Here is a 40,818-nt window from a genome sequence, read left to right as displayed (position 1 = left end):
GACTGCACCAGGCCGGCGAAGCCGGTTACCGCTGAGGCGCGGAAACGGCTTGCTTCGGCGCGGACGCATGCGGTCGACCCGGGAAGAACGGCGCTGACAGTCGGCGCCGATTTCTCGATCCGGCACCGCCGTCCGGCGCTTGCGAAAGACAATCGATTTTGCTGCGAACAATACGACCATGAGGACAAAAATGCGCTTGATCATTCTCGGAACCGGAGGATGGGCAAATACCCATGCCATGAATTTCTCGGAAATCGCCGGGGTCAAAATCGTTGCTGCCGTCGATACGGACGAGGTCCGGCTGCGGGCCTTCGCACTCAGGCACAATATCCCGCTGACTTTCACGTCGCTCGACGACGCCCTTGCCTGGGGAGAGTTCGACGCCGTCACCAATGTGACGCCGGACCGCGCGCACTATTCGACGACGATGAAGATACTCGCCGCCGGCAAGCATGTGCTCTGCGAGAAGCCGCTGGCGGTCAACTACCGCGAGGCCAGGGAGATGGCCGATGCCGCTGCGGCATCCGGCAAGGTCACGATGGTAAACCTGACCTATCGGAACGTCGCGCCGCTGCAGGCCGCCCGGAAGATGGTGCTGGACGGGCGGCTCGGCGCGATCCGCCATTTCGAAGCGTCCTATCTCCAGAGCTGGCTGGTCTCGAAGGCCTGGGGCGACTGGACCAAGGAATCGCAATGGCTTTGGCGGCTGTCGACGAAGCACGGCTCCAACGGTGTGCTGGGCGACGTCGGTATCCACATTCTCGATTTCGCGGTTTTTGCCGCCGGAAGCGACGTCAAGGCGGCGGCATCGCATCTCAAAGTGTTCGACAAGAGCCCCGGGAACCGCATCGGCGAGTATGACCTCGACGCAAACGACAGTTTCCTGATGATGGCCGAACTCGAAAACGGCGCGGCCGGCGTCATCCATGCAACGCGCTGGGCGACCGGCCATCTGAACGAATTGCGTCTGCGTCTGCATGGAGACAAGGGCGCGCTCGAAGTGGTGCACACGCCCGAGGGCTCGACCCTCAGGACCTGCGAAGGCGCCGATGCCGACAAGGCGATCTGGCGCAAGGTCGAGGTCGAGCCGGTCATCACCAATTTCCAGCGATTTGCAGAGGCCGTGCAAAAGGGGCAGCCGGACGAGCCGGGTTTCGCCCACGCCGCCAAGCTGCAATTCGTCCTCGATCACGCCGTGAAGACGGCCGGCGCTTTGGCGGAACTTTAGGCGAAGGGCAGCGGCCGCATGATCTCTTCGGAGGCCGGCGGCGAAGCACGTGGCCTTCAGGCTCTCCGGTTCAGCTCGTCTTCGCTGATGCCGAAATGGTCGAGGATGATGCCGACGTTGCGGCGATGCGATTTGAAATAGACGTCGAAGAGATCGCCGACCAGCGGAACCGTCCCGCCGGCCGCATCGATGCCGAGATTGACGGCCATGCGTGCGAGCTTGTGGTTGGGAACGCCGAGGCGGCGCGCCTCATTGAGGATGTAAAGCCCGATGAGCGATGTGGCGACGTCGCCGACGCCGGGGAGGAGGCCGAGCACCGAATCCGCGCCGATCCTCACGCCGAGCACCGGCAGACGGACCGCGGTGTCCATCAGCCTGGCGATGCGCGCGGCGCGCTGGATCCTGTCACGCTCGATCGAGGTGAGACGTTTCGTGCTGGTCGATGTTGGCATCAGAGCGAAGGTGCGATGTTACGACAATGACTTTCCATTGCCGTGAAACGCGGCACGCTCGATAAGGTTCGTCCGCGGCGTCGATCCTCGAGGCCGCCGGGCGTCAGGCGGCTCGCTGCGATTGTGTCCCGCTGACCGGCGCATCGATCTGAAAGCGGCCGACCACGCCCTCCAGCGTCTGCGTCTGGCCGCCGAGCGCGCGGCAGGCCGAGACCGTTTCCACGGCCATGGCGGCGTTGCGCTGGGTGACCTCGTCGAGCGCGCTGACCGAGGCGTTGATTTCGCCGATCGCCGTTGCCTGCTCGGAGGAGACGGAAACGATGCGGGCGATCAGGCCGGAGACCTGCTCTACCTGGCCTTCGATTTCCAGAAGCGCCTTGCCGGTGCGGTTGACGAGCTCGACGCCGGTGGAGACCTGGGTCGAGGAAGTGGAGATCAGCGCCCTGATCTCCTTGGCTGCGTTGGCGGAGCGGAGGGCGAGTTCGCGCACTTCCTGCGCGACGACGGCAAAGCCCTTGCCGGCTTCGCCGGCGCGCGCGGCTTCGACGCCGGCGTTCAGCGCCAGAAGATTGGTCTGGAAGGCGATTTCGTCGATGACATTGACGATTTCGCCGATCTGGGCGGATGAGCCTTCGATCCTTTCCATGGCGGCGATCGCATCGCGGACGACGGCGGCGGAATGTTCGGCGCTGCTGCGGGTCTCGGCCATCAGCCCGGTTGCCCTGCCGGCATGATGGGAGGCATCCTTGGTCTTGGCGTTCATCTCCTTGAGCGCGGCGGTGGCCTCTTCGAGCATCGCGGCCTGCTGCTCCGTGCGCGAGGCGAGATTGTCGGCGGCATTGGTGATGCCAGTCGAGGAGCTGCCGACCTGCCGGGAGGTCTGGGCGATCTCGGCCATCGAAGCGGACAGCGCCTTCATGCTGTCGTTGAACTTCGCGCGCAAGGCCTCGTAGGTGGCGGCGAAGGGTGTCTGGATCCGGCAATCGAGATTGCCGTGCGACAGCTGGTCCAGGCCGTATGTCAGCTGGTCGATGACCGTCTCGCGTGTCTGCTCCTCGGCGGCTTTTTCGGCCATCTGGCTGCGTTCACGTTCGAATTCGGCGTCGCGAAGCGCCGTTTCGCGCTTCTGCGCATCCTGGCGCTCCAGCGCGTTGCGGCGGAAGACCGCTACCGCCTTGGACATGGCGCCGATCTCATCGGAACGGTTGGCATAGGGAACTTCGGTCGAAAAATCGCCCTCGGCAAGGTTGCCCATATAGGCCTTCATGCCGTCGAGCGGCACGATTGCCCGGCGGCGCAGGAGATAGAGCCCGACCAGCAGCAGGGCGAAGGAACCGAAGCCGGCCGCACCCGCATAGATCGTCCAGGTGACGATTTCCGACGCTGCGTTCTTTTCCTCGCCCTTCAGGAAGGCGTCGGAATTCGCAACGAGCTTCTCGACCGCATCCTGGTGCTTATGGAAGGCGATGCGCAGCTGCTCGATCGCGCCGTGCGCCTTGTCTTCATCCTTCGCATTGAGCGCCGGGATGATCTCGCGGTTCATCACGTCCCAGAACGTATCGCCCTTGGCCAGCACGTCGTTCTCAAGCTCGTCCTTCAAGGCCTGCGGCAGCCGGGTGGTTTTCCAATAGGCGCGGCGATCGTCGTAAGCGGCCTTCAGATTGGCGATCTTCGCCAGGTTGGTCTCGGTGAGTTCGGGAAACTTGCTCGCTTCGAAGGAGAGCATGTAGGATTCGACCACGAAAAGCGGCGGCGGCAGAATATCGGCGATGAGATCCTTGCCGTAGACGACCTGCTCGTAAACCGGACCGTTGACCTTCAGCCTTTCGAGCGCCGATTGCTGCAATCCGATCGAGATGAAAAGACCTGTTGAAACGGCGACACCGAAGGCCACCAGACTGCGCGCAATAGTAAATGCCAAGACTGTCTCCAAATAACTTTTGGCGTCTCTGCTTCGAGACGGCCTGATCTACGTACCGCATTATTTCGCAAGAAAACTGAGATATGGTTAATTCTTTGGAGGGTAGGAATTAGGCTTTCCTATTCAGGGAGCTCTGGCGCCCGTCCAAAATTGGGGTTATTCAAGAGTGCGGGACCCGTATAGGAGATCAGCATGGCCGAAGCTCGACTTTCCATACGAAGCGCAAAGGCGCGCGATCTTGCACGCCGGCTCGCACGGCGTGAAAATCGTTCGATTGCCGATATCGTCGAGCGGGCTCTCGAATCTTATGAAATACGTGAAGCTGGCCGAGAACCGGCGGCGTCCTTTTATGCTCGTCTTTCACAGCAAGGCGGGAGGGATATCGACCTGGAAGCCGCCATCAAGGAGGGCCGGCAGGGTCACAAAGGTATCGACCTTTGATTTTTTTGATAGCGACGTTGTTTCGAACATCGGTCCTTTGAGGAGGACGGCATCCTCTGACATCGACGCCCGCCCAACGGGACGGTTTTTGCAGCCGCATCCGATTGCCAGAACGTCAGGCCAGTCGCATCAGCACTTCGTTAAGATCGCTGATCTCTCGCAGCAGGGCGACCAATCTGTCCGTGTCGTCCTGGCTGAGGCGGCCCGTCTCGCCGCTGCTGTTCCAGAGATGCTGGAATTCCTGGCTCATCTGAAGGGCGCTGCCCATGATTTCGATGATCTCAGCGCGGTTTTCCCAGGTTGCGACGACAGCCGGTTCGTCCATCTCGGTCGATGTGTCGGATTCGCGTTCCAGCAAAAGCAATTCTGTTTCCTTTGGACGGTTCGGGTCGGATGGCGCGCGATTGGGTGTGGCCGTCCGCTGCAATTATTCGGAACGCGGTTTTGACAATAAACGATTTGAAATCAGACGATTGGCTAGCGGGTGTGGGGCGGACCCGTTAGCCAATCGGCAATTCCCTCTTGAGATGACTCAAACGAGAATCGCAAGATCTATAAAATGGGAAAATTTCCCATTTGTCAACGCGGTCGATCGCAGTTTCAGTGCGGGCCTGGAAAACCGTTCGGCGGCGGCCCCGGTGGGCCGTCCGAGCCGGGTGGCGGGCCTCGTCTGTCCGGACCCGGAAAATCTCCGCCCGGCCCGCCTCTGCCGAAAGGCGAGTGGTCGGGCCGCGGCCCATCCCAGGGGCCGCGCGGCGGGCGAGAACCGAATCCATCGGGACCACGTCCGGGAAAGCCGGTCATTCTGCTCGAATCCCGCACGCCGATATCGACGAAGCCATGACCGTCGGGCGACGACGGGGTCGGTCCCGAGCCGGCCGCGCCTCTGTCTGTCGGCCGGAAGGTCTCGACATTGATGATGCCACGTTTCAGGCCCGGCACGATGGGTTCGGCCTGTACGCGCGTGATGACCAAACGGTCGGCGACTGCCTTGAGGCGCACGAGTGTCTGTTTGCCGGCCAGATATCCATGCGTGCTTCCAAGCGAAAGGCCGCCGATCAGGGTGCGGGTGCCGCTTTTGAACGGGATGCCGCGGACATGGGCGCCATCGGAAACGGAGCGGGGCTCGATGCGCCGTGCGAGGATCGTGCCATCCGGTTTGCGGATCCCGAACACCGCGACCCGCTTGCCTTTCCGCAGGCCCTTGGTGGCGATGTCGGTCATGTCGATCTTCTGTCCCAGTATGACGAGGCCGCTCTTGTCCATCCGGTCGATGCGGCCCTGGACCTCGCTGACGATCGTGATGCGGGCAGCGCGTTTTCCCGTCAGCAGCACCCGGGCGACATGGCCGACCTTCATCGCGCTCGCGCGAACGCGCCGTCCGTCGATCTCGATCGGCGTCGCCGCGCTGAACGGGATGTGGATGTTGTTGACGATGATGCTGCCAAAGCCCTGGATGGTTCCAACGATGCCCGTTCCGCCAATCCCGTGATCTTCGGTTTCCCCGCCTCCGATGGAGAGGCCGGACCCGCCGATGCCGTGATCGCTGGTGCCGGTCGGCTGTGCGGCGGCAAGCTTCGGCCCGAGGACCTGAAGCGCGATGCCGCCCAGCAGAAACTGTCTTCTCGAGATCGCCGACGGGCTCATTCGCCGGTCTCCGTCCTGGACGCGGTTTCTGGCGCGGGGGCGGTTTCGCTTTCCTCGGTCATGACATAGAGCCCCGCGATCCAGCGGCTGCTGCCGCCGGCATCGTCCTTGATCGCCTGATGGGCGATCTTGTTGAGCTTCAGGAGCAGCGCCATGCTTTCCTGGCGGGCGAGCTCGTCGAGCCGGGCCGCAAGCGCTGCGGACATGCCGTCATAGTGAACCGCGCGCTCAAAATAGGGAGGCGGCTCGTTCATCAGGTTCATGACCGACGCCTGCACATGGTCGCGAAGGTTGCGGGTGAAATAATGCCGGCGGGCGTCGTCGCCGGCATTCGGAACGATCGACGAGAGGTCGAGCTTGACCCGGCCGTCCTCATCGAGAAGGACGATGCCCCGGTCCAGCCAGTCATCCAGGATGGAGCGCGGATGCACGTCCTTGGTGATGTCGGTCACCAGGCTCTCGAATGACGGGCCGCCGTCGCTGGAGGTCCGGGGCAGGGGGCTCGGCCTGTCCTCGGCATCGCAATAAAGGGGATCGGCAAGCCATCGGGCAAGGATGCGGCTCGTCTGCGAAACGCCGACGGTCAGGAACGATGGGTCGAGCGCCTGTCCGCGCAGCCGGTTGACGTCCTTGCGGTGGACGCCTGTCAGAAGCGAGATGCGGCTGTCCGTCTGCTGCTTGTTCGGCAGCGCGAATTCGTTCTCCGCGACTTCGATGTAGAGGCGGCGAAGAACGGCCGAAAAGGCGGTGAAGTTGAAGCCGGAGGCAAGAGCGAGCCTCACCAGCGGGCGCAGGACGCGCACCAGCATGGCCTGCAAGGTCTCTTCTGAGAAGGGTAGCTTTGCGCGCGGCTTCGACATCAAGAACACACTCGGTCTCTGAAAGACCATTGCCGGCAGACCTTCGGCAGTCGCCCTCAGTCTCCCTATGGCAAAGTCCAGACTGCCGCAACGGAGGGGCCGCATGCAAGGCCGGCCTATGCCACGCTTCCCGGCGGCGTGGCCGCGGACACGCCGCCATTGGGAAGATGTTTCGAGTGTTCTGTCAATGCGTTACCGGATGCGGCTCGGGTGAAAGCACCGCGCCGTGGCTCCAGTCGATCAGCCGGTCGATGCGCGCAATCTTGTGGAAAACCTCGAAGACGTCGAAGGCCGTGCCCTTCTCGATATGGGCTGCCAGCAGTTCGCAAAGCTCGAATATCTCCGGCGGCGTGCCCGTCATCTCGACGCCGTCATCGGTGAAGACGCCCGATCGCGGCCATGCCTGCGCCTGCTGCTCGTCGAGCTTGCAGCCGACGAAGGGGATCGTATCGATGATGCCGGAGGCAAGCGCAAAGGCGGCCTCGGCGACGATTTCGGAGCATGTCATATTGGGTTCTTTCGATAAGGCCGGTATTTGCAGCCGCTTGAATTCCCGCATCTTCAATCCGTCAGAGATAGTTGACCAGGCTGAGGCTCTGGAGTTTCGAGACGAGCGTGTAGGCGGTCTCCAGCTGTGTCTGCAGCTGGTTGACGAGCGTCGAGGCCTCGTAGGTATCGACGCCCTGGAGATCGACGAGCTTGCCCTGAAGCAGGCTCGACTGGGCGTCGAGCGCATCATTTGCCTTTTCGAGCCGTTCCTGCGACAGGCCGAGCTGACTTTGCTGCGTCACGATGCCTGAGGTCGCCTGCGCGGCATAAGCGATCGCCTTGGATGCGACGGTGCTCTGCGCGTCGGAGCTCAGATCCTGGCCGAAGAGGGCGGAGACGACGACGGAGGCAAGCGCCAGATAGCGCATGCCCTCGGAATTTGCGTTGGTCGACGAGGTGATGGTTTCCGATCCGCTGATCCGGCTCGTCATGTCGGTGCTGGAGGCGGTCGACCAGCCTGACGAAGTGTCCGTCCAGGCGCTTTCGGAGAACATCGGCTCGACCGTGTCGGTAATGAACGTGCCGATTTCCTCGCCCGTCAGTTCGTTGACGTCCTTGCCGAGACTGGTTGCGTAATCGCCGAGCGCCGTGACGATCGCATCCGAGGCCGCCGAGGATTGATCGCTCAGCGGTTGGTTGTCGAGGTTCGTTCCGCCGAACAGGAACTCGCCGTTGACGGAGGTGTTCGCCGTCGAGGTCAGCTGCGCGATCGTGGCGCTCGCCGATTGCAGCGCAACCGCGATGCTCGTCGTATCCTGGCTCGCCTGGAGTGCGGTCAGGTTCGAGACCAGGCTGTCGCCGGCATCCTTGAGGCTGGAAAGCGCGGTCTGCGATGCTTCCATGCGCAAGGCGACGACGGAATTGCTCGTCTTGAACGAGGCGGCCTGGTCGATGGCGCTGGTGAGATTGATCGACTTTGCGGCGCCCGCACCGAGCGACACGCCGATATCGGCATAGGTTCCGGTCGTCGCCTCCGTCGAGGCCTGCTGCAGCTTGGATTGGGACTGGCTGATGGTGAGCCTCAGAACGTTCTGCATCGCCGATGATGAAACGAATGATGCCTTCATGACTAACTCGCTATGTCGAGGAGCGACTGGAACATCTCGTCGATGACGTTCAGGATCTTTGTCGCTGCCTTGTAGGATTGTTCGATATCGAGGAGGAGCGTCAGCTCCTCGTCGAGGTTCACGCCCGTTTCGTTGGAATAGGCTTCGTCGGAGCGCGACAGGGCGGCGGCCGTGGTTTCGGAGGCCGATGTCGCGTCGCTGCGATATTGTTCGAGCCAGCCGATGGAGGCGCTGGCATAGTCCGTCAGGCTCTGCGTCGTCGAAAGGCCGGCGTCCGAAGAGAACGAGCGCTGTTCCGTCAATGCCGTATAGAGAGCGTCGAGATTGTCGGAGAAGCCGCTGTCGCCTGATGTATTGAGATTGGTGATGCCGCTGATCGTTCCGTCGCGCAGCTTCGTCGCATCGCCGCCCTCGCTCGTGACGACGGCTGGATTGACCGAAATAGTCGAGGCGATCCCGGTCGTATCGTTCGAGGACGACGGCGTTCCCCCGGTTGCGCCCGCGGCGGTGGTCCAGACGAAAAGCCCGGGTGCGCTGGTGGTGCCGTCGGTTTCCGAGAAGACCTGAACGAGAGCCTTGGCGACTTCGTCGAGCTGGGCCTGGAATGTCGGGGCGATTTCGTCGCGAAGCTGCAGCAGCGCCTGCAGGCTGCCGGAGGCGCTTGTCGTCGATCCTTCGCCGGCATCGAGCGCAACGCCGTCGATATAGATGGCATTGCCTTCCGTCCCTGCGACGTAGGTTGCCGTCGAAGCGAAGGTGACGGTGCGCGGTATGGTCTCGAACAGCACGGTGCCGTCGGAGGTGTAGAGCGCCATGTCGTTATTGTCGCGCACGACGGAGTTGACGCCGACGATCGACGAGATCTGCTTCAAAAGTTTCTCGCGCTCGTCGAGCGCCGAAGACGTATCCGTGCCGGTCGCCGTTGCCAGCTTGACCGCATTGTTGGCCGCCTCGAACTGCGACAGCAGCGTGTTCAGCGTCGAGACCTGCGTGGCGATCTCCGCGTCCGCCTCGGCCCGGATCGACTGGACGCCGTCGCTTGCCGTATTCAGCGAATTGGCAAGGTCCTGCGCGGCGGTGACGGCCGATTGCGCCGCGGTCGTGCTGCTCGGCGAGGTCGCGAATGTCTGCAGCGCCTCCTGGAATGCCGAGAGATAGGTGCTCGGCGAAGTCTCATAGTCATTGCCGCCCACCAGCGACTTCAGGCTTTCAAGCCCGGTCACCAGCGTCTGCTGGGCGCTGTCCTTGGCATTCGACTGCAGATACTGGGCCAGCAGCGCAGTTTCCTGCGCCCGGCTGATGCTGACGACCTGCGCGCCGGAAAGAGACGTCGTGATCGACGCCTCCCGCCTGACATAGTCGGAATTTCCGACATTGGCGATATTGGTCGAGACGACGCTGCTTTGCTGTCCGGTATTGTTGAAAATACTTTGGACGCTGTTCAAGGCGGAGGTGAGCGACATCCAGGCGCTCCCTCTATCGCTTCAGGTTGACGAGGACATCCATGATGTCGGAGCCGGTCTGAAACACTTTCGAATTGGCGGTGTAGCTGCGCTGCGCCTCGATCATCTCCGTCAGTTCGCCGGCGAGGTCGACATTCGAGCTTTCGAGCGCGCCGGACTGGATGGAGCCGAGGCCGTTCGTCTGCGGAAAGCCGGTGACCGTGACGCCTGACTGGCCGTTGGCGGTATAGACGTTGCCGCTGAGCAGCGTCAGATTGTCGGGGCTTGCGACGTTCGCGAGCGGGATCTGGTAGAGCGCCTTCGTCGTGCCGTTCGCATAGGAGACCGAGACCACCCCATCGGTATCGATCGACACCGAGCTCACCGAACTCGCGGCCTGACCGTCCGCCGAGCCGGTTGCCGAGAAGTCCGAGGCAAGCTGGGTGAAATCGGAATAATCCATGGTGATCGTCTTTGCCGTCACGGGATCGACGATGTCGGTATCGGTCGCGGAGGTCAGCTGGCCATTGGCGTCGAAGGAGAGCGTGGCGACGCTGACCGCGCTGGAGGAATAGGGGAAGGACGTCGTGCCGCCGGTCGCCGCATCGGCATTGCGGTAGACCGCGACTTCCCAGGTGCTGCCGGTGACCGCGCCGCTCGCATCCGTCGTCACGCCCGTCTTGGTGAAGTAATAATCGTACTGGACGGTGGCGCCGAGGCTGTCATAGGCGACCAGCGACATCTTCTGCGTATCGTCGGTGACAGCTGACGTATTGGCGCTCGGCAGCGTCGTCGTATCGGCGACGACGGTCGCTTCGGAGTTCAGGTTGCCGCTGAAATAGGCGCTGGTCGAAGCAATCGCGCTCAAACCCGACTGGGCGACATTGACCGGCACCAGCCCGTCGAAGCCGTTGACGACAACTGCCGGCACGCCGGAATCATAGGAATAGCCCATCAGCGTGTAACCGGCGCTGTTGACGAGATTGCCGTCGCTGTCGACCGAGAAGTCGCCGGCGCGGGTCAGCACCGGCGTGCCGTCGGCGCCTTCGACGATGAAGAAGCCGTCTCCCGAAATCGCGAGATCGTATTCGGAGGTCGTATAGGAAATGTCGCCCTGCTGGGAAATCGCCTGGCGCACCGATGTCTGAACGCCGCCGGAATTGTAGTTGCCGGAGGAAGAGGGCAGGACCAGCGACGAAAAGGACGTGGAAACGGCCTTGTAGCCTGTGGTATTCGCATTGGCGATGTTGTCGGAAACCGTGCTCAGCCGGTTTGCCTGTGCGCTCATGCCCGAGACGGCGGTTTTCATGCTTCCAAAAATGCTCATGGCTCGATCCTTCAAGGTTTGGGAACATGCCATGTGACGAGGGTTTCCAGGTCCCGGATCCGGGCGCACGACATCGCTGGCGCCGGGCAGGACCCACACCGGTCGATGATCTGATTGTCTGGACTGGCCCCGTGATGGCGATAGGCGCCGCGGCTCATCCGCGCGCTGGCATGGTGCGCCTGTCACGGCGCACCATTTCAAACATGTCACTGGCGAAGAAGCGGCCCGGCCGACGGCTCTGCCGGCACGACTGCCGGGCCGCTGTCGGAGCGTTGCATTACAGTCTCTCCAGTAACTGAAATGCGACGCCCCTTATCGTCTGTCAGCCCGTGGATCGGGCCGACAGTGAACCGGTGTTCGATGTATCGAGCAGGTCGAAAAGTTCGCTCGCCTGGCTCTCGGTGACGTCATCCGGCCTGCCCGCCATGAACTCCTCGAGCGAGACGAGCCCGTCTCCATTCGTATCGAGATCGGAGAGCAGCGACGCAGACTGATCGTCCTCGGCCGGCGGCGGGCCGTTGGGCCGTTCGGACGACTGAGCGGACATGGCCTCGGTCAGAGCGTCGACCGACAGCGAGCCTGCGCCTTCGGTGTCGAAGCTGTCGAACAGCGTGCCGGCCTGATCCTCGCTCACATCGGAGGGACGGCCCGCGACGAACTCGGCCTTGCTCACGAGCCCGTCGCCATCGGTATCGAGTTCGGAGAGCCGCGATGCAAGCTCGTCATCGCCTTCCCGCGGCGGCGGCCCGCCGGCCCGCTCCGATCGCTGCGCCGACATGGCCTCGGTCAGCGCATCGACCGACAGCGAGCCACTGCCTTCGGTGTCGAAGCTGTCGAACAGCGTGCCGGCCTGATTCTCGCTCACGTCGGAGGGTCTGGCGGCCACGAACTCGGCCTTGCTCACGTAACCGTCGCCATCGGTGTCCAATTCGGCAACGTCCATGCCTTCGCCGCCATCCTGCTCCCCGCTGGAGCCGGACTGACCGGCAAGACCGTTCATCGCCAGCGACATCAACTGGGACATGAGCTTCTCGGCGCTGTTGGTCGCGTCTTCGTCGAGCTGCTGGCTTGTGGTTGATTTTTTTGCCGAAACAGTATTACAGGATAGAATGTCCTGGGCTGTGGACGTCGAATTCTTGCTATAGGAATAGGAAGAAATTGATGTCGCGGCGGAAATGGTCGTCATAAGCGCTCCATCGCTAAGAGGGTGGGGATGCAACGCATTACAGAACTGATGAGTTCTCTAAATCGAAATTGCTAATGCCACAACCGAAGAAATCATCCCTCAGAAATAGCAGTCCGCTTTCCATGCTGGGTGGCATGCTCTTCGGAAACGCGGTCTAGATCGCCATGGATATTGTCGATGAGCCCGCAGACGAGCCGCGCAAGCGAGGCCGGCCGAAAGTCTCCAGCGACGAGGACAAGCGGACGCATATCGTCGAAATCGCCCGACGCGTTTTCGTAAAATACGGTTATGCCGGAAGCACGACCGCGGTCGTCGCCGGCGAGGCGGGTGTTTCCAAGCAGACGCTCTACAAGCTGTTCCAGAGCAAGGAAGAGCTGTTTGCCGCCGTGGTCGGCGCGCATCGGCGCCTGATGCTCGACCTGCCGAGGCCGGACGAAGATCTTTCGATCGCCGAAAGCCTCGAGCGCATCTTCATGATCGACATGGACGAGGCGATGGATGCGGATCGCGCCGGCTTCCTGCAGCTCGTCTTCCGCGAAGCCGCGCAGTTTCCCGAGCTCATCGATATTCTCCAGCGCGAAGGCATGCTTGCCAGCCGTCAGCACCTTGCCGACTGGCTGAGCGAACGCCGGGCGGAAGGCAGGCTGACCCTGGACGATCCGGCAAGCGGCGCCCGCATGCTGATGGATATGGTCTTCGGCGGCATGGGTCCGCCGGAAGGGCGCGCCCAGGCCTGGCCCGACCGGGCCGAATTGCTCGCCCATCTGCGCCGCTGCATCGCCATCTTCGCCGCGGGCGTCGGGGCTGCGTAGACCCGCGGAAAGCGATCCCTCGACTTTCGGCTTCCAATTCCATTCCGGATAAATTATAGAACTATATAGTTCTTTTAATTTGATTCGGCCATATGACCGTGGCCGCATATCGCCATGACCGGCGGCGACATCCCAGCAAAGATCGAAATTTTCACCGCGGCTGCCGGCAGGCTTTCGCGCGCGTTGTCGCGCGCAGAGCGATACCGGCACGAGTGCGATTGCGTAAAAACAAGAGGTTAGAGGGACAGGCCTTGGTTTCCACCTATGTAAGCTATCTCGCGGTCGCCAGGAATCTGAACGCCAGTCTCTCCAGCGTGGCGTCCCAGGCCACGGTTGCCCGCGACAGCGCCTACTACAGGGAAAACATCGACAAGGTCACGACGGTCGACGAATTCATGAGCGATTACAAGCTCTATTCCTACGCCATGAAGGCCTATGGCCTTGAAGACATGACCTATGCCAAGGCCTTCATGAAGAAGGTGCTGGAGAGCGATCTCAGCGATTCATCGAGCTTCGCCAACAGCCTGAGCGACAGCCGCTATGCCGAGTTCGCCGCCGCCTTCAAATTCGGCGGCGAGACGAAGACGGCGCAATCGGATGCGCAGCGCGACAGCCTGCTCGATGCCTATGAGGAATCCTTCGACACCGAGGCGGAGAACATCGAGGACGAGACGGAATATTTCGAAGAGAATATCTCGTCGGTCACCTCGGTCGACGAGCTGCTGTCGAGTTCGAGACTGAAGAATTATGTGCTTACCGCCTTCGGCCTCAGCACCGACTATACCTCGACCAGCTTCCTCAAGGACGTTCTGACGAGTGATCTCGACGATACCGACAGTTTCGTCAACCAGCTCGACGATGATGTCTATCTCAGCCTGGCAAAGGCCTTCAATTTCAACGAGGACGGCTCGGTCGACGGCGAGGTGATGTCGGAAGACCAGCTCTCGCTTGTGACGAGCGGCTATGCGGTGGCCGCGTCGACGATCGCCTCCACGGAAACCGGGGAGGCCTACGACACCTATTTCGCCGCACAAATCGGCAACATCACCTCGGTCGATCAGCTGATGAGCGACGACAAGCTCGTCTCCTACCTCAGGACTGCCTATGGTCTTTCCGACGACGATCCGGACAATTACATCTCCGCAGCGCTGAAAAATGCCGACGTCGCCGAAGCGATCGGCTTGTCCGAGCTGCACGAGGCTTTCAATTTCGATGAGGAGGGCGCGCTTGCCGATGGCGATACCGCCCAGACCTCGGAACAGACCGCCGCGACCACGGCGGCCTTCGACGAAAACTATCAGGCGCTGATCGCCAACACCGATACGGAGGACGCCGTCGACAACTATACGACGCGCATTGCCAGCGTCACCTCCATCGACGATTTCCTGGTATCGAACGCCGATGACGACGATGACGACAACGACGATCTGCCGGAACTGTGGGAGATGGCGCTGCGCGCCTATGGCCTCGATTCCACCGAGGTTTCGAAGAGCGAAGTCCGCAAGATCCTCGAAAGCGATCCCTCGGACGCCAAGAGCTACGTCAACAGCCTCGATGACGACAGGCTCGTCGCCTTTCGCAAGGCATTCAATTTCGACAGCGAGGGCGATGTGAGCGTTCCGCTGCAGGCCATGTCGGAATCCGTCGTCGACGACTATGCCGCCTACTACAAGCAAAACAAGATCCGCTATCTCGAAGGCGAGGAGCTGACCGAGGCGACCGATGCCGCCGACGAGGAAATCACCTATTTCCGCGATCAGATGGCGACGATCACATCGGCCAGCGAATTCCTGGCCGACGACCGGCTGGTCGCCTTCGCGCTCGAGGCCAAGGGGCTGGACCCTGAGGAGGTGACCTCGGACGAGCTGGAGAAGATGTTCGCCTCCGACCTCGACGACGAAGACAGCTACGTCAACAAGCTGGACGACAGTCGTTTCGCCGAACTCGTCGGCGCGTTCAATTTCGATCAGGACGGCAATATTTCGGCCGATCCGACCGGCACGGTGCAGCAGCGCGGCGATGTGCTGGAGACGGTCGACGCCTATGTGCGCCTGACGCTCGAAGACGATCAGGGCGACAGCAATACCGGCGTGCGCCTCGCGCTCTATTTCGAACGAAAGGCGCCGGAGATCTCTAGCGCCTACGACATTCTGGGCGACAGCGCGCTCTTCGAATTCTTCACCACGAGCTTCAATCTCTCCAGCTATGTCTCGAACATGGACGTCGACAAGCAGGCCGAGATGATCGAGAACTTCATCGACATCGAGGACCTGTCGGACCCCGATAAGGTGGACAACCTGATCAAGCGCTTCACCGCCATGTATGACATGGCGAACGGAACCGGCACCACGTCGACCGCACTTTCCATCCTGACCGGCTCGGCGTCGATCAGCGCCGATACGCTGCTTGCCGTGGCGCAGCTGAAAAGCGGGTGAGAATCCGGGCGGGTTCAATGACGGCATACCCCCTGCGGTAGGCCGGCTTGTATGAAGCTTGACGTCGTGCCATAGCGCGCCTCAACTCAACAAGAGGCGAATACACATGAGCATCGATGCGCGCAAAGCGCTGGCTGCCTTCTTTCTCCTGACTGCCGGCAATCTTGCGTCCGCATTCGCTTCGGATGCGGAATCGCGCGCCCTTTGGGCGGCATCTGCGATGGCCGAGGCCGATTATCATCGCAGCAATCCGTGCTCGAACTGGAAGGTCGATGAGCAGGCGGTGAAGAAGGTCATTGTGTGGAGCGGCCGAACGCTTGAAGAATTGCGGGCATCCCAAGACTACAGCGAGCAGCTTGGCGCCATAAAAGGACTTGTCCAGCAATACGGCCTGGAGATGGCCTGCGATGGTGGCGCAGCGAACTTCGATGTCTCGGAAAAGGATTATGGTGTTCTCCGCCACTCAGGCTGGTGAGGCGGCCGGGAATGACGAAAGCGCGATTTTGCAGCCACCTTCAACCCGTCCTCGAGGCAGAGTTGCGGGCCGGAAATAGCCATCCCTTCTCTCCTCCACACACCGCCGACTGGCCTAAAACCGGATCGGTCTTTTGCGCGCTTGCTGAAAAACTGCGGACGCGGAGCTATGAGGGTGTCCCGGAGCTCGAACATCAGATTTGCACCGATCCGCACTATGGCTGGCATGACGAGCTCTATTGCTCCGCTTGCGGCGACATGCTTGTTGCAGGCGAGACCCAATTGCCCAAAGGACGGTAAAAAACTGTTCAGCTGGGGCGACACTCAGTCCGTGGTCGATCCCGCAATGATCGTCAGCCGGCGCATCGACGGTATGAAGATGGCGAACAGGAAGATGCCCCACCATTCGGCGCCCGCGTCGAAATAATCCGAAACCTCCGGAAGGCGCGGGTTGGACCAGTCGATAATCTCGCTTTGCCGGCCCGGCGGCAGGATGAAATCCCTGATCTCCTCGAATACCGCCTGCACCTCGATCGGTCTGGCCGCGAGCGGGTAGGGCGGGTTGGAGAAAGCGTAGGCGAACTGGCCGCCGCTTCCGGCCCCCGGGCAAGAGCTGCTCCCCGACATGATCCTGATATCGTCGAGTGAGCTCAGCACCGGATTCTCCAACTCCGTGCCGGCGGCGGTCTTATAGCGCCCGAGCTTCAGCAAATGCCCACGGTCGAAGTCGTACCAGTCGCCGAAAAACGTCCTGTCGGAGATCGGCTTGCCTCCGAGCTGCCGAAGCCTGTCCGCATAGAACCTCTCGGCGTAACGCAAAGCCTGCGGAATGGCGGAAAGCATGCCCTCCCGATCGCCCGTCGCACTCTCGAAGATGGCGAAGTCGAGCACGCCCAACATCGTTTCGAAGCGTTCGAAGGCAGGCGGCAGCGTCTCGATCCGGTTCATGCCTCCGTTTTATGGCGCTGCTCCGATCGCCGCAATGGGCGCCGAGCTTGCGAGTTGATGTCAAGCCCCATGCGAGGGATGGAAATGTTCAAGGGCCGCGGGTCTTTTCAGACACGCGGCCCCGCAAGAGGTTTGGGCGGCCCTGCGGAACGCTCAGTCGTTCGCGGTCACCTTGACGCCGAGCACCGTGGGAATCGTGTTCGGCGCGCCCATGGCCGCTCCCACGATCATCGGGAAGGGCACCGGCTTTTCCGGCGCGGCGCTTATCGTCAGGCTCTTCGGGCCGTCGAGATAGGCGTTGACGGCGGCCGAGATCTGGTTCTGCAGTTCCGGCAGGTTGAGCTGGGCCAGCATGACAGGCACGAGGCCCTTTAGCGACTGTGCGAGCTCGTCGCCTGTCACGCCCTGCTGCGAACCGGCATAATCAAGCGCCTTCTTGGTGATGGAAGCGTCGTCGAAGCGCAGTTCGGCGCTGTTGAACGTCAGCTGCTGCATCATGCCCATCATGGCGAGGCCCATTGCCTGGTTTGCCTCTTCCTTGTTCGGGTTGGCTTCGGCCGTCTTCACCGCTTCCTGCAGCGTCTTGATGAAATCGAGCGTATAGCCGGAGATATCGACGGCGAGGTTCAGCCGGCCGACATTCTTGAAGTCGAAGGCGTATTCGTCGACCGCGATCTTGCCGCTCTCGGCCTCCCAGCTGCCCTTCATCGTCACGGCGCCGTCGAGCGTCGTCAGTCCCAGCTTCTCGATCGCGTCTTTCGAAGCGGGATCCTCGACCTGCGAGAGGTCGATCTTCAGACCGGTGACATTGGCGTCGTAGGTGAAGCCGTTATCCTCGCGCCCGAGATCGGATTCGGTGCTTTCGATCGAGAGGACGTCCTTGCCCTTGATGTTGACAGCGATAGGGCCGGTGCTGACGACCTCATAGAGCATCATGTCGTCGAGCGTCGCGCCGCCGGCATGGGCGGGGATGGTGAGACCCTGAATCAGGATGTCCTTCGCGGAAAAATGGCCTTCCTCCTGCTTCATGTCGACGTCGGGGAAGGCGACCGACTTGGCGTAGTAGCCGCCGCCGTCGGTCTCCTTCACGCCCTCGAAGGTGACATCGCCGATATCAAGCTTGTCGCCGGGCAGGCTCGCAAATCCAACCTTGACGCCCGATGCCTTGACGGTGTCGCCATCGACTTCAGCTTTCTCGAAGGTGATGACCGTGCCGCCGGCGCTGGTGGCTGCATTGAACTTCTTCATCATGTCCTCGCCGTCCAGGGCGAAGGCCGGGCCGGCAAGCGTCAGGAATGCAGCGCTTGCCGTCATCAGCTGGAGATTGCGTATATGTTTCATCGAAAGGTCCTTTTGGAGAAATGGATGTGAGAAGCAGCTCTCTTTGCCCTTGGTCGAAGAGGCTGCGAGACGGCACGAACAAGGGCCGTGTGCTGCGGCATCATCCTGTTGGCGTGATTGCGGGACGACGGATTGTGAGAGCTGAAAGCTCCGGCAGAAGAACTATCGTGCGGCCGCGGGGAGGGCGGCGTCTCATTCGTATATCTCCGCGAATCTTGCAACCTTTTGCATATAGATTTCCAATTCGGAATCAATCGCCCTGCCGTCGTTTGGATCGCGCCCGGCTGGGCGGCCCGCCCTTACCCAACGATCTGGTTTAGGCGAAGTTAACGATTCTTCGCCTTTCGATTGAGAATCGAAGCAGATGTGCGGGGATCCGGCCGGAAGAGCGGGACGTGTGATCGGCTCAATGACCACGAAACCGCCGCAGGCCGTGGCAATATTCTCCACCACGGGTGCGCCACAGGAGGAGCAGGGGAATTTATGCGTCTTTTCGGCTGTTTTACTTTTGTTTTCGCTTTGGCGGGCGCCTCGGCGCATGCTCAGCAGCTGACGGAGACCGTCGTCCTGTCCGTGTCTTCCTCCACCGTAAGATGGGCCGACGTCTATAAAACCACCGGCCGCGCCGACGATCCGTATCTTCACCTGCGCGTCCTTGAGAAGAAGAAAGGCACCGACCCCTGGGTCTTCAAGGAACTCGCCCATCATCTCGTCGTCACGCCGCAGGCTCTGGAGGCCAGCCGGATCAAACGGAAGGCGAAGACATACGCCTACAAGGATGTCGAGTTTCTCGGGACTTATCGCCGATGGCTGAATGATCCGGCGATACGCGCCGAAACGCCTGTTTGCGATAAGACGATCCTCAGTTGCCTGAAGAATGCCGGTTCCGACTGAGGGGGAGATGATAGCGTTCGTCCATGCTGCTGGGATATGAGGGTGTAGCCCTGAAAAGGTGTGAAGCGGAGAAGAATTCAACTATAAATTGCTTTTGTGGCATAAGATAGCTTATGGAACTTTCAAAACTCTAGAGAGACGCTGCAGCAAAATTCCTTAAACCGGAAACCGCTCAAGGAGAAAACTGCGCGGCAGTTCAACACGTTACTGCGTTCTTCTCAATCCGTCTTTGCGTCGACCCTCAAGCGGCGCGGACCCGATCACGGCCGCTGAGCTTGGCGGCATAGAGCGCCTGGTCGGCGCGTCGATAGAGTTCGGGCGCGCTGTCCGCCGTCAGGCAGGCGGCAACCCCGGCCGAGCAGGTGTAGGAAAAATCGGGCGATTCCGTCAGCGGGCGGGAAAACCGGATCATCATCAACATGCGTTCGATGATCTCGATGGCGTCCTCCACAGAGGTTCCAGGCATCGCCAGAACGAATTCTTCTCCTCCCACACGCCCGAAACAGTCGCTGCGCCGGACATGCTGATGGATTCGCTGCGCGAAGTCCCGCAGCACGAGATCGCCGGCATGGTGGCCGAGCCTATCGTTGATGTGCTTGAAATTGTCGATGTCGAATACAGCCAGGCATCCCGCGCCGCCGTCCTTGGCGGCGACGAGCATGTCCTCTATCCGCGCCATGACGAAGCGCCTGTTGGCAACCCCGGTCAGTTCATCGGTTTGAGAGGCCTTGATCGCCAGGTCCCGGTCCTGCCGGACGCTTCGCTCCTCGGCGCGCAGGCTGGTGATATCGCTCGCGACACACAGCATCCAGCCGTTCTTCTGGACGGCCTCGGTCATCCAGAGCCAGCGGCCGTTCACCAGGTCGGTTTCGAACGCCCGGTAGCCGATCTTGCCCCGGCGGGATTGGGTCGAGCGCAGCCACTCCTCGAAATTGCTCGCATGAATGACCGTCCCCCGTCCAAGCTCGAAATTCCGCCGCATCAGATCCGGCCAAAGCGGGCTCTCGTCAGGTTCGATGAAATAGGCCGAACGGAACGCCCTGTTGGCATATCGCAGCCGGTCATCGGCATCATAGACCGCCATGAGCGTCGAGGTGTTCGCAGAAAGCTGCAGAAGCTGTTCGACGATCTCATCCATATCGAACCCCGCCTGGTTGCCGATAGCATCATATCGCGCGGATTGCGGGAGGAAAGACCTTTCGGGCGAAAGCCGTGTTCCAGCAGGCTATATCCACTAGGTGACGCGCGCTCGGGACAGGCCCGCGAAACATCGGCAGGCGGCGGGAAAACGAGGACGCTGCCGTTCAGGCGTTCTTGACCGCTGCCGATCGGCTCATATCTGCCCCGGCATGGATCTGCCTCGTCGCCCGCACCGCTCGTTCTCCAGAAGGCTCGCCCGTCTCCGGACCACCATTCGCCGTATAGAGCATGGCCGGGACCGCTGGGCGCTGCGCTGGCAGGCGCTGCTGGCGTCGATCGACATCGGCATTCTGGTGTTCTTCATTCTCGGCCCCTATTTCAGGAGCGGCCCCTCCTATCTCGTCATCGATTATGCCATCGCAGCCTGGATCGGCTGCGAGCTGGCGGCGCGGGCGCTTGCCGCCGACCGCCCGGCCAGTTTCCTGCGGCGGCTGACGACCTGGGTGGATCTCGTCATTCTGGCAACGCTCCTGTTCCCGGACTTGCTGTTCAACTTCGCCTTCCTCCGCGCCATGCGGATCTGGGCGATCGGCAAGAGCCCCCTGCTGCGCGAAGGTCTGCGCCGCGCCGGCTGCATCCGGTATCAGGATGTCGTGCGCGCCTGCCTCAACTTCCTGGTCTTTCTCTTTCTGGTCACCGGTTTCGTCTACACGGGCTTCTTTTACGGCAGGCCGGGCGGAGAGGGTTTCGTCGATGCCCTCTATTTCACGGTGGCAACCATCACGACGACCGGGTTCGGAGACATCACCCTGCCGGGGACACTCGGAAAGCTGACCTCGGTGGTGACGATGATCGTCGGCATTTCGCTTTTCGTCCGTCTTGCGCAGGCGGTGGTGCGCCCGCACAAGGTCAACTTCCCCTGCCCCAGATGCGGGCTCCAGAGGCACGATGTAGACGCGGTGCATTGCAAGGCTTGCGGCGAACTGCTGAACATTCCTGACTTCGACGACTGACCAGTCTGTTGGCGTCCGGTGGCCGAGATCATGGGGATCATTCAGTCTTCGGAGGAATGCCGGTGCGTGTTGCTTCCAAATGAACTAAACTCATGCGATCGCTTTATCCAGCTGACATTCATCGGATCATCATCATGAATATCAAGCAGATGACCGAGATCGCCGAGCGGTGGCTGACGACATTCGTCCTGAACGAATGGACGTTCTATCAGCTCGCGATCATCGCGGCCGGCTATGGCTTTGCGTCCTTCCTTGCCTCACGCACCGAGCCTGCAATGGAAGCAAGAGCGCGCCTGATCAAGGGCAATCCAGACCTGCTTCGGGTCATCATTGCTCTTATGCGCCGGCTTATGTGGCTTTTCTTGGTGGCCTGGCTGTGGCTCGCCAACGTCGTGCTGAGCATGAGTGCCTGGCCCTCGCAGCGCTGGCTGGTCTCCACCGCTCTAACGCTGGCGGCCGCATGGTTCGTCATCTCCGTCCTGACCAAGATCATCCGCAATCCAACCCTGTCACGGGCCGTCGCGATCGGCAGCTGGAGCTACATTGCCCTTTATGCAGTCGGCCTCGACGGACCGGTTCTGTCTGCTCTCGACGGGCTTGCGATCAATCTGGGCGCGGTGCGATTCTCGCTTTTGCTTGTGCTCAAAGTCGTGGTGCTGGCGATAGCCTTGATCTGGATTGCCGTTCTCGTCGGAAATGTGCTTTCCAATTCGGTTCAGCGGTCGGCCGACTTGTCGCCTTCCATCAAGGTCCTGATCAGCAAATTCATCAAGATCAGCCTGATCATGATCGCGGGAGCCATCGCCTTGTCGGCGACTGGCGTCGACCTTACGGCGCTGACCGTTTTCTCAGGCGCGGTCGGCGTCGGAATAGGCTTCGGCCTTCAGAAAGTGGTATCGAACTTCATCTCGGGCATCATCATCCTGCTCGACAAGTCGATCAAGCCGGGCGACACGATCACGCTCGGCGACACCTTCGGATCGATCCGCGACCTGCGCTCGCGGTTCGTTTCCGTCATCACCCGCGACGGCAAGGAATACCTCATTCCGAATGAACACTTCATATCGCAGCAGGTGGTCAACTGGTCGTTCTCCAGTGATTTCGTCCGTATCGACGTTGACTTCGGGACCTCCTATGACAGCGATCCGCATCAGGTCGTCAAGATCGCCATAGCGACAGCATCGACCGTGGCCCGGGTCGAAAACCGGTACAACCCACCCGTCTGCTGGCTGACCGCTTTCGGCTCATCCTCGCTCGACTTTCGGCTTCGCTTCTGGATCTCGGATCCGGCGAACGGGCTGACCAATGTTCGCGGCCAGGTTCTGATGGCGCTGTGGGACGCCTTCAAGAAAGCCGGGATATCGATCCCGTTCCCACATCATGAAATCATCATGAAAAGCCCTGTCGAAATCAAACAACCGGACTGATCCGTTGCTCCAACACTTGCCGATGAGAATCGCATCTGGGAACTTGCCGATCTCCGCTTCGTTTGCAGCGGCGCCTTTGTATCGCCTGCCCGTCCGTGACATTTCAGCTTTGTTTTGTGGAACCCCATGACGACGCAACAGATATTCGCCTTCTCCGTCATCGCGGTCATGATGGCAGTGTTCATCTGGGACCGGTTTCGTTACGACATCGTTGCCTGCTGCGCCCTGGTCATCGCAGTGGCCATCGGCATCGTGCCGCCGGAAAAGGCGTTCTCGGGATTTGCCGACGATATCGTCATCATCGTCGGCAGCGCCCTGATCGTCAGCGCCGGCGTCGCGCGGTCCGGCATCGTCGATACGGCCATCAAGAAATTTTTCCCGAACCTCAACACGCTGCCCACGCAGCTGGCGCTTCTCCTGGTCGTGGTGGCCGTGCTTTCCGCCTTCATCAAGAATATCGGCGCGCTGGCAATCATGATGCCGGTCGCGTTCCAGTTTGCGAAAAAGTCCGGCGTATCGCCATCGAGATACTTGATGCCGATGGCGTTCGCCGCCTTGCTTGGCGGGCTGATGACCCAGATCGGGACTTCGCCGAACATTGTCGTATCGCGGCTGAGGGAGGAGTTGACCGGCGACTCCTTCACCATGTTCGACTTTACCCCCGTCGGCGCCCTCCTGACGGTGGTCGGTATCGCATTCCTTCTGTTCTTCCACTGGCTGGTGCCGAGCCGCACAAAGCAGAACAGCTCGATCGAAGACGCCATCGAAATCAAGAACTATGCGAGCGAAGTGACGATCCCGGAGGGGTCGATCCTGCGGGAGGAGCCGTTGAGCGCCTTGCTCAAAATAGGTGACGGCGAGGTCATCGCCACCGCCGTGCTGCGCGGCGCCACCCGCATGGCTCCCTTCCCGGACCTCAGATTGCGCGAGAACGACATTGTCCTGTTGGAAGGCCCGTCCGCCGCGATTGACCGCCTCGTGTCGGGAGGCAAGCTTCAGCTTTCGGGAAAACCCTTGCGCGAGAACGGCCAGCCGCAAGCAGACATTATTTCCCTCGAAGCGATCGTTGGCCAGGAGTCCTCGCTTGCCGGTCTGTCGGCCAAGGAACTGGCGCTTTCCTATACCCGGGGTGTCAATCTCCTGGCCATCAGCCGCGGGGGCGAACGCCTCAAGGAGAGGCTCGGCAGCCTGACGCTGGCAACGGGGGATGTGCTCGTGCTGCAGGGCAGCCGTACAAGCCTGACCGCCCTGCTGCAGGACTTTGCCCTGTTGCCGCTTGCCCAGCGTGAGGTGCTGCTCGGCACCCGGCGCCGCGCTTTCGTCCCGCTCGTTATCCTGGCCCTCGCCATGGCGGCGACGGCCGTGGGAATCGCATCAGTACCCGTCGCGTTCTTTGCCGCCGCGCTCGGAATGGTCGTGTTTCGTGCGATCCCGCTGGCCGATGTCTATAAGGCCGTGGATGGCCCGATCCTCGTCATGCTCGCAGCCTTGATCCCGGTCTCGGATTCGCTGCGCACATCAGGAGGCAGCGAGCTGATCGCAGGCTGGCTTGGCGGCGCTGCGGCAGGTCTGCCGCCATGGGGTGCGCTGGCATTGATCCTGGTGACCGCCATGGCGGTAACGCCATTTCTCAACAATGCCGCGACCGTGCTGGTGATGGGCCCGATCGCCGCAAGTTTCGCGACAAACCTCGGTTTCAGACCCGAACCCTTCCTGATGGCCGTCGCTATCGGCGCCGGCTGCGACTTTCTGACCCCTGTCGGCCACCAATGCAACACGCTGGTATTCGGGCCTGGCGGCTATAAGTTTTCCGATTATCCGAGGCTCGGCCTGCCCCTGTCCCTGCTGATAATTCTCGTCAGCGTGCCCGCTCTGCTTTATGTCTGGCCGGTTCGATGAAAACGTATTGGCCCTCCCGCGCGACGGAGAGTCATCATGCCTGTTGCAGATGATGACGGCGCCACGCTGCCGGGGCCTCTCCCGTCATCCTGCGGAAAAAGCGCGAGAAATATGCCGGGTCGTCAAAGCCCACCTCCTGGCCGATGTCCTCGACGGAGCGGATGGTGAACAATAAAAGGCGCTTGGCCTCCAGCAGCCGCCGTTCCAACAGCAGCTCCTTGACGGACCGCCCGAAGACCTCGCGGGCCGCCTTGTCGAGAAGATGCGGCGTGGTCGCAAGCAGGGTCACATAGGTCCCGACTGGCCAATCCTTCCTGTAATGCAGATCGATCTCGCGACGCAGCGCCAGACCGAGCGAGACGGTTGGCGACGTGGACGGCAGAGCCACGCGGCCGCCGATGCGGCCCATCAGCGAAAGCACGGCTGAAATCAGGCCGGAGAGCACCTTTTCGCCTTCAGCGCCCCGCTCGCGATAATCCTCAAAGATCATGTTGAGCAATACCTTAAGCTTCGGCCATACCCGATCGGCCGGCTGGCCGGTCAGGAAGATCGGCGCGTCGAGATCGAGCACGACCTGCGGCGCGATCGCCTTCAGCATATCGTCGGAGATCGACACGACGATCGCGTCGGCGTTTTCGTCGACATCGAATGCATGCACCACATTGCTTGGCACGAAGCTCACGGCGGGAGCGGAAAAATTCCAACTCTCGTCTTCGATCCGATAGGTTCCGCTTCCCTGAAACCAGTAGGTGATCTGCCCCATCAGCGGATGTTTGTGCGGAGAGACATGGCCGAAATGCACGGTTTTCCGCTCCATCACCGTCTCGACATGCAGGAAGCCGACCTCGAGCGAACGGCTCGGCTCGCCATAGACGAAGAAATTCGGAACCTCTTTTCGCATCATCATGCCGGAAAAAGTACCAGCGAATTGCGGGCTTTGTCCATGGCCGCGCGCGCCGTTCGCGCTTAGTTTCGTCCCATCACAGGGAGGAGATGCTTATGCGAGCCGAAGATCACCGCAGCGACAAGACAAGACCGTTTACCGGCGCCGAATATCTCGCGAGCCTGCGCGACGGGCGCGAGGTCTATATCAACGGCGAGCGCATCGCCGATGTGACGGCCCATCCCTCCATGCGCAATTCCGCCCGTTCGATCGCGCGGATGTATGACGCGCTGCACGACGAGAAGACCAAAGACCGCCTGACCTCGCCGACCGATACCGGCAATGGCGGCTATACCCACAAATATTTCCGGGTGGCGAAATCCTCCGCCGAACTTGCGGCCCAGCAGGGCGCCATCGCCGATTGGGCGCGCATGTCCTACGGCTGGATGGGCCGCACGGCCGATTACAAGGCGGCACTGATGAATACGCTCGGCGCCAATGCCGACTGGTACGGGCCGTTCAAGGACAATGCGCTCGCCTGGCACAAGCGCGCGCAGGAATCCGTGCTGTTCATGAACCACGCGATCGTCAATCCACCGATCGACCGCCACAAGCCGGCCGATGCCGTCAAGGATGTCTTCGTTCACATCACCAAGGAAACCGATGCCGGCATCTATGTTTCCGGCGCCAAGGTAGTGGCGACCTCCTCGGCCCTGACCCACTACAACTTCCTTGCCCAGAGCTCGGCGACGGTGACGGAGGACCCCTCGCTGTCGGTCATGTTCATCGTCCCGATGAATGCGCCCGGGATCAAGATGTTCTGCCGCGTCTCCTACGAGCAGACCGCCAACACGGCCGGCCATCCCTTCGACTATCCGCTGTCGTCGCGTTTCGACGAGAACGACGCGATCCTGGTGCTCGACAATGTCTTCGTGCCCTGGGAGGACGTGCTGGTCCTGCGCGATGCCGCCAAGATCCTGTCCTTCCACCCGGCCTCCGGCTTCATGCACGGCTATTGCTTCCAGGGCTGCACGCGCTTTGCCGTCAAGCTGGACTTTATGGCTGGGTTGCTGGCCAAGGCGTTGCGCGCCACCGGCGGCGACGCCTTCCGCGGCAATCAGGCGGCACTCGGCGAGGTCATCGCGCTGCGTCACATGTTCTGGTCCTTCTCCAACGCCATGGCCCACAATCCGCAGCCATGGGCGAACGGCGCCGTATTGCCCAACATGGAGGCCGCCCTTTCCTACCGGACCTTCATGTCGGAGGCCTATCCGCGCGTCATCGAGACGGTGCGCAAGGTCGTCGCCTCGGGGCTGATCTATCTCCCCTCCTCGGCGAAGGATTTCGGAAATCCTGAGATCGACCGCTATCTCGCCCAATATGTGCGCGGCTCCAACGATATGGGCCATATCGAGCGCATCAAGATCATGAAACTGCTGTGGGATGCGACCGGCACCGAATTCGGCGGGCGCCACGCGCTCTACGAACTCAATTATGCGGGCGCGCCCGAGGAAGTCCGGTTGCAGGTGCTGAAGGGCGCCGAGCGCGGCGGGCGGCTGAGGGAGATGGAAGCGCTCGTCGACCAATGCATGAGCGATTACGACGAAACCGGCTGGACCGGCGACACCTGGCTGCCGCCGCTCGATCAGGCATCCTCCATCCGCAACGCGGCCGAATGAGGAGACTGTCATGGAGGAGCAAATCTCGAAAACCGAGTTCCGCGATGCGATGGCCAGGGTCTGCGCCCCGGTTAACGTCATCACCACCAACGGACCCGCCGGGCGCGGCGGGTTCACCGCCACCGCCATGTGCAGCGTCACGGACGAACCGCCGACCCTGCTCGTCTGCATGAACAGCCGCTCGGCCCAGACGGATCTGTTCTTCGAAAACCGCCGCTTCTGCGTCAACGTGCTGACCCAGGAACACAAGGATCTCGCCGGCTATTTCGCCGGCCAGCGGGCTGATATGAACGAGCGCTATGCGGCCGCCGAATGGACCGAGTTCCGCTCGGGCAGCCAGGCGCTCAGCGACGCCATCGTCTCCTTCGATTGCCGCCTGACCGAAGTCCGCCTCGTCGGCACGCACAATATCTTCATCGGCGAAGTCATCGACATAAGAAGCCGCGTCGATGGCCACGCCCTGCTCTACTTCGACCGGAATTATGTGCATGTACCGACACAGGCCGGCAGTTTTGGAGGATAGGCCGCCGGCTCCTCTTCGATACAAATACTACGAAGGATGCCGTCTCCGGACGTTATCCTTCGGCTTGTCGACAAAGCCTCCTTCGTCATGCTCGGCCTTGTGCCGAGCATCTGACCACAGTAATTGCTTGGCAGGAAAACATTCATTTTCAGACACTTAATTGGACCGTGGCAGATCCTCGGCACAAGGCCGAGGATGACGTCGCGGGTTTTGCAGTGGTTTGTCAGCCGCCTGAAGGAGGCGGTCTCCGGACGGCTTTTATCGTGTGGTCAACAATGCCGATCTTCGCATCAGTCCCGGAGAAATACTCCCTCAGAGCTGCACCCAGGCCGTTTTCAGATCGACATATTTATCGAGCGCATGCAGCGATTTGTCGTGGCCGTTGCCCGACTGTTTGACGCCGCCGAGCGGTACGCTGTTGTCTGAACCGCCATAGGTGTTGACGTGCACGACGCCGGCGCGGATGCCGCGCACCATGCGGTGGGCGCGTGACAGGTTCGAGGTCCAGACGGCGGAGGCGAGGCCATATTCCGTGGCGTTGGCGATCTGCAGGGCGTCCGCTTCCGTCTCGAAGGGAATGATCGACAGGATCGGCCCGAAGACTTCCTCGCGGGCAAGCGTCATGGATGGCGTGACATCGAAGACCGCCGGGCGCATGTAATAGCCGCCCGTCTCTTCCAGAATGCGCGTGCCGCCGGTGCGCAATTGAGCACCTTCCGACAAGGCCTGGGCGACATGGCCGAGGTCCTTCTGCAGCTGAACGTCGCTTGAAATCGCGCCGGCCTCGGTGGAGAGCTGCAAGGGGTCTCCGACCTTCATGGCCGCGGCAATGCCGGCGACCCTTTCCGAAAACGTCTGATGGATCGATTTTTCCACAAGCAGGCGGGAGCCTGCGACGCAGACCTGGCCGGAATTGCGGAAGATGCCGTAGGCGGAGACCTTGGCCGCCTGATCGAGATCCGGCGCATCGGCAAAGACAATGTTCGGCGATTTGCCGCCGAGTTCCAGATAGATGCGTTTCAGGTTGGAGCGCGCCGAATATTCGAGCAGCCGGCGGCCGACCGGGCCGGAGCCGGTAAAGGCCAGCACGTCGATATCCATGTGCAGCCCAAGGGCTTCGCCGCTGACGGCGCCGCGCCCGGTGACGACGTTGAGCACGCCATCCGGCAATCCCGCCTCGGCGCAAAGCTCGGCAAGCCGCAGCAGCGTCAGCGACGCGCCCTCGGCCGGTTTCAGCACCACGGAATTGCCGGCCGCAAGGGCCGGCGCAATTTTCCAGGCGCCGATCATCATCGGAAAATTCCATGGCACGATGGCGGCGACGACGCCCACCGGCTCTCGGTGAACGAGGCCGAGAATGTTGTCGGCCGTTGGGGCAATCTCGCCATAGACCTTGTCGATCGCCTCGGCATAATAGCGGAAGGTGCCGGCGGCACTGCCCGGCTCGGCCTTCAGCGCCATGGAGATTTCCGTGCCGTTGTCGCGCACGCCGAGCACGGCGAGTTCGAGCGCGTTCTTCTCGATCAGTTCGGCGATCTTCAGCAGCACCTTCTTGCGCTCGGCAGGCGCTGCCCTCGACCAGCCGCCCTTTTCGAAGGCGCGGCGCGCCGCCTTGACCGCCCGGTCGACATCTTCGGCGCCGGCATCGGCGATCGTCGTCAACCTCATGCCGTCGATCGGCGAGATGACATCCATCGCGGCGCCACTGACGGCCGGGCGCCAGGCGCCGTCGATGAACAGCGATTGGGAGGGAACGGGCAGCATCCGCAACTGATCGATCTTGTCCTGCATCTCATGCTCTCACGAAAAGGGTGGCGGATATGCTCCGCCACCGTTGACAGGGTTTGCGTCAGGCTTCCTGGCCGGCGCCGAGCCGGGCAAAGCCGATGGCATCCGCCGATTTCAGCCGTGCCGCCGCCAGCAGTCCGACAATCCCGGCGATCAGCACGAGACCCGGCAGGAACACGGCGAGCACGCCGTTGGCGCCGGCGATCGCGCCGAAATTCGCTGAGATATAATAGACCAGCGCCAGCAGGATCAGTCCTGTCACGACAGGCAAGATCTTGACGGCCAGGACATTGTGTTCGAGCCCCGGATTGCGGCTGAAGAACACGACGATCGCAAAGGCGGTGAAGGCCATCAGCAGAATGATGGCAAGCGTCGCGACATTGGTCAGCCACGAAAACAGCGCCAGAACGGGATCCTGGCCGGTCAGCGCAAAGAGCGCCACGACGAGAACCGCAATGACGGTCTGGATGATCGAGCCGACATGCGGGCTCTGGAAGACCGGATGCGTGACGCCGACGGACTTCGGCAGCAGGCCCTCGCGGCCGGCGACATACATGTAACGCGCAACGCCGTTGTGGAAGGCAAGGACGCCGGCAAACAGGCTGGTGATGAAGAGGACGCTCATCACCACGGTGATCCAGTGGCCGACATAACGCTCGGCAAGGCCGAAGAGGAAGGTGGTAGGATCGGCGAGGCCCTGAAGCTCGGGCACCAGCTTGTCGACGCCGGCGCCGTTCACCATCAGCCAGGAGGTCAGCATATAGAAAAGGCCGATGATCAGCACGGAGATATAGGTGGCGCGCGGCACGGTCTTGTGCGGTTCGCGCGCTTCCTCGCTGTAGATCGTCGTCGCCTCGAAGCCGATGAAGGCGGCAAAGCAGAACAGCAGGCCGACGGCCGGCGTTCCGCTCCAGAAGGCGGCCGGCGTGAACGGCGCGGCGGAAAGGCCGGCATCGCCGCCCTTGACGAAGATCGCCGCGTCGATGACGAGGACGACGAGATATTCGAGAATGACGAGCACCATCAGCACCTTGGCCGAGAGATCGACCCGGCGGTAGCCGAAAACGGCGACGAAGGCGATGCCGATATAGCTCCAGACCCACCAGGGAAGGTCGAGGCCGATCTGCTCGGCGAAAAAGCCCTTGGTCGCCGCGCCGAAGAGGCCGAGAACGCCGATCTGCATGGCGTTATAGGCGAGGATCGCGATCAGCGCCGCCGCCCCGCCCATCAGGCCGCCGAGCCCTTGCGCGGTATAGGCATAGAAGGCGCCGGCATTGCGGATATGGCGCGCCATGGCGACGTAGCCGACGGCAAACAGCAGCAGGATGCCGGTCACCAGCAGGAAGGTCAGCGGAATGCCCGGCCCGTTGCCGAGCATCATCGACAGCGGCACGCCGCCGGCGACCGCCGTCAGCGGTGCGGCGGCCGAAACCACCAGGAAGGTCACGGCGCCGACGCCGAGACTGTTCTTGCGCAGCTGGTTCTCAGCCGGGCCATGCGAATTTTGCGTATTCATCTGTCTTCGTTCCCCTTGCGTAAGAGTATCCGATCATCGCTGCGATTGCGCGCAGGCGACCTCCACCAGAACCGGACTGACGAGCGGTGTTTTCGGCTTTTGTTGATTTTGCCGCCGTCAGCGCTTATGGTTCATTATTTGAACCTCAGCTTCAAATATAGACTTGCAAACAATCCCGGCCTCTGTCAAGTTATTTCGCATGTTAAGTATCTTGGGTCGCTGCCATCGTGCCGCGGCACAGGGTTTGCGGGCTGATTTGGCGGATGGCGTAAAGCCGGATGCGACAAGCCGGGACATGAACCCTACCCCAAGAGGAAGAACGATGAGCACGATCGGAAAGGCGCTTTCATTGCTGGACACCCTGTCACGGCTGGACAAGGAGGTGGGGCTGACCGACATCGCCCGCCTGTGTTCGCTCGACAAGGCGACGGCGCGGCGTTTTCTCGTCGAGCTGGAAAAACACGGCTTCGTCGAGCAGGATGCCGATAGCCGCCGCTACCGGATCGGCTCGGCGCCGGTTCGCCTCGCCCGCATCCGCGAGGCCCGCTACCCCTTCCTGCGGGTGGCCGTGCCCTTCATCAAGACGCTCGCCGAATCCTCGGCGGAGACGGTGCATCTCTCCGAATTTTCCGGCGGCAGGCTGTCGACCATCCATGTGGAGGATCCGCCGCGCGCGCACCGCATCATCGTCGATGTCGGCAGCATCCTGCCCTTTCACGCCACCGCATCCGGCCTTGCCTTCCTCGCCTTCTGCCCACCCAGGGAGATCGACGCAGCGCTGCAAAAGCCGCTCGAAAAATTCACCGACCATACCGTCGTCGATCCTGAACTGATCCGCGGCCTGCTCGAGGAGACGGCCGCACGCGGCTTTTCGATCAGCCATCAGGGCCTAGAAGCCGGCGTCATCAGTGCCGCGGCACCGGTGCGTGCGCCGGACGGCCGGCCGGTCGGCTGCGTGGCCGTGGCCGCCCCGCTCTCGCGCACGACGAAGACAGCGATTCACGAATTCGGCGCGCAGGCCATCGCCGCCGCCAATGCGATTTCAGAAAAATACTACGGGTCGGAAAGACTCACGGGAACCAGTCCAAAAACCAGGAGGAGAGATTGATGAGCCCTGCGGCTCCCTCGCCAAAGATCCTCGTCATCGGAACCGGTGACACCAAATGCGATGAACTGCAATTCATGGCGTCCGTCATCGCCGAAGCCGGCGGCCACCCCGTCATGGTCGATGTCAGCATTCTCGGCGACCCGCCTTACGTTCCCGATTATTCCAAGCACGACATCGCCAAGGCCGCTGCCACCTCGATTGCGGCGATCGCCGAAAGTGGCGATGAAAACAGCGCCATGGCGGCGATGGCCAGCGGTGCGGCGGCGCTGACGCTGCGGCTCTACAGGGACGGGCTCGTCGACGGCATCATCGTGCTTGGCGGCTCGATGGGTACGGATCTGGCCCTCGACGTCGCCGCCGTCCTGCCGCTTGGTGTTCCGAAATTCGTGGTTTCGACCATCGCCTATTCCCATCTGATCCCGCCCGAGCGCATTGCACCCGACCTGATGATGATCCTGTGGGCCGGCGGCCTTTACGGCCTCAACAGCATCTGCCGCTCGGTGCTGTCGCAGGCCTGCGGCGCGGTCGTCGGCGCGGCAAAGCACGGAACCAAACCGGATCGTACCCGCCCGCTGATCGGCATGACCTCGCTCGGCTCTTCTTGCCTCAAATACATGAAGCATCTGCGGCCCGAACTGGAAAAGCGCGGCTACGATCTCGCCGTCTTCCATTCGACCGGCATGGGCGGCCGCGCTTTCGAAGCCATCGCCGCTGAGGCCGGCTTTGCCGCCGTCTTCGACTTCTGCATCCAGGAGGTCAGCAACCATCATTACGGCACGGTGGTAACGTCAGGGTCGGACAGGCTCGAAAATGCAGGACGGGCCGGCATTCCGCAGATCGTTGCGCCCGGCGCCGTCGACATGGTCGATCTCCAGGCCTGGCAGACGCTGCCGGATATCTTCGCCGATCGCCCCTACCATGCCCATAACCGGCTGATCGGATCGGTGACGACCTCGCCGGATGGGCGGCGGGAAGTGGCACGGGTGATCGGCCGGAAACTGGCGGGGGCCGAGGCCAGGGTCGCCTTCCTGCTGCCGACCGAAGGGCTGCAGGAATGGGACAAGCCGGAGGAGCCGCTGCATGATCCGGAAGGCCTCGCGGCCTTCCTCGACGAGGTGCGCCGCGCCATCCCGCCATCCGTCATCTTCCAGGAAGTCGACGCGCATATCAATTCTCCATCCTTTTCGGCCGCAGCCCTTGCCGTTTTCGACAGCTGGGTGGCCGAGGGCATCATTCCGGAAGGACGGCCATGACGAGCGAACGCGCCCTCATTCTCGATTTCGGCGGCGTGGTCACCCGCACCCTGTTCGAGACGCATGACATCACCGAGCGCACGCTCGGCCTTTCCCCGGGCTCGCTCACCTGGCGCGGCCCGTTCGACACCGCGACCGATCCGCTCTGGGTGAAAATGCAGAACCGCGAGATCACCGAACGCGATTACTGGCTGACGCGCGCCGGCGAGATCGGCCGGATGGTCGGCGAGAACTGGGCCGACATGCAGACCTTCGTGCGCCGCGCCCGTGGCGCCGAGCCCGAACTGGTGCTGCGGCCGGAGGCCCGAGACGCCATCCTGCGGGCCAGGGACGCGGGATTGAAGCTCGCTATCCTGTCGAACGAACTCGATCTTTTCTACGGCGTCGAATTCCGCCAGCGTTTCCCGCTGATCGACCTCTTCGACGTCATCGTCGACGCCACCTACACCAAGATCCTCAAGCCCGATCCGCGCGCCTACGAGCAGGTGCTGTCCGAACTCGGCCTGCCGCGCGAAGCCTGCGTTTTCGTCGACGACCAGAAGAAGAACATCGAAGGCGCCGAAGCCGTCGGATTGCCGCATGTGCATTTCGACGTCACCCGCCCTGCCGAAAGCTATGCCCGCGCGCTTGCGATGCTGGGCCTCTGAACCCGAGAGGAACTGAGATGCGTGAAACCAATTTCATAATCGAGAACAATGCCCGCCATATGTGGCACCCGATGGCCCATCCGGCCGAAATGCAGGCGCAGCCGCCGCGCATCATCCATGCGGGCGAAGGCGTCGAGATCGTCGACATCCACGGCAAGAAGGTGCTGGATGCCGTAGGCGGCCTCTGGAACGTCAATCTCGGCTATTCCTGCGAGCCGGTGAAAAAGGCGATCCGCGACCAGCTCGACGAGCTGCCCTATTATTCGACATTCCGCGGCACGACCAACTCGCCGCTGATCGAACTCTCCTACGAGCTCGCCGAATGGTTCAGGCTGGACGGTTTGAGCCGCTCCTTCTTCACCTCGGGCGGCTCGGATTCGGTCGAAACCTGCCTGCGGCTGGCCCGGCAATATCACAAGATCAACGGGCAGCCGGAGCGCACCAAATTCGTGGCGCTGAAGAAGGGCTATCACGGCACGCATTTCGGCGGCGCCTCCGTCAACGGCAACCAGAATTTCCGCCGCAATTACGAGCCGCTGCTGCCCGGCGTCATCCATCTGCCGGCGCCGTTTCCCTATCGCAACCCGTTCGACACGATGGATGGCGCGGAGATCGCCGCCGCGATCGGCCGTCTCTTCGAGGATGAGATCGCCTTCCAGGGTGCCGATACCATCGCCGCCCTGATCGTCGAACCGGTGCTGGGCGCCGGCGGCGTCATCGTCCCGCACGAGACCTTCCTGCCGCTGATGCGCGAGATCTGCGACCGTCACGGTATCCTGCTGATCGCCGACGAGGTCATCACCGCTTTCGGCCGCACCGGCGCCTGGACGGGATCGCGTCTCTGGGGCGTCAAGCCGGATCTGATGTCGACCGCCAAGGCAATCACCAACGGCTATTTCCCCTTCGGCGCCGTCATGATCTCCGACAAGGTGGCGGAAGTGTTCGAAGGCAGCAAGGGTGCGTTCGGCAGCATCGGTCATGGCTATACTTATTCCGGTCATCCGACGGGTGCGGCCGCCGCCCTTGCGACCTTGAAGGAGACGAAGCGGCTGAACGTCGCCGCCAATGCCGCCGCCCGCGGAGAGGAACTCATCGCCGGCCTCCGGAGGCTGCAGGACAAGCATGAGCTGATCGGCGACGTGCGCGGCAAGGGCCTGATGTGCGCGCTCGAACTCGTCAGCGACCGGAAGAAGAAGAGCGCCGCATCGAAGGATGTCCTGCAGACGGTGCAGGATGCCGCCTATGAGGCCGGCGTGCTGGTGCGCACCTCCGGCGCCAATGTCATCATGTCGCCGCCGCTGATCGTCACGTCAGGCGATGTGCAGAGGATCCTGACGGCGCTCGACGCCGGCCTTGCCGCCGCGGAGAGCTGATCATGTACGACAACGCAGCTCTTATCGCCCGGCGTGAGCGGCTTCTCGGCCGCAACATGTCGCTCTTTTACGACGATCCGGTGCATCTGGTGCGCGGCGAAGGCGTCTGGCTCTGGGATGCCGACGGCCGGCGATATCTCGATTGCTACAACAACGTGCCGCATGTCGGCCATTGCCATCCGCGCGTGGTCGAAGCGATCACCCGGCAGGCTTCGACGCTGAACACCCACACGCGGTATTTGCACGAAGGCATTCTCGATTATGTCGAGCGCCTGACGGCGACTTTCGACAGGAGCCTCGACGCCGCGATCCTCACCTGCACCGGCAGCGAGGCGAACGATGTGGCGCTGCGCATGGCTCAGGCGGTGACCGGCAAGACCGGCGTCATCGCCACCAACCACACCTATCACGGCAATACGGCCGCCGTATCGCAGCTCTCGACCCGCATGCCGCCGGTCGGCGGCTTTGGCGGCCATGTCCGCCATGTGCCGGCGCCCGACAGCTACCGCCCGCTCGGCGGCGAAGGCGGCGAGGCCTTTGCCATGGCCTTCGCGGCCGAGGTCGAGGCGGCGATCGCCTCGCTGCAGGAGAGCCCGCACGGTTTTTCCGCACTGATCATCGATCCGTTCTTCGCCAATGAAGGCTTTCCCGACCTGCCGCCTGGCTTCCTGGACAAGACGGTCGCGGCCGTCCGCAAGGCCGGCGGCCTTGTCATCACCGACGAGGTACAGCCCGGCTTCGGCCGCACCGGCTCTGATATGTGGGGCCATCAGCGGGCCGGTGTCGTTCCTGACATCGTGACGCTCGGCAAGCCGATGGCGAACGGCCATCCCGTTGGCGGCGTCGTTGCCAATGCCGAGGTGCTGAACGCTTTCCGCAAGGCCTTCCGCTACTTCAACACCTTCGGCGGAAATCCCGTCTCCTGCGCGGCCGCAATGGCGGTGCTCGACGTGATCGAGGATGAGAAGCTGGTCGAGAACGCCCGCAATGTCGGCGAATATACCCGCGACGCCTTCAAGCGGCTGGCGCAAAAACACACGATCATCGGCGACGTGCGCGGCAGCGGCCTGTTCATGGGCATGGAATTCGTGCTGGACCGGGCGACGAAGGGGCCGGCAGTTGCTGAAGCGAGCCGGATCGTCAACGAAATGCGCGAGCGCGGCGTGCTGATGGGCAAGATCGGCATCCATCAATGCGCCACCAAGATCCGCCCGCCGATGCCGTTTTCGCGGGAAAACGCCGATCTGATGTTGTCGGTCTTCGACGACGTGCTGTCGGGCCTGTGAGGCTGAGATGGCCGATCAGTTGCCGCAAACCATCCGGGATGCACTGCAGGAACGCTCGCTGGAAGCGCTCGAACATTGGGCGGTTCTGGCGGACGCACCGGTCCTCTTGAAATACCGGGAGAACGCCGTCTTCCGCATCACTCTCGCCGACGGGCAATCCGCCGCCCTGCGGCTGCATCGACCGGGCTATCACGACGAGACGAGCCTGCGCTCGGAACTCGCCTTCATGGCGGCGCTGCGGCATGGCGGCCTCGATGTGCCGAGCCCCGTGCCAACAGGCGACGGGCGCAACCTCGTCCGCCTGCCGGCAACTCGAAAATTTCCCGAGCAGCATGCCGATGTCGTCAGCTGGATCGACGGCGCAGCGCTCGGGCAGACCGGCACCCCGCTGTCGCAATCGGCGAAAAGCCAGGCGGATCTCTTCTTCCGCATAGGCCATGCGATGGCGACCCTGCATGATCTTGCCGATGCATGGACGCCGCCGCCAGGGTTCCGCCGCCCCGCATGGGACGCCGAAGGCCTGCTTGGAGAAGCGCCCCTCTGGGGCCGCTTCTGGGATTGTCCGGGGCTTTCGCGCGACGAGGCCACCGCACTCTCGGCAGTGCGCGACGACTTGCGCCGCCGTCTCGGCGATGCGCAGCGAAACGGCCTCGACTATGGCCTGATCCATGCCGATCTGGTGCGCGAGAACGTCTTCCTGACGGGAGAGGAAAACCAGGTCGCCTTTATCGATTTCGACGATGCCGGCTATGGCTTCCGTCTCTTCGACCTCGCCACGGCCCTGCTGAAGAACCGCCAGGAGCCCGCCTACCCTGCCATCGAGAATGCCTTGATCGCAGGCTATCGCAGCCGGCGCGGGCTTTCCGATGCGGCGCTGCAAAGCCTGCCGCTGTTCATGGTTCTGCGGAGCCTCACCTATATCGGCTGGCTTGCCGAACGGCCTGAAATCCCGGGCGCTGCCGAACGCCTGTCGCGTTATGTCGCCGAAAGTCTGGAGCTCGCAAGAAAGCTCGATGCCGGCGCTTGACATCTTCGATAAATTTATTAACGTGTTAAGTAAATATGGATCGGGGAGGATCGATGCCGCATCTCACCATCGAATATTCGGCCAATCTCGACGGCCGCGCCGATATCGGCGTGCTTTGCGAGAGGCTGCTGAAGACCGTGCTGGAGACGGGCCTGTTCGAGATCGGCGCGGTGCGCGTGCGCGCTTTTCGCGCCGAGCACTATGCGATTGCCGATCAGCTTGCCGAGAACGCCTTCGTCGATCTGAACTTCCGCATCGGCAAGGGGCGAACGGCCGAGGAGAAGAAGCGCACGGGCGAAGCGATCTTTGCGGCGGCGACGGACGTCCTCGGCCCGCTCTTCGAGACGCCGCATTTCGCGCTGTCGCTAGAGATCCGCGAGATCGATGCGGAGCTGAGCTGGAAGAAGAACGCCATCCATCCGCGGCTGCGCGGCAAATGACAGACCCCGCCTCGCGGAACGAGACAACATCAGGAAAATCGACGATGCCGACATTGCAGGAAAACATCGCAAAGGCCGAAACCTATCTTGCCCGCTTCAAGGAGCGCGGCGTCCTCAACCGCATCGGTGGCGAGGATGTGGCAGGCGGTGACGGCGCCACCTTCGAGACCCTCTCGCCGGTCGATCTGAAGCCGCTCGCCACCGTCGCGCGCGGCAATGCCGCCGATATAGACCGCGCCGCCAGGGCCGCCAAATCGGCCTTTGCCGAATGGGCCGCCATGCCGGGCGATGCGCGCAAGAAGCTGCTGCACAGAATAGCCGACGCGATCGTCGCACGTGCCGAAGAGATCGCCTTCGTCGAATGCATGGATACCGGCCAGTCGCTGAAGTTCATGGCCAAGGCGGCGCTGCGCGGCGCGGAGAATTTCCGCTTCTTCGCCGACCGCGCGCCGGAGGCCCGCGACGGCAAGGCGCTGCGCGCCGACGGCCAGGTGAACGTGACGACGCGCGTGCCGATCGGCCCGGTCGGCATCATCACGCCGTGGAACACGCCCTTCATGCTGTCGACCTGGAAGATCGCGCCGGCCCTTGCCGCCGGCTGCACCATCGTCCACAAGCCGGCCGAGTTCTCGCCGCTGACCGCCCGCCTGCTCGTCGAGATCGCCGAGGAGGCCGGCCTGCCGAAGGGCGTGTGGAACCTCGTCAACGGCTTCGGCGAGGATGCCGGCAAGGCGCTGACCGAACATCCGCTGATCAAGGCGATCGGCTTCGTCGGCGAGAGCCGCACCGGCTCGATGATCATGAAGCAGGGCGCCGACACGCTGAAGCGCGTGCATTTCGAACTCGGCGGCAAGAACCCCGTCATCGTCTTTGCCGATGCCGATCTCGAGCGCGCGGCCGATGCCGCCGTCTTCATGATCTATTCGCTGAACGGCGAGCGCTGCACCTCGTCCTCGCGCCTGCTGGTCGAAGACAGCGTCTATGACCGATTCACTGCGCTCGTCGCCGAAAAGGCGAGACGCATCAAGGTCGGCCATCCCCTCGATCCCGAGACGGTGATCGGACCGCTTATCCATCCCGTGCACGAAAAGAAGGTGCTGGAATATATCGCGATCGGCCGCTCCGAAGGCGCGACACTGGCTGCCGGCGGCGAGAAGTTCGATGGCCCGGGTGGCGGCTGCTACGTCTCCCCTACCCTCTTTACCGGCGCCGACAACCGGATGCGCATCGCCCAGGAGGAAATCTTCGGGCCGGTGCTGACGGCCATTCCCTTCAAAGACGAGGCCGATGCGCTGGCGCTCGCCAACGACGTCCAGTACGGGCTGACCGGCTATCTCTGGACCTCGGACGTCACCCGCGCCTTCCGCTTCACCGACCATCTCGATGCCGGGATGATCTGGGTGAACTCGGAAAACGTCCGCCATCTGCCGACGCCCTTCGGCGGCGTCAAGAACTCAGGCATCGGCCGCGACGGCGGCGACTGGTCCTTCGATTTCTACATGGAAACCAAGAACGTCGCCTTCGCCACCAAGCCGCACGCCATCCAGAAACTCGGCGGCTGAGCCGCCAATAGATAAGTACGCATAAGAGGAGGAACCCATGCCCCTGCCGACACCCAATCTCTATCCGCCCTTCAACATCGTGCGTCTCAGCCATGTCGAACTCGGCGTCACCGATCTCGCCAAGTCGCGCGCCTTTTATGTCGACACGCTCGGCCTGCAGGTGACGGACGAGACCGCCGATACGATCTACCTCAGGGCAATGGAGGAACGCGGCCATCACTGCATCGTGCTGAAGAAATCCGCCAAGGCCGAAGCCCGCGATCTCGGCTTCAAGGTCTTCGGCGAGGAAGATCTCGACAAGGCCGCGCATTTCTTCAAGAGCAAGGACCTGCCGGTCGAATGGGTCGAGCGCCCCTATCAGGCGCGCACCTTCCGCACCCGCGATCCGCACGGCATCCCGCTCGAATTCTATTCGAAGATGGACCGCCTGCCGCCGATCCACCAGAAATACGCGCTCTACAAGGGCGTCAAGCCGCTGCGCATCGATCACTTCAACTGCTTCTCGCCGAATGTCGACGCATCGGTCGCCTTCTACAACGAGCTCGGCTTCCGCGTCACCGAATATACCGAGGATGCCGAGACCGGCCGTCTCTGGGCCGCCTGGACGCATCGCAAGGGCGGCGTGCACGACATCGCCTTCACCAACGGCCGCGGCCCGCGCCTGCACCACACCGCCTTCTGGGTGCCGACGCCGCTCAACATCATCGACCTGCTCGACCTGATGGCGACCACCGGCTGGGTCTCCAACATCGAGCGCGGCCCCGGCCGCCACGGCATCTCCAACGCCTTCTTCCTCTATATCCTCGATCCCGACGGCCACCGCATCGAGATCTACTGCTCGGACTACCAGACGGTCGATCCCGATCTGGAGCCGATCAAGTGGGACCTCAAGGATCCGCAGCGCCAGACGCTCTGGGGCGCGCCGGCCCCGAAATCCTGGTTCGAGCACGGCAGCCTGTTTGCCGGCGCCGACGTGGTCGAGCCCGATTTGAAGGCGCAGCCGATCATCGCGCCTTAGAGCCACTGCTGTCCGATTCAACGAGTGGCCGCCCCTCACCCTAACCTGCCGGGGTCGAGCCACGCGTCTCGACCCGTCCTTCGGACCCCCGTTTCGACGGGGAGAGGGGACGTGCCCCGCGAGACTTTGGTGAGGGACGGAGAGGTTGCGGCAGCCGGATGAGGGGCAATTCCCGCAAAGAGGAGACAGTCATGCAATTGAAGGACGCAACA

General features: G+C 62.2%; 38 protein-coding genes. 21 read left to right on the top strand and 17 right to left on the bottom strand.

Annotated features, from left to right (window positions below):
* On the bottom strand, window positions 1-204 hold a 204-nt coding region (locus CO670_RS33265), incomplete at its 3' end, for a hypothetical protein (protein WP_210202697.1).
* Between CO670_RS33265 and CO670_RS28615 the strand changes: the two genes are divergently transcribed.
* A complete protein-coding gene (locus CO670_RS28615) occupies window positions 191-1,228 on the top strand; it encodes a Gfo/Idh/MocA family oxidoreductase (protein WP_097593377.1) in 1,038 nt (345 codons plus the stop codon). The two genes, CO670_RS33265 and CO670_RS28615, sit on opposite strands and share 14 nt — an antisense overlap.
* Before the next feature lie 56 nt (window positions 1,229-1,284).
* Here the strand turns inward: CO670_RS28615 and CO670_RS28610 are convergent, their stop codons facing one another.
* The gene (locus CO670_RS28610; protein ID WP_097593376.1) at window positions 1,285-1,680 is read right to left on the bottom strand and encodes a DUF4112 domain-containing protein; all 396 of its coding nucleotides are present in this window, start codon (window positions 1,678-1,680) and stop codon (window positions 1,285-1,287) included.
* 103 nt (window positions 1,681-1,783) lie between these two features.
* Window positions 1,784-3,601, bottom strand: coding sequence for a HAMP domain-containing methyl-accepting chemotaxis protein (locus CO670_RS28605; RefSeq protein WP_097593375.1), 1,818 nt, complete (start codon window positions 3,599-3,601; stop codon window positions 1,784-1,786).
* Between the two features lie 192 nt (window positions 3,602-3,793).
* On the opposite strand from CO670_RS28605, the gene CO670_RS28600 reads away from it, so the two are divergent.
* Window positions 3,794-4,042, top strand: coding sequence for a type II toxin-antitoxin system VapB family antitoxin (locus CO670_RS28600; protein WP_097593373.1), 249 nt, complete (start codon window positions 3,794-3,796; stop codon window positions 4,040-4,042).
* Window positions 4,043-4,157: 115 nt separating this feature from the next.
* On the opposite strand, the gene CO670_RS28595 is transcribed toward CO670_RS28600, so the two are convergent.
* The 8 genes from CO670_RS28595 to CO670_RS28560 form a co-directional block, all read right to left on the bottom strand.
* On the bottom strand, window positions 4,158-4,406 hold the full coding sequence (locus CO670_RS28595) for a hypothetical protein (RefSeq protein WP_097593372.1): 249 nt from the start codon (window positions 4,404-4,406) through the stop codon (window positions 4,158-4,160).
* Between the two features lie 236 nt (window positions 4,407-4,642).
* Entirely contained in the window at window positions 4,643-5,689 is a 1,047-nt protein-coding gene (locus tag CO670_RS28590; RefSeq protein WP_097593371.1) for a DUF5666 domain-containing protein, read from the bottom strand.
* Window positions 5,686-6,579: a DUF6502 family protein gene (locus tag CO670_RS28585; RefSeq protein WP_097593370.1), complete on the bottom strand. Its 894-nt coding sequence runs from the start codon at window positions 6,577-6,579 to the stop codon at window positions 5,686-5,688. Before CO670_RS28585 ends, CO670_RS28590 begins: the two co-directional genes overlap by 4 nt.
* 154 nt (window positions 6,580-6,733) lie before the next feature.
* Complete coding sequence (locus CO670_RS28580; RefSeq protein WP_088675817.1) at window positions 6,734-7,108, bottom strand: hypothetical protein; 375 nt, start codon at window positions 7,106-7,108, stop codon at window positions 6,734-6,736.
* Window positions 7,109-7,118: 10 nt separating this feature from the next.
* Window positions 7,119-8,165: a flagellar hook-associated family protein gene (locus CO670_RS28575; protein ID WP_097593368.1), complete on the bottom strand. Its 1,047-nt coding sequence runs from the start codon at window positions 8,163-8,165 to the stop codon at window positions 7,119-7,121.
* 2 nt (window positions 8,166-8,167) lie between these two features.
* Entirely contained in the window at window positions 8,168-9,628 is a 1,461-nt protein-coding gene (gene flgK, locus CO670_RS28570) for a flagellar hook-associated protein FlgK (protein WP_097593367.1), read from the bottom strand.
* A gap of 13 nt (window positions 9,629-9,641) precedes the next feature.
* Window positions 9,642-10,934 carry a flagellar hook protein FlgE gene (locus CO670_RS28565; protein WP_097593366.1) on the bottom strand — a complete coding sequence of 431 codons (1,293 nt, stop codon included), beginning with the start codon at window positions 10,932-10,934 and terminating at the stop codon, window positions 9,642-9,644.
* Window positions 10,935-11,256: 322 nt separating this feature from the next.
* A complete protein-coding gene (locus tag CO670_RS28560; RefSeq protein ID WP_097593365.1) occupies window positions 11,257-12,120 on the bottom strand; it encodes an EF-hand domain-containing protein in 864 nt (287 codons plus the stop codon).
* 164 nt (window positions 12,121-12,284) lie between these two features.
* Here CO670_RS28560 and CO670_RS28555 point away from each other — a divergent pair, with 164 nt between their 5' ends.
* The 4 genes from CO670_RS28555 to CO670_RS28540 all read left to right on the top strand — a co-directional run bounded on the left by CO670_RS28555 (window position 12,285) and on the right by CO670_RS28540 (window position 16,141).
* Window positions 12,285-12,932: a TetR/AcrR family transcriptional regulator gene (locus CO670_RS28555; protein ID WP_097593364.1), complete on the top strand. Its 648-nt coding sequence runs from the start codon at window positions 12,285-12,287 to the stop codon at window positions 12,930-12,932.
* A 251-nt stretch (window positions 12,933-13,183) separates the two neighbouring features.
* Window positions 13,184-15,367: a DUF1217 domain-containing protein gene (locus CO670_RS28550; protein ID WP_097593363.1), complete on the top strand. Its 2,184-nt coding sequence runs from the start codon at window positions 13,184-13,186 to the stop codon at window positions 15,365-15,367.
* 106 nt (window positions 15,368-15,473) lie between these two features.
* Window positions 15,474-15,842 (top strand): hypothetical protein, encoded by a 369-nt coding sequence (locus CO670_RS28545; RefSeq protein WP_245426059.1) that lies wholly within the window; start codon window positions 15,474-15,476, stop codon window positions 15,840-15,842.
* A gap of 11 nt (window positions 15,843-15,853) precedes the next feature.
* On the top strand, window positions 15,854-16,141 hold the full coding sequence (locus CO670_RS28540) for a hypothetical protein (RefSeq protein WP_097593380.1): 288 nt from the start codon (window positions 15,854-15,856) through the stop codon (window positions 16,139-16,141).
* Between the two features lie 24 nt (window positions 16,142-16,165).
* On the opposite strand, the gene CO670_RS28535 is transcribed toward CO670_RS28540, so the two are convergent.
* Window positions 16,166-16,789 (bottom strand): hypothetical protein, encoded by a 624-nt coding sequence (locus CO670_RS28535; protein WP_097593361.1) that lies wholly within the window; start codon window positions 16,787-16,789, stop codon window positions 16,166-16,168.
* A 153-nt stretch (window positions 16,790-16,942) separates the two neighbouring features.
* Complete coding sequence (locus CO670_RS28530) at window positions 16,943-18,130, bottom strand: hypothetical protein (RefSeq protein ID WP_097593360.1); 1,188 nt, start codon at window positions 18,128-18,130, stop codon at window positions 16,943-16,945.
* A gap of 348 nt (window positions 18,131-18,478) precedes the next feature.
* Between CO670_RS28530 and CO670_RS28525 the strand changes: the two genes are divergently transcribed.
* The gene (locus CO670_RS28525; protein WP_245426056.1) at window positions 18,479-19,024 is read left to right on the top strand and encodes a DUF5086 family protein; all 546 of its coding nucleotides are present in this window, start codon (window positions 18,479-18,481) and stop codon (window positions 19,022-19,024) included.
* Window positions 19,025-19,265: 241 nt separating this feature from the next.
* Here the strand turns inward: CO670_RS28525 and CO670_RS28520 are convergent, their stop codons facing one another.
* Window positions 19,266-20,162 (bottom strand): GGDEF domain-containing protein, encoded by an 897-nt coding sequence (locus tag CO670_RS28520; protein ID WP_097593357.1) that lies wholly within the window; start codon window positions 20,160-20,162, stop codon window positions 19,266-19,268.
* A gap of 211 nt (window positions 20,163-20,373) precedes the next feature.
* Between CO670_RS28520 and CO670_RS28515 the strand changes: the two genes are divergently transcribed.
* The 3 genes from CO670_RS28515 to CO670_RS28505 all read left to right on the top strand — a co-directional run bounded on the left by CO670_RS28515 (window position 20,374) and on the right by CO670_RS28505 (window position 24,503).
* Complete coding sequence (locus tag CO670_RS28515) at window positions 20,374-21,177, top strand: potassium channel family protein (RefSeq protein ID WP_097593356.1); 804 nt, start codon at window positions 20,374-20,376, stop codon at window positions 21,175-21,177.
* Between the two features lie 134 nt (window positions 21,178-21,311).
* Window positions 21,312-22,604 carry a mechanosensitive ion channel domain-containing protein gene (locus CO670_RS28510; RefSeq protein ID WP_097593378.1) on the top strand — a complete coding sequence of 431 codons (1,293 nt, stop codon included), beginning with the start codon at window positions 21,312-21,314 and terminating at the stop codon, window positions 22,602-22,604.
* Window positions 22,605-22,730: 126 nt separating this feature from the next.
* The gene (locus tag CO670_RS28505) at window positions 22,731-24,503 is read left to right on the top strand and encodes an SLC13 family permease (RefSeq protein ID WP_097593355.1); all 1,773 of its coding nucleotides are present in this window, start codon (window positions 22,731-22,733) and stop codon (window positions 24,501-24,503) included.
* Window positions 24,504-24,537: 34 nt separating this feature from the next.
* Here the strand turns inward: CO670_RS28505 and CO670_RS28500 are convergent, their stop codons facing one another.
* A complete protein-coding gene (locus CO670_RS28500; RefSeq protein ID WP_097593353.1) occupies window positions 24,538-25,410 on the bottom strand; it encodes a helix-turn-helix domain-containing protein in 873 nt (290 codons plus the stop codon).
* Window positions 25,411-25,502: 92 nt separating this feature from the next.
* Between CO670_RS28500 and CO670_RS28495 the strand changes: the two genes are divergently transcribed.
* A complete protein-coding gene (locus CO670_RS28495) occupies window positions 25,503-27,065 on the top strand; it encodes a 4-hydroxyphenylacetate 3-hydroxylase N-terminal domain-containing protein (RefSeq protein WP_097593352.1) in 1,563 nt (520 codons plus the stop codon).
* A 10-nt stretch (window positions 27,066-27,075) separates the two neighbouring features.
* Window positions 27,076-27,588 (top strand): flavin reductase, encoded by a 513-nt coding sequence (locus tag CO670_RS28490; protein ID WP_097593351.1) that lies wholly within the window; start codon window positions 27,076-27,078, stop codon window positions 27,586-27,588.
* A 312-nt stretch (window positions 27,589-27,900) separates the two neighbouring features.
* On the opposite strand, the gene CO670_RS28485 is transcribed toward CO670_RS28490, so the two are convergent.
* Both CO670_RS28485 and CO670_RS28480 read right to left on the bottom strand, forming a co-directional pair.
* Window positions 27,901-29,379: an aldehyde dehydrogenase gene (locus tag CO670_RS28485; protein ID WP_097593349.1), complete on the bottom strand. Its 1,479-nt coding sequence runs from the start codon at window positions 29,377-29,379 to the stop codon at window positions 27,901-27,903.
* A gap of 58 nt (window positions 29,380-29,437) precedes the next feature.
* Window positions 29,438-30,892: an APC family permease gene (locus CO670_RS28480; RefSeq protein WP_097593348.1), complete on the bottom strand. Its 1,455-nt coding sequence runs from the start codon at window positions 30,890-30,892 to the stop codon at window positions 29,438-29,440.
* 322 nt (window positions 30,893-31,214) lie between these two features.
* Here CO670_RS28480 and CO670_RS28475 point away from each other — a divergent pair, with 322 nt between their 5' ends.
* From CO670_RS28475 to hpaD, 9 genes are read left to right on the top strand one after another with little or no spacing between them, the layout of a single operon-like run.
* The gene (locus CO670_RS28475; RefSeq protein WP_097593347.1) at window positions 31,215-32,000 is read left to right on the top strand and encodes an IclR family transcriptional regulator; all 786 of its coding nucleotides are present in this window, start codon (window positions 31,215-31,217) and stop codon (window positions 31,998-32,000) included.
* Window positions 32,000-33,253, top strand: a complete 1,254-nt coding sequence (locus CO670_RS28470; RefSeq protein ID WP_097593345.1) for a Tm-1-like ATP-binding domain-containing protein — start codon at window positions 32,000-32,002, stop codon at window positions 33,251-33,253. Before CO670_RS28475 ends, CO670_RS28470 begins: the two co-directional genes overlap by 1 nt.
* On the top strand, window positions 33,250-33,900 hold the full coding sequence (locus CO670_RS28465; protein WP_097593344.1) for an HAD-IA family hydrolase: 651 nt from the start codon (window positions 33,250-33,252) through the stop codon (window positions 33,898-33,900). The genes CO670_RS28470 and CO670_RS28465 overlap by 4 nt, the downstream gene beginning before the upstream one ends.
* Window positions 33,901-33,917: 17 nt before the next feature.
* Window positions 33,918-35,273 carry an aspartate aminotransferase family protein gene (locus CO670_RS28460; RefSeq protein WP_097593343.1) on the top strand — a complete coding sequence of 452 codons (1,356 nt, stop codon included), beginning with the start codon at window positions 33,918-33,920 and terminating at the stop codon, window positions 35,271-35,273.
* 2 nt (window positions 35,274-35,275) lie between these two features.
* Window positions 35,276-36,559 carry an aspartate aminotransferase family protein gene (locus tag CO670_RS28455; protein ID WP_097593341.1) on the top strand — a complete coding sequence of 428 codons (1,284 nt, stop codon included), beginning with the start codon at window positions 35,276-35,278 and terminating at the stop codon, window positions 36,557-36,559.
* Window positions 36,560-36,566: 7 nt separating this feature from the next.
* Window positions 36,567-37,586 (top strand): homoserine kinase, encoded by a 1,020-nt coding sequence (locus CO670_RS28450; protein ID WP_097593340.1) that lies wholly within the window; start codon window positions 36,567-36,569, stop codon window positions 37,584-37,586.
* Between the two features lie 53 nt (window positions 37,587-37,639).
* Window positions 37,640-38,026 (top strand): 5-carboxymethyl-2-hydroxymuconate Delta-isomerase, encoded by a 387-nt coding sequence (locus tag CO670_RS28445; RefSeq protein ID WP_097593339.1) that lies wholly within the window; start codon window positions 37,640-37,642, stop codon window positions 38,024-38,026.
* Between the two features lie 44 nt (window positions 38,027-38,070).
* On the top strand, window positions 38,071-39,588 hold the full coding sequence (hpaE, locus tag CO670_RS28440; protein ID WP_097593337.1) for a 5-carboxymethyl-2-hydroxymuconate semialdehyde dehydrogenase: 1,518 nt from the start codon (window positions 38,071-38,073) through the stop codon (window positions 39,586-39,588).
* Window positions 39,589-39,625: 37 nt separating this feature from the next.
* A complete protein-coding gene (gene hpaD / locus CO670_RS28435) occupies window positions 39,626-40,606 on the top strand; it encodes a 3,4-dihydroxyphenylacetate 2,3-dioxygenase (protein WP_097593336.1) in 981 nt (326 codons plus the stop codon).
* Window positions 40,607-40,818: the final 212 nt, after the last annotated feature.

The organism is Rhizobium sp. J15, from assembly GCF_002531825.1.
GTDB lineage: Bacteria > Pseudomonadota > Alphaproteobacteria > Rhizobiales > Rhizobiaceae > Rhizobium.
The sequence above is the reverse complement of the archived record's forward strand: the minus strand, read 5'-3'. Positions and strand labels throughout refer to the sequence as shown.

Bases quoted from the DNA above. Each gene is read 5' to 3' on its own strand.
- CO670_RS28615 (WP_097593377.1), top strand. From the start codon at position 191: ATGCGCTTGATCATTCTCGGAACCGGAGGATGGGCAAATACCCATGCC.
- CO670_RS28610 (WP_097593376.1), bottom strand. From the start codon at position 1,680: ATGCCAACATCGACCAGCACGAAACGTCTCACCTCGATCGAGCGTGAC.
- CO670_RS28600 (WP_097593373.1), top strand. From the start codon at position 3,794: ATGGCCGAAGCTCGACTTTCCATACGAAGCGCAAAGGCGCGCGATCTT.
- CO670_RS28590 (WP_097593371.1), bottom strand. From the start codon at position 5,689: ATGAGCCCGTCGGCGATCTCGAGAAGACAGTTTCTGCTGGGCGGCATC.
- CO670_RS28585 (WP_097593370.1), bottom strand. From the start codon at position 6,579: ATGGTCTTTCAGAGACCGAGTGTGTTCTTGATGTCGAAGCCGCGCGCA.
- CO670_RS28580 (WP_088675817.1), bottom strand. From the start codon at position 7,108: ATGCGGGAATTCAAGCGGCTGCAAATACCGGCCTTATCGAAAGAACCC.
- CO670_RS28575 (WP_097593368.1), bottom strand. From the start codon at position 8,165: ATGAAGGCATCATTCGTTTCATCATCGGCGATGCAGAACGTTCTGAGG.
- flgK (WP_097593367.1), bottom strand. From the start codon at position 9,628: ATGTCGCTCACCTCCGCCTTGAACAGCGTCCAAAGTATTTTCAACAAT.
- CO670_RS28565 (WP_097593366.1), bottom strand. From the start codon at position 10,934: ATGAGCATTTTTGGAAGCATGAAAACCGCCGTCTCGGGCATGAGCGCA.
- CO670_RS28560 (WP_097593365.1), bottom strand. From the start codon at position 12,120: ATGACGACCATTTCCGCCGCGACATCAATTTCTTCCTATTCCTATAGC.
- CO670_RS28555 (WP_097593364.1), top strand. From the start codon at position 12,285: ATGGATATTGTCGATGAGCCCGCAGACGAGCCGCGCAAGCGAGGCCGG.
- CO670_RS28545 (WP_245426059.1), top strand. From the start codon at position 15,474: ATGAGCATCGATGCGCGCAAAGCGCTGGCTGCCTTCTTTCTCCTGACT.
- CO670_RS28540 (WP_097593380.1), top strand. From the start codon at position 15,854: ATGACGAAAGCGCGATTTTGCAGCCACCTTCAACCCGTCCTCGAGGCA.
- CO670_RS28535 (WP_097593361.1), bottom strand. From the start codon at position 16,789: ATGAACCGGATCGAGACGCTGCCGCCTGCCTTCGAACGCTTCGAAACG.
- CO670_RS28530 (WP_097593360.1), bottom strand. From the start codon at position 18,130: ATGAAACATATACGCAATCTCCAGCTGATGACGGCAAGCGCTGCATTC.
- CO670_RS28520 (WP_097593357.1), bottom strand. From the start codon at position 20,162: ATGGATGAGATCGTCGAACAGCTTCTGCAGCTTTCTGCGAACACCTCG.
- CO670_RS28515 (WP_097593356.1), top strand. From the start codon at position 20,374: ATGGATCTGCCTCGTCGCCCGCACCGCTCGTTCTCCAGAAGGCTCGCC.
- CO670_RS28510 (WP_097593378.1), top strand. From the start codon at position 21,312: ATGAATATCAAGCAGATGACCGAGATCGCCGAGCGGTGGCTGACGACA.
- CO670_RS28505 (WP_097593355.1), top strand. From the start codon at position 22,731: ATGACGACGCAACAGATATTCGCCTTCTCCGTCATCGCGGTCATGATG.
- CO670_RS28500 (WP_097593353.1), bottom strand. From the start codon at position 25,410: ATGATGATGCGAAAAGAGGTTCCGAATTTCTTCGTCTATGGCGAGCCG.
- CO670_RS28495 (WP_097593352.1), top strand. From the start codon at position 25,503: ATGCGAGCCGAAGATCACCGCAGCGACAAGACAAGACCGTTTACCGGC.
- CO670_RS28490 (WP_097593351.1), top strand. From the start codon at position 27,076: ATGGAGGAGCAAATCTCGAAAACCGAGTTCCGCGATGCGATGGCCAGG.
- CO670_RS28485 (WP_097593349.1), bottom strand. From the start codon at position 29,379: ATGCAGGACAAGATCGATCAGTTGCGGATGCTGCCCGTTCCCTCCCAA.
- CO670_RS28480 (WP_097593348.1), bottom strand. From the start codon at position 30,892: ATGAATACGCAAAATTCGCATGGCCCGGCTGAGAACCAGCTGCGCAAG.
- CO670_RS28475 (WP_097593347.1), top strand. From the start codon at position 31,215: ATGAGCACGATCGGAAAGGCGCTTTCATTGCTGGACACCCTGTCACGG.
- CO670_RS28470 (WP_097593345.1), top strand. From the start codon at position 32,000: ATGAGCCCTGCGGCTCCCTCGCCAAAGATCCTCGTCATCGGAACCGGT.
- CO670_RS28465 (WP_097593344.1), top strand. From the start codon at position 33,250: ATGACGAGCGAACGCGCCCTCATTCTCGATTTCGGCGGCGTGGTCACC.
- CO670_RS28460 (WP_097593343.1), top strand. From the start codon at position 33,918: ATGCGTGAAACCAATTTCATAATCGAGAACAATGCCCGCCATATGTGG.
- CO670_RS28455 (WP_097593341.1), top strand. From the start codon at position 35,276: ATGTACGACAACGCAGCTCTTATCGCCCGGCGTGAGCGGCTTCTCGGC.
- CO670_RS28450 (WP_097593340.1), top strand. From the start codon at position 36,567: ATGGCCGATCAGTTGCCGCAAACCATCCGGGATGCACTGCAGGAACGC.
- CO670_RS28445 (WP_097593339.1), top strand. From the start codon at position 37,640: ATGCCGCATCTCACCATCGAATATTCGGCCAATCTCGACGGCCGCGCC.
- hpaE (WP_097593337.1), top strand. From the start codon at position 38,071: ATGCCGACATTGCAGGAAAACATCGCAAAGGCCGAAACCTATCTTGCC.
- hpaD (WP_097593336.1), top strand. From the start codon at position 39,626: ATGCCCCTGCCGACACCCAATCTCTATCCGCCCTTCAACATCGTGCGT.